General features: G+C 73.9%; 49 protein-coding genes and 1 pseudogene (1 of these 50 running past the window's edge). 18 read left to right on the forward strand and 32 right to left on the reverse strand.

Features of this window, described 5'->3' with window-relative positions:
• Nucleotides 1-183: 183 nt before the first annotated feature.
• Nucleotides 184-906 (reverse strand): lysophospholipid acyltransferase family protein, encoded by a 723-nt coding sequence (locus ABZ924_RS12740; RefSeq protein WP_361907504.1) that lies wholly within the window; start codon nt 904-906, stop codon nt 184-186.
• A gap of 283 nt (nt 907-1,189) precedes the next feature.
• On the opposite strand from ABZ924_RS12740, the gene ABZ924_RS12745 reads away from it, so the two are divergent.
• From ABZ924_RS12745 to ABZ924_RS12765, 5 genes are all read left to right on the forward strand, one after another.
• Complete coding sequence (locus ABZ924_RS12745) at nt 1,190-1,540, forward strand: thioredoxin family protein (protein WP_361907663.1); 351 nt, start codon at nt 1,190-1,192, stop codon at nt 1,538-1,540.
• Nucleotides 1,541-1,814: 274 nt separating this feature from the next.
• A complete protein-coding gene (locus ABZ924_RS12750; protein ID WP_361907506.1) occupies nt 1,815-2,354 on the forward strand; it encodes a flavin reductase family protein in 540 nt (179 codons plus the stop codon).
• A 204-nt stretch (nt 2,355-2,558) separates the two neighbouring features.
• Nucleotides 2,559-3,344 carry an electron transfer flavoprotein subunit beta/FixA family protein gene (locus tag ABZ924_RS12755; protein ID WP_361907508.1) on the forward strand — a complete coding sequence of 262 codons (786 nt, stop codon included), beginning with the start codon at nt 2,559-2,561 and terminating at the stop codon, nt 3,342-3,344.
• A gap of 60 nt (nt 3,345-3,404) precedes the next feature.
• On the forward strand, nt 3,405-4,367 hold the full coding sequence (locus ABZ924_RS12760) for an electron transfer flavoprotein subunit alpha/FixB family protein (protein ID WP_361907510.1): 963 nt from the start codon (nt 3,405-3,407) through the stop codon (nt 4,365-4,367).
• Between the two features lie 164 nt (nt 4,368-4,531).
• The gene (locus ABZ924_RS12765; RefSeq protein WP_361907512.1) at nt 4,532-5,830 is read left to right on the forward strand and encodes an aldolase; all 1,299 of its coding nucleotides are present in this window, start codon (nt 4,532-4,534) and stop codon (nt 5,828-5,830) included.
• Between the two features lie 105 nt (nt 5,831-5,935).
• On the opposite strand, the gene ABZ924_RS12770 is transcribed toward ABZ924_RS12765, so the two are convergent.
• Nucleotides 5,936-8,320 carry a WD40 repeat domain-containing protein gene (locus ABZ924_RS12770; protein WP_361907514.1) on the reverse strand — a complete coding sequence of 795 codons (2,385 nt, stop codon included), beginning with the start codon at nt 8,318-8,320 and terminating at the stop codon, nt 5,936-5,938.
• Between the two features lie 198 nt (nt 8,321-8,518).
• Here ABZ924_RS12770 and ABZ924_RS12775 point away from each other — a divergent pair, with 198 nt between their 5' ends.
• Entirely contained in the window at nt 8,519-8,713 is a 195-nt protein-coding gene (locus ABZ924_RS12775; RefSeq protein ID WP_361907516.1) for a hypothetical protein, read from the forward strand.
• 4 nt (nt 8,714-8,717) lie between these two features.
• Here the strand turns inward: ABZ924_RS12775 and ABZ924_RS12780 are convergent, their stop codons facing one another.
• Entirely contained in the window at nt 8,718-9,758 is a 1,041-nt protein-coding gene (locus tag ABZ924_RS12780; RefSeq protein ID WP_361907518.1) for a LacI family DNA-binding transcriptional regulator, read from the reverse strand.
• A 157-nt stretch (nt 9,759-9,915) separates the two neighbouring features.
• Between ABZ924_RS12780 and ABZ924_RS12785 the strand changes: the two genes are divergently transcribed.
• Complete coding sequence (locus ABZ924_RS12785) at nt 9,916-10,953, forward strand: NUDIX domain-containing protein (protein ID WP_361907520.1); 1,038 nt, start codon at nt 9,916-9,918, stop codon at nt 10,951-10,953.
• Nucleotides 10,954-11,007: 54 nt separating this feature from the next.
• Here ABZ924_RS12785 and ABZ924_RS12790 read toward each other — a convergent pair whose 3' ends face one another.
• Both ABZ924_RS12790 and ABZ924_RS12795 read right to left on the reverse strand, forming a co-directional pair.
• A complete protein-coding gene (locus tag ABZ924_RS12790; RefSeq protein ID WP_361907522.1) occupies nt 11,008-11,709 on the reverse strand; it encodes an MBL fold metallo-hydrolase in 702 nt (233 codons plus the stop codon).
• Between the two features lie 153 nt (nt 11,710-11,862).
• A complete protein-coding gene (locus tag ABZ924_RS12795) occupies nt 11,863-13,227 on the reverse strand; it encodes a dipeptidase (protein ID WP_361907524.1) in 1,365 nt (454 codons plus the stop codon).
• 273 nt (nt 13,228-13,500) lie between these two features.
• Between ABZ924_RS12795 and ABZ924_RS12800 the strand changes: the two genes are divergently transcribed.
• Complete coding sequence (locus tag ABZ924_RS12800; protein ID WP_361907665.1) at nt 13,501-14,718, forward strand: geranylgeranyl reductase family protein; 1,218 nt, start codon at nt 13,501-13,503, stop codon at nt 14,716-14,718.
• A gap of 132 nt (nt 14,719-14,850) precedes the next feature.
• Here ABZ924_RS12800 and ABZ924_RS12805 read toward each other — a convergent pair whose 3' ends face one another.
• Entirely contained in the window at nt 14,851-15,606 is a 756-nt protein-coding gene (locus ABZ924_RS12805) for an ASCH domain-containing protein (RefSeq protein ID WP_361907526.1), read from the reverse strand.
• 717 nt (nt 15,607-16,323) lie between these two features.
• Nucleotides 16,324-16,785 (reverse strand): nitroreductase/quinone reductase family protein, encoded by a 462-nt coding sequence (locus ABZ924_RS12810; RefSeq protein ID WP_361907528.1) that lies wholly within the window; start codon nt 16,783-16,785, stop codon nt 16,324-16,326.
• A gap of 148 nt (nt 16,786-16,933) precedes the next feature.
• Here ABZ924_RS12810 and ABZ924_RS12815 point away from each other — a divergent pair, with 148 nt between their 5' ends.
• Entirely contained in the window at nt 16,934-17,632 is a 699-nt protein-coding gene (locus tag ABZ924_RS12815; protein WP_361907530.1) for a TetR/AcrR family transcriptional regulator, read from the forward strand.
• Between the two features lie 55 nt (nt 17,633-17,687).
• On the opposite strand, the gene ABZ924_RS12820 is transcribed toward ABZ924_RS12815, so the two are convergent.
• The 4 genes from ABZ924_RS12820 to ABZ924_RS12835 form a co-directional block, all read right to left on the reverse strand.
• Nucleotides 17,688-18,056 (reverse strand): hypothetical protein, encoded by a 369-nt coding sequence (locus tag ABZ924_RS12820; protein WP_361907532.1) that lies wholly within the window; start codon nt 18,054-18,056, stop codon nt 17,688-17,690.
• Between the two features lie 64 nt (nt 18,057-18,120).
• On the reverse strand, nt 18,121-18,555 hold the full coding sequence (locus tag ABZ924_RS12825; RefSeq protein WP_361907534.1) for a hypothetical protein: 435 nt from the start codon (nt 18,553-18,555) through the stop codon (nt 18,121-18,123).
• Nucleotides 18,555-18,866: a hypothetical protein gene (locus ABZ924_RS12830; RefSeq protein ID WP_361907535.1), complete on the reverse strand. Its 312-nt coding sequence runs from the start codon at nt 18,864-18,866 to the stop codon at nt 18,555-18,557. The genes ABZ924_RS12825 and ABZ924_RS12830 overlap by 1 nt, the downstream gene beginning before the upstream one ends.
• 327 nt (nt 18,867-19,193) lie before the next feature.
• Complete coding sequence (locus ABZ924_RS12835; protein WP_361907537.1) at nt 19,194-19,934, reverse strand: maleylpyruvate isomerase family mycothiol-dependent enzyme; 741 nt, start codon at nt 19,932-19,934, stop codon at nt 19,194-19,196.
• 36 nt (nt 19,935-19,970) lie between these two features.
• On the opposite strand from ABZ924_RS12835, the gene ABZ924_RS12840 reads away from it, so the two are divergent.
• The gene (locus ABZ924_RS12840) at nt 19,971-20,633 is read left to right on the forward strand and encodes an alpha-ketoglutarate-dependent dioxygenase AlkB (RefSeq protein WP_361907539.1); all 663 of its coding nucleotides are present in this window, start codon (nt 19,971-19,973) and stop codon (nt 20,631-20,633) included.
• A 65-nt stretch (nt 20,634-20,698) separates the two neighbouring features.
• Nucleotides 20,699-22,021 (forward strand): ROK family protein, encoded by a 1,323-nt coding sequence (locus tag ABZ924_RS12845; protein ID WP_361907541.1) that lies wholly within the window; start codon nt 20,699-20,701, stop codon nt 22,019-22,021.
• A 761-nt stretch (nt 22,022-22,782) separates the two neighbouring features.
• On the opposite strand, the pseudogene ABZ924_RS12850 reads toward ABZ924_RS12845, so the two are convergent.
• Nucleotides 22,783-23,184 (reverse strand): annotated as a pseudogene (locus tag ABZ924_RS12850) (ATP-binding protein); the annotation flags it as partial.
• A 198-nt stretch (nt 23,185-23,382) separates the two neighbouring features.
• On the opposite strand from ABZ924_RS12850, the gene ABZ924_RS12855 reads away from it, so the two are divergent.
• Entirely contained in the window at nt 23,383-24,534 is a 1,152-nt protein-coding gene (locus ABZ924_RS12855; RefSeq protein ID WP_361907543.1) for a PLP-dependent cysteine synthase family protein, read from the forward strand.
• 32 nt (nt 24,535-24,566) lie between these two features.
• Here the strand turns inward: ABZ924_RS12855 and ABZ924_RS12860 are convergent, their stop codons facing one another.
• On the reverse strand, nt 24,567-25,064 hold the full coding sequence (locus ABZ924_RS12860; protein WP_361907545.1) for an SRPBCC family protein: 498 nt from the start codon (nt 25,062-25,064) through the stop codon (nt 24,567-24,569).
• Between the two features lie 308 nt (nt 25,065-25,372).
• On the opposite strand from ABZ924_RS12860, the gene ABZ924_RS12865 reads away from it, so the two are divergent.
• Nucleotides 25,373-27,844 (forward strand): hypothetical protein, encoded by a 2,472-nt coding sequence (locus ABZ924_RS12865; RefSeq protein ID WP_361907667.1) that lies wholly within the window; start codon nt 25,373-25,375, stop codon nt 27,842-27,844.
• Here the strand turns inward: ABZ924_RS12865 and ABZ924_RS12870 are convergent.
• The 12 genes from ABZ924_RS12870 to infC all read right to left on the reverse strand — a co-directional run bounded on the left by ABZ924_RS12870 (nt 27,795) and on the right by infC (nt 42,035).
• Nucleotides 27,795-30,311 (reverse strand): right-handed parallel beta-helix repeat-containing protein, encoded by a 2,517-nt coding sequence (locus ABZ924_RS12870; RefSeq protein WP_361907547.1) that lies wholly within the window; start codon nt 30,309-30,311, stop codon nt 27,795-27,797. The two genes, ABZ924_RS12865 and ABZ924_RS12870, sit on opposite strands and share 50 nt — an antisense overlap.
• Before the next feature lie 174 nt (nt 30,312-30,485).
• The gene (locus ABZ924_RS12875; protein WP_361907549.1) at nt 30,486-31,085 is read right to left on the reverse strand and encodes a hypothetical protein; all 600 of its coding nucleotides are present in this window, start codon (nt 31,083-31,085) and stop codon (nt 30,486-30,488) included.
• A 219-nt stretch (nt 31,086-31,304) separates the two neighbouring features.
• Entirely contained in the window at nt 31,305-32,129 is an 825-nt protein-coding gene (locus ABZ924_RS12880; RefSeq protein ID WP_361907551.1) for an MOSC N-terminal beta barrel domain-containing protein, read from the reverse strand.
• 58 nt (nt 32,130-32,187) lie between these two features.
• Nucleotides 32,188-32,709 (reverse strand): DUF6643 family protein, encoded by a 522-nt coding sequence (locus ABZ924_RS12885; RefSeq protein WP_361907553.1) that lies wholly within the window; start codon nt 32,707-32,709, stop codon nt 32,188-32,190.
• A gap of 246 nt (nt 32,710-32,955) precedes the next feature.
• Nucleotides 32,956-34,128 carry a glycosyltransferase gene (locus ABZ924_RS12890; protein WP_361907555.1) on the reverse strand — a complete coding sequence of 391 codons (1,173 nt, stop codon included), beginning with the start codon at nt 34,126-34,128 and terminating at the stop codon, nt 32,956-32,958.
• Nucleotides 34,129-34,511: 383 nt separating this feature from the next.
• Nucleotides 34,512-37,040 (reverse strand): phenylalanine--tRNA ligase subunit beta, encoded by a 2,529-nt coding sequence (gene pheT, locus ABZ924_RS12895; RefSeq protein ID WP_361907557.1) that lies wholly within the window; start codon nt 37,038-37,040, stop codon nt 34,512-34,514.
• Nucleotides 37,040-38,170 carry a phenylalanine--tRNA ligase subunit alpha gene (gene pheS, locus ABZ924_RS12900; protein ID WP_361907559.1) on the reverse strand — a complete coding sequence of 377 codons (1,131 nt, stop codon included), beginning with the start codon at nt 38,168-38,170 and terminating at the stop codon, nt 37,040-37,042. The genes pheT and pheS overlap by 1 nt, the downstream gene beginning before the upstream one ends.
• Nucleotides 38,171-38,315: 145 nt before the next feature.
• Nucleotides 38,316-39,476, reverse strand: a complete 1,161-nt coding sequence (locus ABZ924_RS12905; protein ID WP_361907560.1) for an ATP-binding protein — start codon at nt 39,474-39,476, stop codon at nt 38,316-38,318.
• Nucleotides 39,477-39,532: 56 nt separating this feature from the next.
• Nucleotides 39,533-40,396, reverse strand: coding sequence for an RNA methyltransferase (locus tag ABZ924_RS12910; RefSeq protein WP_361907562.1), 864 nt, complete (start codon nt 40,394-40,396; stop codon nt 39,533-39,535).
• 132 nt (nt 40,397-40,528) lie between these two features.
• The gene (rplT, locus tag ABZ924_RS12915) at nt 40,529-40,921 is read right to left on the reverse strand and encodes a 50S ribosomal protein L20 (protein ID WP_008741875.1); all 393 of its coding nucleotides are present in this window, start codon (nt 40,919-40,921) and stop codon (nt 40,529-40,531) included.
• Between the two features lie 109 nt (nt 40,922-41,030).
• Nucleotides 41,031-41,225: a 50S ribosomal protein L35 gene (gene rpmI / locus ABZ924_RS12920; protein WP_114056849.1), complete on the reverse strand. Its 195-nt coding sequence runs from the start codon at nt 41,223-41,225 to the stop codon at nt 41,031-41,033.
• Nucleotides 41,226-41,330: 105 nt separating this feature from the next.
• Entirely contained in the window at nt 41,331-42,035 is a 705-nt protein-coding gene (gene infC, locus ABZ924_RS12925; RefSeq protein WP_361907565.1) for a translation initiation factor IF-3, read from the reverse strand.
• A 359-nt stretch (nt 42,036-42,394) separates the two neighbouring features.
• Here infC and ABZ924_RS12930 point away from each other — a divergent pair, with 359 nt between their 5' ends.
• The gene (locus ABZ924_RS12930; RefSeq protein WP_361907567.1) at nt 42,395-42,799 is read left to right on the forward strand and encodes a DUF1844 domain-containing protein; all 405 of its coding nucleotides are present in this window, start codon (nt 42,395-42,397) and stop codon (nt 42,797-42,799) included.
• A gap of 99 nt (nt 42,800-42,898) precedes the next feature.
• Here ABZ924_RS12930 and ABZ924_RS12935 read toward each other — a convergent pair whose 3' ends face one another.
• From ABZ924_RS12935 to ABZ924_RS12945, 3 genes are read right to left on the reverse strand one after another with little or no spacing between them, the layout of a single operon-like run.
• Nucleotides 42,899-43,645 carry an SseB family protein gene (locus ABZ924_RS12935; RefSeq protein WP_361907569.1) on the reverse strand — a complete coding sequence of 249 codons (747 nt, stop codon included), beginning with the start codon at nt 43,643-43,645 and terminating at the stop codon, nt 42,899-42,901.
• 12 nt (nt 43,646-43,657) lie between these two features.
• Complete coding sequence (mycP, locus tag ABZ924_RS12940) at nt 43,658-44,890, reverse strand: type VII secretion-associated serine protease mycosin (RefSeq protein ID WP_361907570.1); 1,233 nt, start codon at nt 44,888-44,890, stop codon at nt 43,658-43,660.
• Nucleotides 44,887-45,648: a hypothetical protein gene (locus ABZ924_RS12945; RefSeq protein WP_361907572.1), complete on the reverse strand. Its 762-nt coding sequence runs from the start codon at nt 45,646-45,648 to the stop codon at nt 44,887-44,889. Before ABZ924_RS12945 ends, mycP begins: the two co-directional genes overlap by 4 nt.
• Nucleotides 45,649-46,791: 1,143 nt before the next feature.
• On the opposite strand from ABZ924_RS12945, the gene ABZ924_RS12950 reads away from it, so the two are divergent.
• Nucleotides 46,792-47,997 carry an alanine racemase gene (locus ABZ924_RS12950; protein WP_361907573.1) on the forward strand — a complete coding sequence of 402 codons (1,206 nt, stop codon included), beginning with the start codon at nt 46,792-46,794 and terminating at the stop codon, nt 47,995-47,997.
• Nucleotides 47,998-48,019: 22 nt separating this feature from the next.
• Here ABZ924_RS12950 and ABZ924_RS12955 read toward each other — a convergent pair whose 3' ends face one another.
• From ABZ924_RS12955 to ABZ924_RS12970, 4 genes are all read right to left on the reverse strand, one after another.
• Nucleotides 48,020-49,399 (reverse strand): haloacid dehalogenase-like hydrolase, encoded by a 1,380-nt coding sequence (locus ABZ924_RS12955; RefSeq protein ID WP_361907575.1) that lies wholly within the window; start codon nt 49,397-49,399, stop codon nt 48,020-48,022.
• Between the two features lie 140 nt (nt 49,400-49,539).
• Nucleotides 49,540-50,343, reverse strand: coding sequence for a 3-oxoacyl-ACP reductase (locus tag ABZ924_RS12960; RefSeq protein WP_361907577.1), 804 nt, complete (start codon nt 50,341-50,343; stop codon nt 49,540-49,542).
• A gap of 5 nt (nt 50,344-50,348) precedes the next feature.
• Nucleotides 50,349-51,764, reverse strand: coding sequence for an aldehyde dehydrogenase family protein (locus ABZ924_RS12965; protein ID WP_361907579.1), 1,416 nt, complete (start codon nt 51,762-51,764; stop codon nt 50,349-50,351).
• 136 nt (nt 51,765-51,900) lie between these two features.
• Complete coding sequence (locus tag ABZ924_RS12970) at nt 51,901-53,265, reverse strand: glutamine synthetase family protein (RefSeq protein WP_361907581.1); 1,365 nt, start codon at nt 53,263-53,265, stop codon at nt 51,901-51,903.
• A 77-nt stretch (nt 53,266-53,342) separates the two neighbouring features.
• Here ABZ924_RS12970 and ABZ924_RS12975 point away from each other — a divergent pair, with 77 nt between their 5' ends.
• The 3 genes from ABZ924_RS12975 to ABZ924_RS12985 form a co-directional block, all read left to right on the forward strand.
• The gene (locus ABZ924_RS12975; RefSeq protein WP_361907583.1) at nt 53,343-54,089 is read left to right on the forward strand and encodes an FCD domain-containing protein; all 747 of its coding nucleotides are present in this window, start codon (nt 53,343-53,345) and stop codon (nt 54,087-54,089) included.
• Between the two features lie 208 nt (nt 54,090-54,297).
• Complete coding sequence (gene eat, locus ABZ924_RS12980; RefSeq protein ID WP_361907585.1) at nt 54,298-55,770, forward strand: ethanolamine permease; 1,473 nt, start codon at nt 54,298-54,300, stop codon at nt 55,768-55,770.
• Nucleotides 55,771-55,833: 63 nt separating this feature from the next.
• Nucleotides 55,834-56,099, forward strand: partial view of a gamma-glutamyl-gamma-aminobutyrate hydrolase family protein gene (locus tag ABZ924_RS12985; RefSeq protein WP_361907587.1) — the 5' portion only. 454 nt of this gene lie beyond the right edge of the window; only the first 266 of its 720 coding nucleotides appear in the window; its start codon is at nt 55,834-55,836; its stop codon lies off the right edge, out of view.

Here is a 56,099-nt window from a genome sequence, read left to right on the forward strand (position 1 = left end):
GTTTGAGGCTGGGGGTACCCCCAGCGGTAGCTGGGGGAGGGTCCGGGCGGAGCCCGGTTTCGGGAAGGGGTGGGACTGGGGAACGGCTCCGCGCAGTGGGGGACCCGCATGCGAAGGCCCGCGCGGTCCGCCATGGGCGGGGGCCGCGCGGGCCGCAGATTCACTCGTCCCGGTGGTGCGGGATCAGCCCGCTTCCTTGACCTGGGCCGCCGTCGGGGCGGTGCCGCCCAGGTGCGCCGGCAGCCACCACGAGTCCGTGGCGTCCTTCGGCTGGGCCGGATACGCGCGCTGCGCCGCCTCCAGCAGCTCCTGGACGCGCTCGCGCAGCCGCCGCGTGATCGCACCGGCGTACTGGTCCGTCGGGGCCTCGATCGGCTCGCCGACCCGCAGCGTCACGGGGATGTGGCTGCGCTTGAGGTCCTTCGGGCGGCCCTTGGTCCACAGCCGCTGCGTGCCCCACAGGGCCACCGGGATCAGCGGGACGCCGGCCTCCTGCGCCATGCGCGCGGCGCCCGACTTGAAGCTCTTCAGGGTGAACGACTGGGAGATCGTCGCCTCAGGGAACACGCCGATGATCTCGCCGGAGCGCAGCGAGTCCAGGGCGTGCTGGTAAGCCGTCTCGCCCTGCTTGCGGTCCACCGGGATGTGCTTCATCGCGCGCATCAGCGGGCCGGACACCTTGTGCCGGAACACCGACTCCTTCGCCATGAAGCGCACCAGCCGCTTCTGCGGCCGCGCCGTCAGTCCGGCGAAGATGAAGTCGAGGTAGCCGATGTGGTTCGACACCAGCACCGCCCCGCCCTTGCGCGGGATGTGCTCGGTGCCCTTCATGTCGATGCGGATGTCCAGGGCCCGGAAGAGGGTGTGGGCGGCACCGATCACCGGAGGGTAGACGAGCTCAGCCATGGTGGGGAGACCCCGCTTTCTGCCTGGGGAGGTTCTCCCGGCCGGAAGTTACGGCAGCGTAGGTACGCGGCCCTTGGGGATCGTGCCGCATCCGCGGGCTGCTGGCCAGCCCAGATGCTGCCGCCCGGGGAGATTCTCGTCACGCCGGGAATGCGGCGTGCGCCCCGGGCGCTCGGATCGGCGTACGAACGTACTTCAATGATGCGGGACGGCAAGTCCGGCGGTGACGGCGGGCGGGGGCGGCGGGGTTGACGATGACGGTGAGGGTGACGCGGCGGTGACGGTGACGGGAGAACGCGTGCACGGGGACGGGAACGAGGACGGCCGCGGACCGCTGGGCGCCGCCCAGCTGGGCGCGGAGCCGGGGGAGCGGGCCAGCCTGGTGCAGTTCTCCAGTGCCTTCTGCCAGCCCTGCCGGGCCACCCGCCGCATCCTCGCCGAGGTGGCGGACATGGTCGACGGGGTCGCCCACATCGAGATCGACGCCGAGCGCAACCTGGACCTCGTGCGCACCCTCGGCATCGAGAAGACCCCGACCGTGCTCGTCCTGGACGCGGCCGGCCGGATCGTGCGCCGCGCGGCCGGGATGCCGCGCAAGGCCGACGTGATCGCCGCGCTGGGCGCCGCCGTATGACCGCCCGCGCGGTACGCCCGCCGGCGCCGGCGCCGGTACGCACGCCCGCACACAGCGTGACGCGCCTCGCATCTGACCGCCGCCGCTTGACTGTGTACACGGGAGATCGCCAGGCTGGCGGCATGCGGTACGAACTCCTGCTGTACGGACGGGTCCACGTGGACCTCGTCCGCCATGCGAGTGCGCGCTGTCGGGTCCGCTGAACGCCCCCGGCCCCCGACCCGATCCCCCCGCGCCCTCGCCCGCCGCGTCCGCGGCAGAAGGAAGCCTTCCCATGACGGCCCCGACCGCCACCACGGCCCAGTCCGCCCACACCGCACCCTTCGGCTCCGCCCTGCCCGGCTCGCCCGAGCTGCTCCGCTCGGTCTTCCGGCAGCACGCCGCGGGCGTCGCCGTGATCACCGCCGAGGCCGGCGGGCGGCCGGTCGGGTTCACCGCCACCTCGCTCAACTCGGTCTCCGCCGACCCGCCGCTGCTGTCGTTCACCATCTCGACCGGCTCCTCCAGCTGGCCCGCGATACGCGACAGCGACCACCTCGGCGTCCACATACTCGGCGAGCACCAGCAGGAGCTGGCGGGCCTGTTCGCCCGCAGCGGCGCCGACCGCTTCGGCCCGGCCACCGGCTGGGCGCCGGGTCCGCACGAGGTGCCGCTGCTGGACGGTGTGCTGGCCTGGCTGGTGTGCCGCGTGGTGGCGCGGGTCCCGGCCGGCGCCCACCGGGTGATCATCGCGGAGGCGGTCGTCGGGGACCCGGCCGGCGAGGGCCGCCCGCTGCTGTACCACCAGGGGCGCTTCAACGCGCTGCGCGACTGAATCGTCCCTGCTGGGGCGGGTTCGGGTGGCGTTGGACAGATCACAGTTCACCGGCCTTGCCTCCGGGACGGACCCACGGTGTACTGACGAGTAACATTCCCTTCGGAGCGCGGGCCGCCCCGACCGGGATCAGCCCGAAAAAGGCGCCTATGCTGCCTGCACAAGGCGGTATCAGTAACAAGACGATGCGGTAGGAGAGCCGGCGTGAGCCTGAGGATCGTTGTCTGTGTGAAGTACGTGCCCGACGCCACCGGCGACCGGCACTTCGCCGATGACCTGACGGTCGACCGCGACGACGTCGACGGTCTGCTGTCGGAGCTCGACGAGTACGCCGTCGAGCAGGCGCTGCAGATCGCCGAAGACGCCGACGACGCCGAGATCACCGTCCTGACGGTGGGCCCCGAGGACGCCAAGGACGCCCTGCGCAAGGCGCTGTCCATGGGTGCCGACAAGGCCATCCACGTCGAGGACGACGACCTGCACGGCACCGACGTCATGGGCACCTCGCTGGTGCTGGCCAAGGCCGTCGAGAAGGCCGGCTACGACCTGGTCATCACCGGCATGGCCTCGACCGACGGCACCATGGGTGTCCTCCCGGCGATCCTGGCCGAGCGTCTGGGCGTCCCGCAGGTCACCCTGCTCTCCGAGGTCAAGGTCGAGGACGGCACCGTCACCGGCCGCCGCGACGGCGACTCCGCGAGCGAGCAGCTCGAGGCCTCCCTCCCGGCGGTCGTCTCCGTGACCGACCAGTCCGGCGAGGCCCGCTACCCGTCCTTCAAGGGCATCATGGCCGCCAAGAAGAAGCCGGTGGAGTCCTGGGACCTGTCCGACCTCGAGGTCGAGGCGGAAGAGGTCGGCCTCGAGGGCGCCTGGACCGCGGTGGACTCCGCGGCGCAGCGTCCGGCCCGTACGGCCGGCACGATCGTCAAGGACGAGGGCGAGGGCGGCAAGCAGCTGGCCGAGTTCCTGGCCGGCCAGAAGTTCATCTAAGAGCTTCAGCCAGCACCCTCTCGATCCCCCTGACTACTTCGCATTCCGCAGGAGCATTCCATGGCTGAAGTCCTCGTCTACGTCGACCACGTGGACGGCGCCGTCCGCAAGCCCACCCTCGAGCTGCTGACCCTGGCCCGCCGCATCGGCGAGCCCGTCGCCGTCGCCCTCGGCGCCGGTGCCGAGAACACCGCCGCCGCGCTCGCCGAGCACGGTGCGGTCAAGGTCCTCACCGCCGACGCCCCCGAGTTCGCCGAGTACCTCGTCGTACCGAAGGTGGACGCGCTCCAGGCCGCGTACGAGGCCGTTTCCCCGGCCGCCGTGCTGGTCCCCTCCTCCGCCGAGGGCAAGGAGATCGCGGCCCGCCTCGCCGTCCGCATCGGCTCCGGCATCATCACCGACGCCGTGGACCTGGAGGCCGGTGACGAGGGTCCGGTCGCGACGCAGTCCGCGTTCGCCGCGTCCTTCACCACCAAGTCCCGCGTGTCCAAGGGCACCCCGGTCATCACCGTCAAGCCGAACTCGGCCCCGGTCGAGGCCGCCCCGGCCGCCGGCACCGTCGAGGCGCTCGCCGTCACCTTCGGCGCCCTGGCCACCGGCACCAAGGTCACCTCGCGCACCCCGCGCGAGTCGACCGGCCGCCCCGAGCTGACCGAGGCCGCGATCGTGGTCTCCGGCGGCCGCGGCGTCAACGGCGCCGAGAACTTCGGCCTCATCGAGGCCCTGGCCGACTCCCTCGGTGCGGCCGTCGGCGCCTCGCGCGCCGCCGTCGACGCCGGCTGGTACCCGCACTCCAACCAGGTCGGCCAGACCGGCAAGTCGGTCTCCCCGCAGCTGTACATCGCCTCCGGCATCTCCGGCGCGATCCAGCACCGGGCCGGCATGCAGACCTCGAAGACCATCGTGGCCATCAACAAGGACGCCGAGGCCCCGATCTTCGAGCTGGTCGACTACGGCGTGGTCGGCGACCTCTTCGAGGTCGTCCCGCAGCTGACCGAGGAGATCAAGGCGCGCAAGGGCTGACCTGCGCAACTACTCCGTCACGGGGCCGTGTGGTGTTTCTCACCGCACGGCCCCGAGTCGTATGCCCGGCGGGCCGGAGGGACCATTGACGGAGCGGAACCCCGTGACTAAATTCTGCTATGCGGAGCTAGGCTTCCGTGAAGCGGAAAAGAGGAGAGTGCACGATGGGTCAGCAGGAGAAGGTGGCGACGAGCCTCGCAGGCGCGGTCAGCGAGGGCATCAGCGCCTCCCTCGCCCCGGTGGACGCGGAGCTCGCGCGCCACTACCCGGGTGACCCCGGCACCCGCCAGCCCATCCACACCGTCTACGTACCCGGTGACGTCTTCACCGCCGAGACCATCCGCTCCTGGGGCGACCAGGCCCTCGCCGCCCTCGACGAGCACGCCCCGGACGCCGCCACCTTCGCCAAGGTGCTGGGCATCAGCGACGAACTGGCCGTCCCCGTCTACGACCGCGTCCGCGCCAAGCTGCAGCGCGAGCCCATCGAGGACCTCCGCATCGACTTCGAGGACGGCTTCGGCGTCCGCTCCGACGAGGAGGAGGACCAGGCCGCCGCCCGCGCCGCGCGCCTCGTCTCCGTAGCCTTCTCCAACGGCACCAACGCCCCGTACATGGGCATCCGCATGAAGTGCATGGAGTCCAACGTCCGCGACCGCGGCATCCGCACCACCGACATCTTCCTGTCCGGGCTCCTCGAGCACGGCGGCCTGCCCGAGGGCCTCGTCCTCACCCTCCCCAAGGTCACCTACGCCGAGCAGGTCAGCGCCTTCGTCAAGCTGCTGGAGGCCTTCGAGACCACCCGCGGCCTGCGCCCGGGCCGCATCGGATTCGAGATCCAGATCGAGACCAGCCAGTCGATCCTCGCCTCCGACGGCACCGCCACCGTGGCCCGCATGATCGAGGCCGGCAAGGGCCGCGCCACCGGCCTGCACTACGGCACCTTCGACTACAGCGCCTGCGTCGGCGTCTCCGCGGCCTACCAGGCCAGCGACCACCCGGCCGCCGACCACGCCAAGGCGATCATGCAGGTAGCCGCCGCCGGCACCGGCGTACGCGTCTCCGACGGCTCGACGAACGTCCTGCCCATCGGCACCACGGAGAAGGTCCACGAGGCCTGGAAGCTGCACTACGGCCTGACCCGGCGCGCCCTGGCCCGCGCCTACTACCAGGGCTGGGACATGCACCCGGGCCACCTGCCGACCCGCTACGCGGCCGTCTTCACCTTCTACCGCGAGGGCCTCGAGGCCGCCGCGGCCCGCCTCAAGGCGTACGTCGCGAAGATCGAGGGCGACGTGATGGACGAGCCCGCCACCGCGAAGGCGCTCGCCGGGTACCTGGTCCGCGGCCTCGACTGCGGCGCCGTCGGCACCGACGAGGTCACCGCCCTGACCGGCCTGACCCGCGCCGAACTCGACGCCTTCGCCATCCCGCGCCGCTCGGCCACCCTGACCGCCACGGCCTGACCGAGCCCCGATACCGCCCGGCCCCGGACTGCGATCACCGGGGCCGGGCCTGCCTCGTGCCGGTGCCCGGCCGGAGGAGACGGTTCCGGCCGGGCACCATCCCCTTCACAGCGGGCCCATGACCCACAGGTGAAGGACGCCGTCGGCGCCGGCCGTGGCAAGCAGGCTGCCGTCCGGCGAGAAGGCCAGGCCGTTCACGGTCCCGTCGTGACCGGTCAGCGCCGAGCCGACGCGCTGCCCCGTGGCCGGGTCCCACAGCAGGGTCACCCCGTCCTGGCCGGCGGTGGCGAGCAGGGTGCCGTCGGGCGAGAACGCGAGGTCGTTCACCACGGACTCGTGGGCCGTCAACGGCCCGGCGTGCTGCCTGCCGGTGTTCAGGTCCCAGAGCCGCACGCTGGTGCCCGCGTGCGCCGTGGCCAGGATCCGGCCGTCCGGCGAGAACGCCATCTCCCGGCCGGGGAACGGTCCGCCGACCGGTCGGGGCGTGCCTGGATGCCACACCAGGACCCGGCCTTCGGTGTCCGCCGTGGCCAGTCGGCGTCCGTCGGCGGAGAGGGCGATTCCTGTGACTGCGCCCGCCTCGTCGCCGAGCGGTGCATCGATCGGGCGTCCGTCGGACGCGTCCCGCAGCTGCACCAGGCCGTCCACCCCCAAGGACCACACGCGCCGTCCGTCCGAGGAGAAGGCGAGCTGCTTGGCGAGGAACTCCCCGGTCGGCCATTCGCGCCGGACCATGCCGCTCACCGGGTCGCGCAGCCAGACGGTCCGGCCGGGGCAGGCGCCGGCCAGCAGGGCGCCGTCGGGGGAGAAGGCCAGACACGGCGGGTAGACCGTTGCCGCGGCCGTCAACGGCGCGAGCGGCTTCCGGGTGACGGGGTCCCACACCCGCAGCGACGCCCCCGCGGTGGTGGCGGCGATGACGCGTCCGTCCGGTGAGAAGGCCATGCGCACGAAGGCGCGCTCGGCCTGTACGGGTGGCAGTCGGACCGCCGTGCGCTCGCGAAGCGCCCCCGCCAGAGCCCTGGCCGCCAGCGGGGCCGCTGGCCGCGCGCCGACCCGTTCGTAGATCAGGACGCCGCCCTCCGAGGCGGCGGCCAGCAGCTGCCCGTCCGGAGAGAAGGCGACGGCCTCGACCCCGTGCGTGTGGCCCCGCAGCGCAGGTCCGACGGCCCGCCCTGCGACTGTGTCCCACAGCCGTACGGTCCTGTCGTGGGAGCCGGTGGCGAGCAGACGGCCGTCGGGTGAGAACGCCAGCGCGAAGATGGTCTCGGCGTGGCCGGCCATCGGCGGCCCGTCTCGGCCAGCCGTCATGTCCCACAGTGTCACCCGGCCGTCCTCGTAGCCGAGGGCGAGGAGCCGTCCGTCAGGGGAGAAGGCGGTCAGCTCGGGGGTGCCGGACCCGGCCGCGAGCGCAGCACGGGGGAGGGTCTCCTTGCCGATCAGGTCCCACACGCGTCCGCCGCGCGTGGCCGCCAGGAGGCGCCCGTCGGGGACGAAGGCGGCGGTGTCGATGTGGTCGCTGTCGCTGTCGCCGCCGTGAACGAGGACGATCGAGCGGCGCCCGACGTCCGGACCGGACAGGCGCACCGTCCCGTCGAGTTCGATGGTGGCGGCCGCGCTTCCGGTGCGAGCACAGGCGATGGCGGTGACGGGCGTGGAGTGGAAGACCGCCGGTCGGCTGGGGAGACCTGTGGACGGGGCGAACCAGCGGAGGGTCAGCGGATCCCGCGCATCCCTGGCGATCAGCATGCCGTCGGATGCGAAGGCGAGCGGGTGTGTGGCGGAAAGGGGCGGCAGGATCGCCAGCCCCGTCGTCGTGTCCCACAGCCGGACCACGTCGCCGCCCGCCGAGGCCAAGTGCCGCCCGTCGGGGGAGAAGACGACGTCCAGGGCGGGGGCTGCGTCGCCCGTGAGGTGGTGCCGCAGGACGTACGGGCCCGGATCCGAGAGATCCGAGCCCGCGGGGAGAGGGATGCGAGCGGAGTCGGGAAAGGCGGAAGACCTGTTCGGTGCGGGGGTCGCGGTAGCTGCGTTCGACCGGGCGTGCTCCCGCGACTCGTACGTGCGGGGCGCTTCGACGGGCACGGGGCGGGGCGTTGCCGTTCCCGGCTCCGCGCGCGCCTCCCGGTCCCGTGCGGGTACGGAGCGTACCGTCACGGCAGGCTGGAGCGCGGCCAGTTGCTGCCAGCGCTGCCGCCACACCACCAGTTCCGGCGCGGTGTGGGAGGGGACCGCGGTTTCTCGCCCGTACTCGTCGTACGCGTACAGCATCCGTACCAGTCCCATGAACGTGTCGGCCCGGACGAGCCGCCTGCCGTTGAAGACATCGCTCTGGGTGGCGACCGACAGCCGGATCCCGGTGCCGGAGGCATCGGCGCGGGCGACGAGGTCCCGGTACGAGGGCTTGCCCCGTTCGATCCGTAATCGGTTCAGATCGCCTGCGAGCGCGGCGAGTGCCTCCTCGAACGCGCCGTGCGACTGCCGTTCCATGTCCCCCCTTGACCGGTGTGGCGGCCCAGGTTAGAACACCTGCCGTGGACCGGTCCCGAACTTTCCGGAACACCGCTGAACGGCTCGGGTGTTCTGCCGAACACGCCTGCCGTTCGGGGGAGTTTCGCCGCGATCCGCCGCGGATCACTTCGTTCCGTTCGTGCCTGCCGCAGGCCGGGTCGGGTGTGCAATCGAGCCATGACCACTTCACCGAACACAGAGCAGCCGTTCCTGTCCCTGCACACCGCCGTGGTGCTGATCGGCGCCCTGATCACCGGCCTCGTCGTCGGCGGGTTGAGCCGCGCGGGCGGCGTGCACCCCGCCCTGGCCGTGCTCGCCGGGCTCACCGCCGGAGGTGGGGCCGTGCCCGTCCTGCGGGGGCTCATCCGGTGAGCGGTCAGGCGGGCGGGGGCAGTTCGCCCGAGCCGCGGGGGATCAGGCGCGTCGGGAGTTCGATGCGGGTCGGCGGGAGGGCCGAGCCGCCGAGGCGCTGGAACAGGCGGTCCGTGGCCACCCGGCCCAGGGCCGCCGGGTCCTGGGCGACCACGGTGACACCGGGCCGCAGCAGGTCGGCCAGCTCGAAGTCGTCGAAGCCGACCAGCGCCACCGGCCGCGGGTGCCCGGCCAGGACCCGTACCACGGTCACCGTCACCCGGTTGTTTCCGGCGAACAGCGCGGTGACCGGCTCCGGACCCGTGAGCATGGCGCGGGCCGCGGCCGTGACCCGCTCCGGCGTCGTCGGCCCGAGCGAGACCCAGGACTCCGCCACCGCAAGGCCCGCGTCCGCCATGGCCGCACGGTAGCCCCCCAGCCGCTCCGTCGCCGTGTGGATGCGGGGCTGGTCGCCGATGAACCCGATCCGCCGGTGGCCGCCCGCGATCAGGTGCGCGACGCCCTCGCGGGCACCGCCGCGGTTGTCCGACAGCACCACGTCCGCCTCGATCCGGCCCGCCGGGCGGTCCACGAACACCGTGGCCACTCCGGCCTTCATCTCCGGCTCCAGGTAGCGGTGGTCGTCGCCCGCCGGGATCACGACCAGCCCGTCGACCCGCCGTGCGCACAGCGCCAGCGCCAACTCCCGCTCCCGGTGGGGGTCCTCGGCGCTGGACCCGTTGATCAGCAGCGCCCCGTGCGCGCGGGCCACCTCCTCCACGGCCCGGTTCAGCGGCCCGTAGAACGGGTCGGCGAGGTCCTCCAGGATCAGCCCGACGGTGGCGGTGCGGCCCTTGCGGAGCACCCGCGCACTGTCGTTGCGGCGGAAGCCGAGCGCCTCGATGGCCTCCTGGACCCGCCGGACCGTGTCGGGCGTGACCCCCGCCTCGCCGTTGACCACCCGTGACACCGTCTTCAGTCCGACCCCTGCGCGGGTCGCGACGTCCTTCATGGTGGGCCGGGTGCCGTAGCGGGGGTCGGACGACGGGCGGCGGGTCTGTGGCACGGGACGGAAACCTCCGGGGGCACGACGGGCGGTTGGGCGGGCGGGTGCGGCTGCGGTCTCGAGGATAAGCACGCGGGGCCGTACGCGGGTTTCCGTGGCAGGGTGGTGCGGGCAAGCCACTGGGGGCTTTTGACGAGCCGTGGGGAGAGGGGTAGACGTGATTGTCTGGATCAACGGCACATTCAGCGCCGGGAAGACCAGCACGGCCCGGGAACTGACCAGGATCCTCCCGGACAGCACCCTGTACGACCCGGAGCTCGTCGGCGACGCACTGCGCCGGCTCCTGCCGCGCAAGCGCCTCGCGGAGGTGAGCGACTACCAGGACCTGCCGAGCTGGCGGCGCCTGGTCGTGGACACCGCCGCGGCGATGCTCGCGGAGCTGGGCGGGGTGCTGGTGGTGCCGATGACGCTGCTGCGCCAGGAGTACCGGGACGAGATCTTCGGAGGGCTGGCGGCGCGCCGGATACCGGTGCGCCACGTGCTGCTCGCCCCGGCGGAAACGATCCTGCGCCACCGCATCGCGACCCGCCGGGAGCCGGGCAGCCCCGAGGAGGTGGACCTCCACGTCCGGCAGTGGGCGTACGACCACATCCCCGTCTACCGGCAGGCCCTCGGCTGGCTGACGGCCGACGCCCACGTCATCGACAACGGCACCCTCAGCGTGCGGCAGACGGCGGAGCTGATCGCCGAGGCCGTGCGCACGGAGGCCGCCGGGATCTGCGACATCGTCCAGACCCCGGAGCCGACCCGGGAGACGGTGGCGGCCGGGGTGCTGCTCTTCGACGACGAGGACCGGGTGCTCCTGGTGGATCCGACGTACAAGCCGGGCTGGGAGTTCCCGGGAGGCGTCGTCGAGGCGGGGGAGGCGCCCGCCCGCGCCGGGGTGCGGGAGGTCGCGGAGGAACTCGGCATCGACCTCGACCGCGTACCCGGCCTGCTCGTCGTGGACTGGGAGCCGCCGGTGCGTCCGGCCTACGGCGGCCTGCGGCTGCTGTTCGACGGGGGCCGGCTGTCCGCCGGGGCGGCGGCCCGGCTCCGGCTGCCGGGACCGGAGCTGCGGGCCTGGCGGTTCGCCACCGAGGCGGAGGCCGCCGAGCTGCTGCCGCCCGTACGCTACGAGAGGCTGCGGTGGGCGCTGCGGGCGCGCGAACGCGGACGCCCCCTGTACCTGGAGGGCGGCGCGCCCACGCCGTAGCCGCCGGCGCGGCCGCACGGGCCGGGGCCGGGACGGCCCCGGCCGGGCCCCGGGTCAGGGCAGCGCCGGCTCGGCGGTCGACGCCGCGTGCAGCACGGCCGCCGCATCCGCGGTCAGCGGATCCCCGTGGCCGAAGCAGGCCACGGCCGGAGCCAGCGCCGCCAGGCGGCGGAAGGAGGCCTGCGCCTGCTCCCGGTCCACGTTGAAGACGCCGAGCATCACCTGGCCGACGCCCGCGATGCAGTCCCCCGCGAACAGCACCCCGTGGTGGGGGAGGTGGATGCCGATGCTGCCCGGCGTGTGGCCGGGCGCGTGCACGACCACGGCGCCGTCGCCGAACGGCAGCACCTCGCCGTCCTCGACCTCCTGGTCGACCCGGGTCGGCGGCGCCTGGGGAACCGTCATCGCGTGCTCGTAGTAGGGCAACTCCCAGTCCAGCAGGACCGGATCGGGGACGGGCCGCTCGCCCCGGATCACCGGCGCCTCCAGCCGGTGGGCCACCACCCGGGAGCCCCACCGGCCGGCGAGGTCCTCGGCGGCGCCGATGTGGTCGCCGTGGCAGTGCGTCAGCACGATCCGCTCCAGGCGCGCCGGGTCCAGCCCGAGCGAGCGGATGGCCTCCTCGATCTCCGGGGCGGCCCCGGCGTGGCCGGAGTCGACCAGGGTCAGGTCCTCACCGTCGCGCCACAGGTAGGCCTGGCCGATCGGGAAGCGCAGCATGTACAGCCGTTGGGGTATGACCTTGACAAGATCCATGCACCGACCGTACGAGGGCCGGCTCCGCTCCCGGAACCGCTTTCACCGGCAGCGGAGTTCGCCCGTAGCGCAGGCGCGCCGCCCGTCTCCGCGGTGGCGGGCGACGGGCGGCGCGGCCGCGGTGCGGGCAACGGGCCTGCGGGGCCCGCCGCCTCAGGCGCCCTTGGACGCCGCGTAGTTGAGGAGGAAGTGGGCCTCGGCCACCGACAGGCGCTCCAGCTCCTCCGGGGAGACGCTCTCGTTCACCGCGTGGATCTGCGCCTCCGGCTCGCTCAGACCGATCAGCAGCATCTCCGCCTCCGGGTACAGCGAGGTCAGCGTGTTGCACAGCGGAATCGATCCGCCCATGCCGCTGACCTGCATCTCCTGGCCGGGGTACGCGAGCTCCAGGGCGGCCGCCATCGAGGCGTACGCCGGGCTGGTGGTGTCCGCCTGGAACGGCTGGCCCTGGCCGACGACCTCCACGTCCAGGTGCGCCTTCCACGGCGTGTGCGCCACCAGGTGCGCCTCCAGCAGCTTGATCGCCTCGGCGGTGTCCACGCCCGGCGGCACCCGCAGGCTGATCAGCGCCGACGCGCTCGCGTGCACGGACGGGGTCGCGCCGACCACCGGCGGGCAGTCGATGCCGAGGACCGTGACGGCCGGGCGGGCCCACAGCCGGTCCGCGATCGTGCCCTCGCCGATCAGCTCCACGCCGTCCAGCACCTTCGCGTCGGACCGGAAGTCCTCCTCCGGGTACTGCAGGCCCTCCCACACCGCGTCCGCCGCGAGCCCGTCCACCGTGGTCGAGCCGTCCGCCGCGCGCAGCGAGTCCAGCAGCCGGATCAGGGCCGCCAGCGCGTCCGGGGCGACACCGCCGAACATGCCCGAGTGCAGGTTGCCGCCCAGCGTGTCGATCTTCACCTTCAGCAGGCACATGCCGCGCAGGGTGGCCGTCACCGTCGGCAGGCCGAGGCGGAAGTTGCCCGCGTCGCCGATGACGATCGTGTCGGCGGCCAGCAGCTCCGGGTGGGCCTCGGCGTACTGCTGGAGGCCGCCGGTGCCCTGCTCCTCCGATCCCTCGACGATCACCTTCACGCTCACCGGCACCCCGCCGTTGGCCTTCAGCGCGCGCAGCGCCAGCAGGTGCATGATGAACCCGCCCTTGCAGTCCGCGGCGCCGCGCCCGTACCAGCGGCCGTCGCGCTCGGTCAGCTCGAAGGCCGGGGAGATCCAGGCGGCGTCGTCCAGCGGCGGCTGCACGTCGTAGTGCGCGTACAGCAGCACGGTCGGCGCGCCCTCCGGGCCGGGCAGGAAGCCGTACACCGACTGGGTCCCGTCCGGGGTGTCGAGCAGCGCCACGTCCTGGAACCCCTCGGCGCGCAGCGCGTCCGCCACCCAGTTCGCCGCGCCCTCGCTCTCGCTCTTGGGGAACTGCGCCCAGTCCGCCACCGACTGGAAGGCCACCAGCTCGGTCAGCTCCTGCTTGGCGCGGGGCATCAGCGAGGCGATGGTCTCGGCGATCGGATTCTGGGACATGGGCACGCTCCTCTTGGGTGCGACGTTGTCGTCTGTGTACGCCTCCCGCATCCGCGTGGTGGGCGCATGCCGGGATGGGGCGCAGGTCAGTCCGATCCTCGCACAGCAGGACGGGCCTCAGGCGCGCCGTAGGATTTCCCCGGCATCGGAGCAACGCATGATCAGGAGCAGCAGCACATCGTGAGCAGCGACGAAAGCACCGTCGACGGAGCCGACGCAGCAGGGCGGGCCGCCGCCGGGGCGGGGGACGAAGTGGCCGGGGGGACCGGCGAGGTGTGGGACGTGGTCGTGGTCGGGGCCGGCCCGGCCGGGGCCTCGGCGGCGCATGCCGCCGCGGCGGCCGGGGCACGCGTCCTGCTGCTGGAGAAGGCGGAGCTGCCGCGGTACAAGACGTGCGGCGGCGGCATCATCGGCCCGTCGCGCGACGCGCTGCCGCCCGGGTTCACGCTTCCGCTGAAGGACCGCATCCACGCGGTCACCTTCACGCTGAACGGGAAGCTGACCCGCACCCGCCGCTCCAAGCACATGCTGTTCGGACTCATCAACCGGCCCGAGTTCGACGCCGGCCTGGTCGCGGAGGCGGAGAAGGCGGGCGCGACGGTGCGTACGGGCACGGCGGTCGCCCGGGTCGAGCAGCACGGCGCGGCGGTGCCCGACCGGCGCACGGTCGCCGTGGTGCTGGCCGACGGCGAGACCGTCCTGGCGCGGGCGGTGGTCGGCGCGGACGGCAGCGCGAGCCGGATCGGCGCCCACGTCGGGGTCGAGATGGACCAGGTGGACCTCGGCCTGGAGGCGGAGATCCCCGTCCCGGCAACGGTGGCCGAGGACTGGAAGGGGCGCGTGCTCATCGACTGGGGCCCGCTGCCCGGCAGCTACGGCTGGGTCTTCCCCAAGGACGACACCCTGACGGTCGGGGTCATCTCGGCCAAGGGCGACGGCGCGGCGACCAAGCAGTACCTGGAGGACTTCATCGCCCGGCTGGGGCTGGCCGGCTTCGAGCCCGCCGTCTCCTCCGGCCACCTGACGCGCTGCCGCAAGCCGGACTCGCCGCTGTCGCGGGGCCGGGTGCTGGTGGCGGGCGACGCGGCCGGACTGCTGGAGCCGTGGACCCGCGAGGGCATCTCCTTCGCGCTGCGCTCGGGCCGGCTGGCCGGCGAATGGGCCGTGAAGCTGTCCGAGGCGCAGGACGCGGTCGACGCGCGGCGCCAGGCGCTCAACTACGCCTTCGCGATCAAGGCGGGCCTCGGCGTCGAGATGAGCGTCGGCAAGCGGATGCTGACCCTCTTCGAGGCCCGGCCGGGCCTGTTGCACGCGGCGCTCACCGGCTTCCGCCCGGCGTGGCGGGCGTTCGCCCGGATCACACGGGGCGCGACGACCCTGGCCGAGCTGGTGAACACGTACCCGCTGGCCCGCAAGGCGCTGCACCTCCTGGACGACAGGCAGGCGCGGACGGACGCGAAGGCGGCCGGAGGCGGCCCGGGCGAGGTCTGAGGCGCGAAGCCGCCGTCTGACGCCCGGGCGAGGCCTGCGGCCGAAGGCGGACCCGGCGGCCCAGCAGGTTCAGGGGAGTGGCGGTCTTGCCCGGAGTTCCGGGCGGGGCCGCCACTGCGTCGCATCCGCGGTTCAAGCCGCGCCCGTCTTGTCGGTGATCCGGAAGGCGATGACGTCGACTTCGTCGGTTCCGGTCAGATCCGGGTAGTGGCCCTCGAGGGCTTCCCGGAGTTCGGCTGCGGTCGTCAGCCCCTCGGCCTGTGCGTCCTGGTCGGTGAGGTCGCTGACCAGGCAGTGCCTGATGCCGGTCACCTCTGCCGGCAGGACGACTTCGGGGTCGCTCTCGAACACCAGCCGTGCCGGGCCGAGCCGGGCCGGGTCCCGGAAGCGGGTGGTCTTGGTCTTGGCGCCGGAGCGGACGACTTCGAGGTAGCGGGGGTTGAACCGGATGATCGGGGGACCGGTCGTCTCGGGGTCCTGGTAGAGCGATGGGTCGAGACCGTTCATGCCCGTCTCCGGGGTCCATCGCTGGACCAGCGGCATCAGGTCGGCGGCGAGCACGGACCTGAGCCCCGCGGGCGTGGGCACGATGACGCGCATGGTGGGGTAGTAGTCCACGAAGACCTGCCGATCGCGCCCGCACGGGCCGATGACCCCGCGCCCGTGGTTTCCCACGGCGACGATGCAGCGCATTTGGCGGGCGCCCTGGGCTCGCGCGGCTCCCAGGGCCACGAGTTCGGCGCAGGGGCCGCCGGTGAAGTGGTAGAGGTTCACGCCGGCGAACATCCGGTAGTCGGCGGCCATGACCGCGGCGCCCACCGTGTGGATCCCGTCTTCGTCGGGCCCGGCGTCGGTATGCGCGTCTATGGTGCGGCGTGCCAGCTCCACGAGCTCACGCTCGTCATCATCGAGAACTCGCGCAGACGACGGTACGTACACCTCTTCGACCTTCCCTTCCTTCAGCAGTCGCCCAAGATCATTTCACGCCGTGCAGGCGGGCTCCACAGGGTTTCGGCTCACCTCGGCCGGCCCCCTGTGGCGGTCCCCGTGGGCAGGGATGCAGCGCCCGGGCTGAGGCTGGTCGTGATCACGGACGACGATCCGGGGCCGGTCCGCGATGGACCTCACCGCCCGTCCTCCGCGCGCGGAGAGCTGCTGTCCACCGTGGAGTTCACGGTGCAGACGCTCGCGCCGCCGGCGACTTCAACGCGACCTCCAGCGCGAGCCGACCTACGACGGACTGCGCGCCGCCGAGGCGAAGGGCAGTAAGGGCGCTCCGCCCCGCCGTGGCGGCCGACAAGACCGGCACCGTCCGCACCGGGTACCTGGAAGGCCGCTCGATCGCCGCCCTCGCCCGCGACCACGGGGTCAGTCGCGGCGCGATTCGCACGGCCGTCGCCGACCTCCTGCCCGACCGCACCTCGATCGAGGAGAACCTCCCGGCCCCAGAGCTGCCAGTGACCCTCGACGTGCCTGCCCGGCAAGGTCGCCGACTTCCTCCGCGCCGCCGAGCCGGGGCCTGTCGAGCGCGCCGCGCTCGACCAGGGCGTGACCGTACGGCGCGGCCAGGGCTCCACCCAGCGCGTGCACGGTCCTCGGGGCCGTTCAGCCGGAGACCGTGATGCGGAAGACCGGGTGGTCGGCGGCGGCCGCCTGGAGCTCGGCGTCGGAGGAGGTGGCGGTGACGCCCTGGAAGAACTGGTTGACCTGCCAGCCCCACCGCTCGAGGTAGGTGCGCAGCACCGGGGCCTTCTCGGCCGGGTCGGTGAGCTCGGTGACCGTGAAGGTGCGCAGCTTGCGGCCCACGCGCAGTTCGCCGCCGCCCGCCACCCGCATGTTGCGGACCCACTGGGAGTGGCCGCGCGCCGAGACGAGGTACTGCTCGCCGCGGAAGGTGTGCGGGTTGACCGGAATCCGCTGCATCTTGCCGGAGGTGCGGCCGCGCACCGACAGCTCGGCGGAACCGGCGAGGCTGATCCCGAGGCGGGCCAGCTTCCCGAAGAGGGCGTTCAAGCGGGTGGCGAACGTGCCGGCCTGGGCGTAGTACGGGGTGGCGGGCGCGGTCATGGCTGCCTCCGGGGGCGATGGGGAGAGCGGTGCTCTCGCTTGAGATCAGTGTGCACGGATCGCCGCACCATTTCAAGAGCGGTGCTCTCGATTCGCATCGCCGCTCCAATTTTTGTGCACTGCTCTACCTGCGTGGCAGACTGGCGCCATGAGTACCGTGCGCGGGGCCCGGGAGCGGGCCCGTATCGAGGTCACCGCAGCCATCAAGGACGAGGCGCGCCGCATGCTCGCGGCCGAGGGCGCGGCCAAGCTCTCCCTGCGCGCCGTCGCCCGCGAGCTGGGCATGGTCTCCTCGGCCCTGTACCGCTACTTCCCGAGCCGGGACGACCTGCTCACCGCACTGATCGTCGACGCGTACGACAGCATCGGCGCGGCGGCCGAGGAGGCCGACGCCGAGGCCGTCGCCGCCGGTGCCCCGCCCCGCGAGCGGTGGATCGCGGTCGCCCGGGCGGTCCGCGCCTGGGCGCTGGAGCACCCGCACGAGTACGCCCTCATCTACGGATCCCCCGTCCCCGGATACAGCGCCCCGGTGGACACCATCGCCCCCGCCTCCCGCGTCGGCAACACCTTCATCGGCATCGTCCGCGCCGCCCACACCGGCCACGGCCTGGCCCTGCCGCCCCTGCCCGCCGCCCTGCGCCCCGAAGCGACCCGGATGACCGCGGACTTCGCCGAGGGCCTGCCGCCGGAGGTCACGGCCGCCCTGGTCGCGGCCTGGGCCCAGCTGGTCGGCCTGGTCTCGTTCGAGCTGTTCGGCCAGTTCAACCGCGTCGTCGAGGACCGCGACACCTTCTTCACCCACGCCACGGCCCAACTCGCCCACATGGTCGGCCTCCCGGCTGCGTGACGGGGATGCGGCGACGGGTGCGGTGGTCCCTCCGTATCGCGCAGCTGTCGGGTGCCTAACACCCGTCGCCGAGGTTGATCCCGGACGCGGCGGCCGAGTACACGACCCACAGCTGGATCAGCTCCATGGGAATCGCCAACACGCTGAACCACACGGTGGTGCCGGCAAGCAGTCCCGGCCAGGACTCCCCGAGTCGGAGGCCGTACCGGCCGCGCAGTCGGCGCGCGAGCAGCACGCATACTGCCACCGCCGCCACGCCGAGGACCACACCGGCCCAGCCGGCGGCGTACCCCGCCATCGGGTAGGGCAGATGCCGACAGGCTTCCTCCTGCCGGTCGGCCCACTCGTCCTGGATCCCCTGCGTGTGCAGGGAGGCCGCCACACCCGCCACGACCAGGACCGGCACCATCAGTGCTGCTGTCACGGTGCCGATGGTGACGTCGCGCGGGCGCGCGGCGGGCGCCTGCCGCGCCGTGCGGTGTGGGCGGCTAACCACAGTCACCGAGGATCGGCCCCGACACGTCGGGGCTGTAGGTGGTCCAGAGCATGAACAGTTCCAGCAGAATCGCCAGAACGTTGAGCATGGTGCAGACGAAAGCCAAGAGCCCCGGCCAGGTGTCCCAGAGCCGGAGGCCGCAGCGTCGGCGGATCCACCGGGCGAGCAGCACGCAGACGGCCATGGCCGACAGGCCGAGGAGCAGTCCCGACCACGCGACGACGTATTCCATCTTCGGGAAGGGCATGTGCCGGCAGGCCGCCTGCTGCCGGTGTACCCAGTCCATGTCGATGTCTTCGGCGCGCAACGAGGTGGCCACACCGAGAACGGTGAGGACCGGCCCGAGCAGTGCCGTGACCACCATGCCGGGCGTGACCGTGCGGCCCGGCGCAGCGCCCGACGCCGCGGCGGAGGAGGAGATTTCCATCAGTACCAATTCGGGTGGGGTCGGACGATGTGGATGCGCTGCTCGCCGCGGTTCCTGGTGGCGACGTGTTCGCGGCTGTCCAGGCTCACGTTCTGGAACGAGCTGGTGTGCTGGGTCAGTTTGACGTCACCGTCAGGTCCGGCCGTCGCGCACCGCTTCAGCGCCGCGGCGGAGGCCCAGCCGTGGTGGCCGTCGGCTGCCGTGTCGCTCGAGTCGAGGGATTTGCGGAGGTTCTCCAGCGCCTTTGCGGCCGCGGAGTCGGTCCCTCCTGCGCTTTGCCGCACGTAGTGCGTCTTGATGTGTATGTCCACGAAGTCCCCCATGAGTGGTTTGGGGAACACCCTGGCGCCGACTACGTGTTCGGCTTGTCGCTGGTGTGGTGGAGCTCCGCGCCGCTGACGAGCAGGGCGCCCCCGCTCCTGTCGCGGGAACCGTGCAACGGTCGACGGTGCGGCTGGGCGCGCGTCGCATCACCGGAATGATCAGGAGGGGGAGCCCTGTCGTGGGTGGGGGAGTGTGTTCCTGCGGTGCGGGAGGAGCATGAAGCCGGACGGGACGCACGGCCCTGCAAGGGCGCCGGCTCCCGCGGGCCGCCCGGGTGGGGCGGCCCTTTTGCCGGGGCGGCGTCGGTGGCCGGGTCAGATGCCGGCCGTCTCCGTCCAGAGGTGGGCCAGGGACTCGTCGCCCGTGATGCCCGGGCCCGTCAGCGGGAGCCGGTTCCACAGGGCCGCGTACAGCCAGGCCGCGTCGGCGGTCACCTCGCAGTCCGCCGGGCCCGCGTCGCCGAGGACAGCGCGGGGCGGCTCCTGCGACAGGTGGACGGTCCACACCGCGCCCGTGTCGGCGGCCCGGATCCGCAGCGTCCGCGGTCGGTCCGTCCGTACGCGGCTGCGAGGGCGGGCGTGGAAGCCGGTGAGCAGCTCGTCCACGCCGTCCTCGGCGAACTCCGGGGCCACCGGCGAGAAGGCCAGGCCGAGCGCCGCCTCGGCGTCCATCCGGTGCACGGTGGTCTCGTGCGCCTGGCGCCGCGCCCAGAACGCCAGCGGCGACGGCGGGGCCGTCGGCAGGAAGGTCCAGCACTGGACGTCGGCCGGCGCCTCGGCCAGCGTCCGGACCAGGGCCGCATGCCCCTCCCGAAACCAGGACAGCAGCTCGGCGCCCACCAGCTCGGGCGCCTCGGGGAACGGGCCCGGCTCCACGGCCGCGTCCCGCACGTACGAGGCCGCCCAGCGGTGCACCGCGCCGGTGTGCCGCAGCAGGTCGGTGATCCGCCACGAGGGGCACGTGGGCACCAGGGCGTCCGTCCCCGCCCGTTCCGCCTGCTCGGCGAGCAACTCGCCCTCCCGCTCCAGGGTCTCCACGAATTCGGTGATCTTCATATGGGCAGTCTTCCAGCCACCACCGACAATGGGGGCATGAACGGGGAACTCTTCCCGCGCGAGCGGACCGAGATCGTCCCCGGCGCCGTGCACGTGCCCGACTGGCTCGGCCCCGGCCGCCAGCGCGAGCTGCTGGCCGCCTGCCGGGTGTGGGCGCGGCCGCCCGCCGGACTGCGTACGGTCCGCACCCCGGGCGGCGGCACGATGACCGCCCGCCAGGTCTGCCTCGGACTGCACTGGTATCCGTACGCGTACGCGCGCACCGTCGTGGACGGGGACGGAGCCCCGGTCAAGCCGATGCCGGGCTGGCTCGCGCAGCTGGGGCGCGATGCCGTGGCCGCCGCGTACGGCGAGGGCGTCGCCGTGCCCCCGTACGACATCGCGCTGATCAACTTCTACGACGGGGACTCCCGCATGGGCATGCACCGCGACGCCGAGGAGAAGTCCCCGGCGCCGGTGGTCTCCCTGAGCCTCGGGGACACCTGCGTCTTCCGCTTCGGCAACACCGACAACCGCGGCCGGCCCTACCGGGACGTGCAGCTGTGCAGCGGGGACCTCTTCGTCTTCGGCGGGCCGGCGCGGCTGGCCTACCACGGGGTGCCGAAGGTCCTGCCCGGCACCGGTCCGCGGGGGCTCGGGCTCAGCGGGAGGCTGAACATCACCCTCCGGGTCAGCGGGCTGGACCTGCCGGGCGGCTGACCGCCGGGCGGTCCCGGGTCGGCCGGGTCGCCGCGCACCCCGCCGATCATGCGAGGATCGCTGTCATGAACGGCAACGGGGCCCCGCCGCGGGTGGGGGACGGGACCACGGCATCCACGGCATCCACGGCGTCCGCAGCGTCCACGGAGTCCGCGGCTTCCGCGGGATCCGCGGCGTCCGCCAGGAGCAAGCTGGAGCGGGGCCGCGGCGCCCTCGGCCCGGCGCTGGAGCTCGTCCACACCGGCCGGGCCCCGACCCGGGCGGTCCTGACGGCCGAGCTCGGCGTCACGCGCGCCACCGCCGGGGCCGTCGCCGCCGAGCTGGAGGCGCTCGGCCTGATCCGCGTCGACTCCCGCCCCGGCGGCACGGGCGGCGGCGCCCAGGGCCGGCCCTCGCACCGGCTCTCCATCGACGAGAACGGCCCCGTGGCCCTCGCCGCACAGGTGCACCCGGACGGGTTCCGGGCCGCACTCGTCGGCCTCGGCGGGCGGATCGTCGCCACTGCGCCCGGCAAGATCACCGTCTCTGCGGACCCGGCGCAGGTGCTGGGCGCGGTCGTGGAGGCGGGCGCCGCCCTGCTCGCCGAGACCGGCCGGCGCTGCATCGGCGCCGGGCTGGCGGTCCCGTCGGCGGTCGCCGAGCCCGACGGTACGGCGCTCAACCCGCTGCACCTCGCCTGGCCGGCCGGTGCGCCGGTACGGGCCATCTTCGAGCAGCGCGTCAAGGCCGCCGGGATCGACGGGCCGGCCCTGGCCGGGAACGACGTCAACCTCGCCGCGCTCGCCGAGCACCGGCACGGCGCGGGCCGCAGCGCGCAGCACCTGCTGTGCGTGGCCACCGGGCACCGCGGGGTGGGTGGGGCCCTGGTACTGGACGGGCGCCTGCACAGCGGGAGTTCGGGCCTGGCGCTGGAGGTCGGCCACCTCACCGTCAACCCGGAGGGGCGGGCCTGCCACTGCGGGGGGCGCGGCTGCCTGGACGTGGAGGCCGATCCGCTGGCCTTCCTCACCGCGGCGGGCCGCACCCCGGGGCCGGAGGTGTCGCTGCTCCAGCAGGCGCGCGACCTGCTCCGGGAGGAATACGGGCAGCCGGCGGTACGGGCCGCCGCGGAGGAGCTCATCGACCGGCTGGGCCTGGGGCTCGCCGGGCTGGTGAACATCCTGAACCCGGACCGGATCATCCTGGGCGGGCTGCACCGGGAGCTGCTGTACGCGGACCCGGAGCGGCTGCGGGCGGTGGTCGCCGACCGCAGCCTGTGGGGGCGGAGCGGGGGAGTGCCGATCCTGCCGTGCACGCTGGACCACAACAGCCTGGTGGGGGCCGCGGAGCTGGCCTGGCAGCCGGTGCTGGACGATCCGCTGGGGGCGCTGGGGGCGGCCGCCGCGTAGGGGCTTTCCGTCCGGCGCCGTCCGGCGCCGCCCGGCCCGCCGGCCCGCCGGCCTCGGCCGGGCCGCTACCCGGGGCCGATGACGGTCGGCGCCCTCAGGGTCAGGCCGCCACTGGCCCCGCCGGGCCCGGGGGAGCCGACTGCGCCGCCGGAGCCCCGTTCCGCCGGGCCGCCCGCCCCCGACGCGGCATCGGCGCCCGCCGTGCCGGCTGCGGTGGCGTGCGGCGCGGGGTGCGTGCCGGGGCTCCGCCCCAGACCCCGCGCCTCAAATGCCGGCGGGGCTGGGGTTGCCGCCGGGGCCGGGTTAGCTGGCGAGGCTGGGTTTGCGGGTGGGGCTGGGTGTGCTGCCGGGGCCGTTGGCGCGGCGGGAGTGTGGGCCGCCGGGTGTGTGGGGGTGCCGGCCGTGCCGGGGCTCCGCCCCAGACCCCGCGCCTCAAACGCCGGCGGGGCTGGGGTTGCCGCCGGGGCCGGGTTAACCGCCGGGGCCGGGTTTGCCGGCGGGGCTGGGTATGCCGCCGGGGACGGGTTTGGCGCCGCGGTGCCTGTCGTGGACAGGAGTACGGACGGGGTGCGGTTCGGTGCGGGTGGGGCTGGGTCTGACGTGGTGGAGGCGGTCACCGGGATGCGGTCCGGCGGGGTGGTCGCCACCACCACCGGGCGGCGGGCCGTGGCCGACGGCGTCGGTGTCGGCGTCGGCAGCGGGGCCGCGGGGGGCGTTGCGCCCACCGGGGCTCCGGGTGGCCTCGGCCGGGGGCGGGTCGGGGCGGCTCTCAGGGAGAACCAGACCACCTTGCCGGGGCCGTCCGGCTGATGCCGTGCCCCCCAGGCCTCGCTGACCGCCTCGACGAGCGCGAGGCCGCGCCCGCTGGTCTCCAGCGCGTCCGCGGCGGCCGCCCGCAGGACGGGGAGGCGCGGGTCGCTGTCGTACACCGAGACCGTCAGCCGCCCCAGCCGCAGCTCGATCTCGACCGTGCACGTCTTGTCCGGCTGCGCATGGCGGTGGACGTTGCTCAGCAGCTCGGTCACCCCCAGCGCAGCCCGGTCTATGAGCGGATCCAGCTGCCAGTGGCGCAATTGCGCCGAAACGATCCTCCGGATCTGCCCGATCCGGGACGGCAAGGCCTGCAGTTCGACGACGCAGTGCCTGCGTGAGTGACTGATCACGGCTGCGACTCCCCGACATGAGTGTTACGGGTGCTGCACCCTCAGTAATGCTCCACCAGGGTCACCCACGGTGCCCGCGGATGCAACCGAACGCGATCGAAAGCGATCCGCATGGATACCCAAAGTGACTGTTTGTGCAGGTGAGAGAGGTACATTGCGAAAGCAGGGGGCGAAGAACCGCACGAAGGAGCAAGGCGCATGAGCACCACCCGTACCACCGCCGGTACGACGGCCACCACGGCCACGACGGTCGACGTCGACCGTAGCGACGCGGACTACCGCGCCTGGCTGAACGAAGCCGTCCGCAAGGTCCAGGCGGACGCCAACCGCTCCGCCGACACGCACCTGCTGCGCTTCCCGCTCCCCGAGGCGTGGGGCATCGACCTGTACCTCAAGGACGAGTCCACGCACCCCACGGGCTCCCTCAAGCACCGCCTGGCGCGCTCGCTGTTCCTCTACGCCCTGTGCAACGGCTGGATCCGCCCCGGACGCCCCGTCATCGAGGCCTCCTCCGGCTCGACGGCCGTCTCCGAGGCGTACTTCGCCAAGCTCATCGGCGTACCGTTCATCGCCGTCATGCCGCGCACGACCAGCCCGGAGAAGTGCCGCCTGATCGAATTCCACGGCGGGGAATGCCACTTCGTCGACGACCCGATGAAGATGTACGAGGAGTCGGCGAACCTCGCCGCCCGCACCGGCGGCCACTACATGGACCAGTTCACCTACGCGGAGCGCGCGACGGACTGGCGCGGCAACAACAACATTGCAGAATCGATGTACCAGCAGCTGCGCCTGGAGCGTTACCCCGAGCCCGCCTGGATCGTGGCCACTGCCGGCACCGGCGGTACCTCGGCGACCATCGCCCGCTACGTGCACTACATGCAGTACGACACCCGCATCTGCGTCCCGGACCCGGAGAACTCCTGCTTCTTCGACGGCTGGACCCGCAACGACCCCCACGCGAGCAGCGATTGCGGCTCCCGCATCGAGGGCATCGGCCGGCCCCGGATGGAGCCCAGCTTCGTGCCGGGCGCCATCGACCGGATGATGAAGGTGCCGGACGCGGCGAGCGTCGCCGCCTGCCGCGCCCTGGAGCAGGCCATAGGCCGCAAAGCCGGCGGCTCCACCGGCACGGGCGTGTGGAGCGCGCTGAAGATCATCTCGGAGATGGTGGCGGAGGGCCGCACGGGCAGCGTCGTCACCCTGCTGTGCGACCCGGGCGACCGCTACCTCGACAAGTACTACTCGGACGAGTGGGTGGCCGCGCAGGGCCTGGACATCGCCCCGTACGAGAAGACCATCGCGACCCTGCTGGAGACCGGGGTGTGGCGCGAGCCCGGCCTCGCCTGACCCGCCGCATCCGACAGCCGAGGCCGCCCGCCTCAGCGGCCGCCGCTCCAACGGCGTTCCGACAGGCGGGCGTCCAGGGCGCGGACCGCGGTGCGGAACGAGTGCCCGAGGCCCGGGCGGGCGCCGGCGAGGGCGAGGAGGAACGGGGCCGAGCCGTCCGCGGCGAACGTCCAGCGGACCTCGCTCCCGGGACCCGTGGCGGCCGGGGTGAGCCGCCACTCCTCCAACAGGGCCCGCACCCCGGGGACATTGGTCTCGTCGACCCGGTACGCGTAGCGCCGCTCGGGGTCGGCCGCCATGATCTTCTCCCGGAACCACACCCCGCCCCGCAGCCGCACCTCCCGGCCGGCGCCGCCGTCCGCCGGCCGGGCGAGGGTCACCGCCCCGAACCACTGCGGCCAGCCCTCGACCTCCTCGGCCAGCGCCCGGTACACGGCCTCGGGCGGTGCGGCCGTGCGGGCGGTGAAGGACGGGCGGAACGGGGCGCTGCCGGTGAAGTCCAGCCCCACCGGGCGGAGACTGCGAGCCATGGCCTGCCTCCTGAGGAGTCCGTTGTGCGCGGGTGCGCGGGTGCGCCTGTGTGCGGGTGCGCCTGGTGTGCCTGGTGCCGCCTGGTGTGCTCGGGGTGCCGGATCTGCCTGCGGCAGAGAGTAGTTGATGCTCTGTCAGGTTACCTCGTGCGGCAGCCGGCATCGCCCGTACAGGGGCTATGCGTGCGGCCCCCCGCGCGGGATGCTGGACCTGCGCCGATGCCGCCCCGTGAGCGGAGACCGCCGTGCCGGACCACCCTCAGACCCCGCACCTCCTCGCCCTCGAACTCCTCGCCCCGCCCCGGCCCCTGGCCCTGGAACTCCGCGTCCACGGCGTGCACGGCGCGTCCCCCGACGAGCTGCTCGACGACCCGCGCACCGTCCGGGTCACCGGTGACGCGACCGCCGCCGTCTTCCGCCGCGCCGCCGACGCCGACGCCGAGTCCCATCCCGAGCGCTATGCCGGCCGGCCCGTCGTGGAGGCGTACTGCTGGTCCCGGCTCACCTCCGGCAACGGATCCCGCGCGCTGTGGCTGCTGCTCCTGCCGTTCATGGTCGTCAACCTCGCACACTGGGCCCGCCCCGCCGTGCCCGACGGCGCCCCGCCGCCGCGCGCGGTGCGGACGTACGGGGTCCTCGTCCGGATCCTCGCCCTCAGCCTCACCCTGCTGCTGATCGCGGCCGCCTGCGAGGTGGCGCTCGACCTCCTCGCCTGGCAGTGCGCAGGCTCCCCGGCCTGCGCCGGCTCCCGCTCCTGGCCGGGCTTCGCCCAACCCGGCCGCTGGTGGGGGCAGCCCGGGCGGCGGCTCGCGCTCGCCGCGCTGCTCCCGGCGGCGCTCACGGGGCTGCTGTGGTTCCTGTCCAACCGGACGTGGAGCGCGTACGAATCCCAGACCCCGCCCACGGACGCAGCCGGGGCCGCGGCCGCTGCCAGGCCGGGGGACGCTGCCGGGGCGCCCGGTGCCTCCGAGACCCTCGACTCCCCAGACGCGGCCCCCGCCCTCGGCCGCCCCGGATTCTGGTACGGCCGCCGGATCGTGGCCCGGCTGCGCGCCGCCCACACCGCCGCCGGGCTGCTCACCGTCGCCGCCGCCGTCGCCGTGCCCACCGCCCGCCACGACCGCACCGCCGCCGCGCCCGCCCTCGAAGCCTTCGGCTGGGCCGTGGAGTTCCTGCTCACCCTCGCGGCCGCCGCCGTCGCCTGGGTGGTCTGCCGGCGCGGCCGCACCGAGGCCCGGGCCGACCACCGCCTCGACGGGGCCGCCGTCACCTGGCTGCCCGCCGCCGCGCTCGCCCTCCTCGCCACCGCCTTGGTGTACGCCTGCTGGTCCCGCCCCGGATGGATCTCCTCCGGCCGGCTCCCCGGCGACTTCGCCTTCGGCGCGCTCATGCTGGGACAGGGCTGCTGCGCCCTGCTCCTCGCCGCCGTCGCCCTCCGCCTCCACCGCCTCGCACCCGACCCGGAAACCGCCCTGTCCGGGCTCGGCGGCCCTGCCATCGCCCTCCTCGGCTGCGCCCTCGGCGGCGTCATGTCCGGCGGGGTCGCCCAGCGCGTCGCCGACTGGCTCGACGGCAGCAGCAACGGCGCCACCGCCGTGCCCGCCCCGCCCGTGCTGCTGTCCTGGCAGGCCGCCGTCCTGCCCCCGCTGCTCCTGGTCCTCGCGCTGCTCGCGGCCGTCGTCGTGGTCCGCGCCCTCCTCTCCCGGCGCCGGATCGCCCCCGGCGTGGCCGCCGAGTACCCGGGCGAAGCCCCGGATGCGGACCGCAGCCGCCGCATCGCCGGGGTCCGGGCCGCCGCCGCGCTCACCGACTCCGCACCCTGGTTCGTCGCCGCCGTCGCCGGGACCACCCTGCTGCTCGGCGCGGGCGCCCTGACCGGGGCGTGGCTGAGCGGGCAGGTCCCTGGCGAGGCCGCCCGCGGCACGCACCCGCTGTTGGAGGCCGCCGCCCGGGCCGCCCAGGACGCCGGGTCCTGGCTGATCGGTTTGGGCTTCCTGCTCTTCGTCACCTGGGGCCGGCGCGCCTACCGCGACCCTGCCGCCCGCCGCACCATCGGCGTGCTGTGGGACGTCGGCACCTTCTGGCCGCGCGCCGCCCACCCCTTCGCCCCGCCCTGCTACGCCGAGCGGGCCGTGCCCGACCTGACCTGGAGGATGACCGGCTGGACCGGCCGCACCGGCGGCCGCCTGGTGATCTCCGGCCACTCCCAGGGCAGTGTCCTCGCGGCCGCCGCCGTCTGGCAGCTGCCGCCGCACGTCCGCCGCCGCGTCGCCCTGCTCACGTACGGCTCCCCGCTGCGCCGCCTCTACGGGCGCTGGTTCCCGGCCTACTTCGGGCCCGGCCCGCTCCTGGCCCTGCACCGGCAGGTCGACTGCTGGCGCAACCTGTGGCGGGCCACCGACCCGATCGGCGGCCCCGTCGCCGCCCGCGCCGGGCAGGACGCCGGGGACGCCGGGTACGCCGAGAACGTTGACCGGGGCCCGCTCGCCGACCCGCTCGCCTACGGGCGCAGCGCCCGCCACCCGCTCCCGGCGCCCGTCCTCGGCCACTTCGACTACCAGGCCGACCCCGCCTTCGCCGCCGAACGCGACGCCCTGCTGGCCCGCCTGGCCGGCCCGCCCGCACCGCAGGACCAGCGGGATCAGCGGGATCAGCAGCACCAGCAGCACCAGGAAGTCCGGCAGGCCCGGCCCGTCCCGTCCGTCCCGCCCGGTGTCCCGGCCCCGCGGATCAGCAAGGAGCCGGCAGCGCCGGGAGATCCTCCGCGAACAGCAGGGTGAGCTCGTCGGTGTCCGGATCCGCCAGCTGCGCCACCCGCCCCGCGTGCCGCTCGACCATCGACTCGAAGGTCTGCCGCGCGGTCCGCCCGTTCCCGAACGCCGGACCCTTCGGCAGCTCCGTGAAGTACCTCAGCAGCGCCGCGGCCGTGCCCTCGCCGAGCCGGTACTCGTGCTCCTCCGCCTGCTGTTCCACGATCCGCAGCAGCTCCTCGGGGCTGTAGTCGCCGAAGGTGATGGTCCGGGAGAAGCGCGAGGCGACGCCCGGATTGACGGTCAGGAAGCGGTCCATCTCCGCCGTGTATCCGGCGACGATCACCACGACGGCGTCCCGGTGGTCCTCCATCAGCTTCACGAGGGTGTCGATCGCCTCCCGCCCGAAGTCCCGACCCGAGTCCTCGGGGGCCAGCGCGTACGCCTCGTCGATGAACAGGACGCCGCCGCGGGCCCGCTCGAAGGCCTCCTGCGTCCGGATGGCGGTGGACCCGATGTGCTCGCCGACCAGGTCCACGCGGGAGACCTCGACGAGGTGGCCGCGTTCCAGGACGCCGAGCGAGGCGAGGATCTCGCCGTACAGCCTGGCCACCGTGGTCTTGCCGGTGCCGGGGGAGCCGGTGAAGACCAGGTGGCGGCGGACGGAGGCGGCCTTCAGGCCCGCCTGCTGCCGCCGCCGGCCCACCTCGATCATGTCGGTGAGCGCACGCACCTCCCGCTTGACGCTCTCCAGCCCCACCAGCGCCTCGAGCCGCTCGAGCACCGCACCTGACCCCGTCCGCACCGGCCCCCGGTCCGGCCGGTCCGCCGCATCCGCACGGGGCTCACCGCCCGCCGGGCGCGACCCCGGCAGCCGCGCCGCCTCCCCGGCGGGGGAGGGTTCCGCGCCGCCCTGCCGAGCGGTGAGCGTACGGCCGCCCGGCCACCCCCCGTCCGCCCACTCACCGTCCGCCCGCTCCCCGGCGGCCCCGCCGCCCGGCCCCGGCCGGTCGGCGGCGAAGCGGGACGCCGGATCGTCCGCGGTGCAGCCCTCGGCGAGGGGCCCGTCCTCCGCGAACTCGTACCCTCCCCGCGCGCAGCGCTCGGTGCGGCAGCGGGTCAGCGTGGTGCGGCAGCCGTCGAGGACGTGGAACCCGAAGCCGGAGCTGTCGGTCACCCGGCAGCCGTGGAAGCTCCCCCGGCCGCCGGCCGACACGTAGAACCCGGCCTCGGCGGGCGAGGTGACCGTGCACCGCTCCACCGACGGATCGGCGCCCTTGGTGACGATGACCCCGGTCTGGACGCGGTCGATGGTGCTGCCCGCGAGGGTGCCGCCGCTGCCGTGGTCGCGGAACCAGGCCCCGGTCCCCGCCTCCCGGATCCGGCAGTCGTCGACCTGCACGGTCGCCCCGTCGCTCACCGAGACGGCGGTGTTGCGCACCTGCGACAGATCGCTGTCGACCACATCGGCCCGCGAGCCGCGGTCGAGGACGAACACCGCGTCGGGCACGTCGTGCACCCGGCAGGAGGTCAGCGAGGCGGTCGCCCCGTCGCTGATCCACACCGCGGGGTAGTCCCCGGTGCTGTCGTGGATCTCGCAGGACTCGGCGTCCACCCGCGTGCCCGGGTCCCACACGGACAGGCCGTTGCGGCCGAAGCGGCGCACGGTGGTGCGGGAGAGGGTGAGCACCGAACGGGACCGCAGGTCGACCGCGTTCTCGGGGATGTCGTGGATGTCGCAGCCGGAGAGGGTGAGCACGGCGTCCGTGTCGAGGGTGATGCCGTCCGCGGTGGTGCGGTGGACCATGCAGTCGGTGAGGCGGGCGGCCGCCCGGGCGGCGATCTGCACGCCGGTGCCCTTGATCTCGTACACTTCGCAGCCCAGAGCCTCCAGCCCAGAGCCCTCGCCCGTGACGGCGATGCCCGCGCCCGAGGCGTGGTGGACCCGGCAGCGCTCCAGGCGCGGGTGCCCGCCGCCGCGCACCGAGAACCCGCTCTGGCCGGCGGCGACGACCTCGCACTCCTCGAACACCCCGCCGCCGCCGTCGACCACGGCGATCCCGACGCCCGACGGGTTCTCCACCGTGCACCGGCGCACCAGCGGCCGGGCCCCGCCGCGCACCTCGATGCCGGCCGCCGAACGGGTGCTCACCCTCAGGTCGGTCAGTTCGGGGGAGCCCTCCTCCACCAGCAGCGCGGGCGCAGCCCGGTCCTGGCCCTCCAGGTACAGGTCCTGCACCACGGCCGAGGCCCTCAGGGTCAGCGCGACCCCGTCGGGCGGCGCGATCCGTACCGAACCGGCCCCGCCGCCCTCCGGCCCGCGCAGGGTGACGGCGTGGTGCAGCACCAGGTTCTCCCGGTAGGTGCCCGGGGCGAGGGACAGCACGTCCCCGTCGCCCGCGGCGGCGAGCGCGGCGGCCAGTGTCGGATACTCACCGGAGCGGCGCCGCCACCGCGAGGACCCGCCGTGCGTCACCTGGACCGTGCCGTGTGCCATGGTGCTGTTGTGCCCCCGCCCTCGTCCTTGCGCTCTCGAAGCGACTGAAGCGACCGAACCCGCCGGAGCCGCATCCGGCGCCCCGCGGTGGACGCCTCCGGCCACCGAGGGCGGCCCACGGCAACCGCTCCGACCGCTCCACCGTAGCGCGCGGGAGGCCGCGGGGCCGCCAGGTCAACTGCCCGCGCCCGCCCGGCCCCAGTCCGGTCCCGCCGCGGCCCAGGCCCGGTCCAGCCGCCGGTAGCGCAGGTGCACGAGCCGCCGTACGACGAGCCGGCGCACCGTCTCCACCAGCGCGGCGGCGCCGATCGCGGCGGCCAGGCCCGCGACCGCGGCGTGCGCACTGGCCATGGACGAGTCGAGCGGGCGCCCCACGAGCCGGCCCCGCAGATCGGTCCATATCCGGAACCGGTCGCCGGCCTGCGGCGGTTCCTCCGCCGCCGGGACCGTGCCCTCGTGGCTGCTGCCGTCCGGGGCGGTCCACGACGCCACGATCTGAGTCCGCTGCGGGGTCTGCCGCTGCGCCGCCGGATCCGCGGCCGCGCCCGTGGGCGGCTCCGCGGCCGGCCGGACCACCACCGCCGGGACCAGGTACCGCTCCTGCTGCTGTACGCGCGCGGCCTGCTGCAGCGCCCCGTCCACCTCCAGGCCGGTCACGCAGCCGACGGCCGGGGCCACCAGCAGGACGCACACCAGCGCGGTGAACGCCAGCCAGGCCTCGAAGAGATCGGTCGGCCGCCGCAGCGGATTGCGCCGCCAGCGCCACACACCCATTGCTGTCCACACGGTCCGGCCCCCCAACTTGTGCCAGCCTCCGTCTGCCTGCCGTCCAAGCCTCTCGCACACCCCGGCGACGCGCATTCCGGGACTCGCGAAGGACGTGTCACCCGATCCGGTGCACGTCCCCCGTACCTCGTGCGACACGTTTCGACTGATCCAACGGCATCTGCTGGGCTCTTGGTTCCAGCGTGTGCGCAGAGCCCCTCGAAGGTGTCATTCCAGGACGCGGACCTCGTCGCCGACGCGCACCGTTCCCGTCCGCACCGGCACCAGCTGCCGGCCGAACGCCAGTGACTTGCCGATCCGCCGGTGCCTGGCCAGGGTCTTGAGCGGCTCCTTGCCGCCCTCGGCCGTCCGCTGGTCGGTCGTGGTCACGATGCAGCGGCCGCACTCGCGCACGCCGCGGAAGACGGCGTCGCCGATCGCGATCCGCCGCCAGCCGTCCTCGGCCCACGCCTCGGCCCCGGCGACCACCAGGTTGGGCCGGAAGCGGTTCATCGGCAGCGGGCCCTCCTCGGGGTGGCCGCCCTGCGCGATCAGCGCGTTGAGGGCGTCCAGGGACGCCAGGGTGGTGAGCAGCACCGGGTAGGCGTCGGCGAGGCTCACCGTCTCGCCGGGCAGCGCGTGATCGGGGTCCACGGGGCGCCGCACGGCGGGGTCGTCCAGGTGCACGAGCCGCGCCGGCACGCCGAGGTAGGTGCTGAACCAGTCGGCCGCGGCGGCCGCCGCGACCACGGTCTCGACCTTCTTGCCGAACAGGACGACCGGCTCCAGCGGCCCGGGCTCCGGCACGTCGACCACCAGCTCGGACATGCCCGGTGCCGACAGCGCGACCCTGCCCCCCGCAAGGGGACGCGCGGCGGCCAACGCCAGCCGGGGCTGCTGGCGTTGGGTGATGACCGTGCCCTCGGTGTCGACGAGCGCCCAGCGGCGGTCCCCGGAAAAGCCCCATGGCTCCACGGCCACCTCGTCGGGAGCTGTCCCCGCTACCGACTTGACGGGGTGGACGTGGAGCGCATGGACGGAGAGGTTCGACATGGGAGCATCCTGCCAGGAGCCCCGCCGCCCTCCCAAGGGAGCGCCGGCCGGCCTCCCGTCAGTACCCGCGCTGCTGGTACGGGCGGCCGTACGGGTCCTCGTACGTGGCGGCCGGGACGGGGGTCGGGACCTGCATCGGGCGCGGCGCGGCCGGGCGCATGGCCTCGTACCCGGTGGCCGCGGCCATCGGACGGGGCTGCTGCGGCTGGGCCTGCTGCATGTACGCCGCGCGGGCCGCCACCGGCTGCTGCTGCGGGATGTACGGCGCGGGCGCGTTCTGCAGGGGCATGGGCGCGGGCGCGGCCTGCCCCTGGTACGGGTAGCCGTACCCGCCGGTCTGCTGCTGCTGGGGCGCTGCCGGGGGCAGCGCGGCCGGCAGCGCGGGCAGCGCGGAGGGGAGGGCCGGGACGTAGCCACCGCTCGAATAGCCCGTGCTCGGGGAGTCGTAGGCGGCCGGAACCCGGATCGGGGCGATCTGCGGAGTCCCGCGTTCCGCCACGAGCGAGTCGTAGATGGGGGTGTCCGGGAAGGAGGGCGCGGAGTAGTAGCCGCCGCCATAAGTGGAGCGGGGGGAGGTCATGGGACATAAGTTAAGCCCACGACTTCACGGGGTCCATAGCGAGGTGTGACGAACGCCGCGCTGACCTGCATCTTCGCAGGTCAGCGCCACACCTTTCACTTCACGTTCACGTGCACGATTCGTCTCTTGCGTCCCATCTTGCTCCGACTCGTGCTCGGTGGTTGGGTGTTGCACCGACATGTTGCTGACAGAGCGTCACACCTCGGTGACCTGCGATGACATCGGGAGGAGGGCGGTTCCGCGGTTTCAGGCGTCGCTCGGGCGGGCATAGGTACGGCCCTTCCAGGCCGCCCCGCGCCCCCGGTAGTGCTGCACGGCCGAGTCGACGGTCATCAGCAGGTACAGCAGGGCCGTGAGCGGAAGCAGCGGAGCCAGCGCCGCGGGCTGCCGGTAGTAGCGCAGCATCGGCAGGTACGTGCCCGCCATCAGCAGCCAGGCCAGCCCCCCGGCCCACGCGGCTGCCGGGCGCCCGGCCGCCAGCCCCGCGAAGAGGGCGGCCGGGGGCACCAGGTAGACCAGGACCAGCCCGGCCACCGTCCCGGCCAGCAGCATCGGCCGGTGGCGCAGTTGTGCGTACGCGCTGCGCGAGACCATCCGCCACAGGTCGGCCAGGGCCGGGTACGGACGCACGCTGTCCACCCGCTCCGCGAGGCCCAGCCAGATCCGGCCGCCGGAGCGCCGCACCGCCCGGGCCAGGGAGACGTCGTCGATGACGGCCTGCCGGATCGACTCCGGGATCCCGGCCCGTACGGCGGCCTCCGTGCGCAGCAGCACGCAGCCGCCGGCCGCGGCGGCGGTCCGGCCGGTGGGGCGGTTGATCCGGCGGAAGGGGTACAGCTGGGCGAAGAAGTAGACGAACGCCGGAACGACGAGCCGCTCCCACGCGCCGGCGACGCGCAGCCGGGCCATCTGCGACACGAGGTCGAGGCCCGCGCTGGTCGCGGCGGCGACCAGCTCGCGCAGGCTGTCCGGCTCGTGCGCGATGTCGGCGTCGGTGAGCAGGAGGAACTCCGGCTCGGTGGCGTGGGCGGTGCGGGCGAGCGCGATGCCGTGGCGCAGGGCCCACAGCTTGCCGGTCCAGCCCGGCTCGGGCTCCCCGGGCGAGGCGACCGTGAGCGGGAGGCCGGGGTGCTCGCGGGCCAGGCGCAGGGCGAGGGCGCCCGTGCCGTCCGTGCTGCCGTCGTCGACCAGGATGATCTCGGCCTCGCCGGGATAGTCCTGCGCGATCAGCGACACCAGGCTGCAGGGCAGGACCTCGGCCTCGTCGCGGGCCGGGACCACGATGGCCACCGCCGGCCAGTGGGCGGGGGCGGTGCGGGGCGGGAGGCGGACGTCGGTCCGCCAGAACATGCCCTGGGCGAGGGTGAGCCAGATCCAGGCGGTGAGGGAGGCGCAGGCGGCGGCGCTGAGGAGGCCCATGCCCAAGCAGTGTGCCGAAGCGGGCGCGGCCTGTCCCGTATGCACGCCGGGTCGGGTGGCGCGGCTCGGTGTGGGCTCGCCGCTGCGCGGGGCCGTTCCCCTCCCCGCCCCTTCTCCCCCAGCTACCGCTGGGAGGTGCCCCCGGAAACCGGGGCTGACGCCCCGGACCCCGTTCCGTGCGCTTCGCGCCCGGTGCGCTCAAACGCCGCGCGGGCTGGATATTCCAGCCCCGCCGGCGTTTGAGGCGCGGGGTCTGGGGCGGAGCCCCAGTTCGGGAAGGGGCGGGTAGGGGAAAAGCTCCCCGCAGGGGCTCGGTCGGTGGGGACATGGGTGAGGGGCGCACCCCGGGTGGGGTGCGCCCCTCGGGCGGGATTTCGCAGCGGCTACGCGCCGCGGAGGACCGCGCCGGTGCGGTCGCCGGCCAGCGCCACCGCCGCGTCACGGGCGGCCGTGGACTCCTCGACCGTGAGGGTCCGGTCGGCCGCGCGGAACCGCAGGGCGTAGGCCAGGGACTTCTTGCCCTCGCCGACCTGCTCGCCGGTGAAGACGTCGAACAGGCGGAGGGATTCGAGGAGTTCGCCCGCGCCTTCGCGCAGGGCCGCCTCGACCTCCGCCGACGGAACCGCCGCGTCGACGATCAGCGCGACGTCCTGGGTCGCCACCGGGAAGGTGGAGATCCGCGGCGCCTGCACGGGCTCGCCGCCGGCCGCCTGCAGGCGGTCCAGGTCGAGCTCCATGGCGCTGGTGCGGGCCGGCAGGCCCAGGGCCTTGACGACGCGCGGGTGCAGTTCACCGGCGTGGCCGATGACCTGCTCGACGCCGTCGAGGGTGACGACCAGCTCGGCGCACCGGCCCGGGTGCCACGGCCCGTACTGCCCCTGCCGGACGACCAGCTCGGCACCGGCCTCGGCCGCCAGGGCGCGGGCGGCCTGGACCGCGTCGGCCCAGTCGGACGGACGGCCCTTGCCCCACCAGCCGGCCTGCTCGCGGGCCCCGGCCAGCACGACGGCGGCGTACCGCGGCTGCGCGGGCAGCGCGGCGTCGAGCGTGGCGACCTCCTCGTCGGTGGGACGGCGGTCGACGGGCAGCCGCACCGCGACGCCCGCCTCCTCGCCGGCCCGGAAGACGAGGCCGGTCTCGAAGAGGGCGAGGTCGTGGCTGCCGCGGCTGTCGTTGCGGCGCAGGGCGCCCAGCAGCCCCGGCAGCAGCGTGGTGCGCAGCGCCGGCTCCTCGTCGGAGAGCGGGTTGACGAGCTTGACCACCCGGCGGGCGGCGTCGTCGCCGGCGAGCTGGAGCTGGTCGAAGACGCCCTCGCCGATGAACGGGTAGTTCAGCGCCTCGACGTAGCCGGCGCCGGCCAACGCCCGCCCGGCCCGGCGGTGCAGCTGCTGGCGGGCGGTGAGGCCGCGGCCGGAGGGCACCTGGGGCAGGGTCGAGGGCAGGTTGGCGTACCCCTCGAGCCGGATGACCTCTTCGGCGAGGTCGTTCGGCTCGGCGAGGTCGGACCGCCACGAGGGAACGGTGACGACGAGCTCGTCCTGGCCGTAGACGTCGCAGCCGACCTCCTGCAGGCGGCGCACGACGGTCTCGCGGCCGTAGGCGACGCCGGCGACCTTGTCCGGGTGGTCCGCACGCATCGCGATGGTGCGCGGGGCGCCCGGGGCGGTCAGCTCGGTGACGCCGGCCTCGGCGGTGCCGCCGGCGAGCAGCACGAGCAGGTCGACGGTCCGCTGGGCGGCCGCGGAGGCGGCCTGCGGGTCGACGCCGCGCTCGAAGCGCTTGGAGGACTCCGAGGACAGCTTCAGGCGGCGGGCGGTGCGCGAGATGGAGACCGGGTCGAAGTGCGCGGCTTCGATCACGACGTCCGTGGTGCCGGTGACCTGGCCGGTCTCCGGGTCGGTGACGGAGTCGGCGATCTCGGTGTTGGCGCCGCCCATGACACCGGCGAGGCCGATCGGCCCGCTGTTGTCGGTGATCACCAGGTCCTCGGCGTCGAGGGTGCGCTTGACCCCGTCGAGGGTGGTGAACTTCTCGCCCTGCTCGGCCCGTCGGACGCCGATGGCGCCGTCGAGGCGGGAGCGGTCGTACGCGTGCAGGGGCTGGCCGAGCTCCAGCATCACGTAGTTGGTGACGTCCACGGCGAGGGAGATCGGGCGCATGCCGGCCTTCTGGAGGCGGCGCTTGAGCCAGATCGGGGACTTCGCCTCGGGGTCCAGGCCCGTGACGGTGCGCGCGGTGAAGCGGTCGCAGCCGGCCGGGTCGGAGATCTTGACGAGGTAGCCGTAGGAGTTGGGCGCGGGCACGTCGAGGAGGGCCGGGTCGCGCAGCGGCAGGCCGAACGCGGTGGCGGTCTCGCGGGCGATGCCGCGCATCGACATGCAGTAGCCGCGGTCGGGGGTGACGTCGATGTCGAGGACCTCGTCGCGCAGCTCGAGCAGCTCGATGGCGTCGGTGCCGACCTCGTGCTCGGGCGGCAGCACGATGATGCCGTGCGTGCCGTCGTCGCCCATGCCCAGCTCGTCGCCGGAGCAGATCATGCCGTGCGAGTTCTTGCCGTACGTCTTGCGCGCGGCGATCGCGAAGTCGCCGGGCAGGACGGCGCCGGGCAGCGCCACGACAACCTTGTCGCCGACGGCGAAGTTGCGGGCGCCGCAGACGATCTCCTGTGGCTCGCCGGTGCCGTTGGCGGAGCCGACGTCGACGGTGCAGAAGCGGATCGGCTTCTTGAACTCGGTGAGCTCCTCGATGGTCAGCACCTGGCCGACGACGAGGGGGCCGGTCAGGTCCGCGCCGAGCTGCTCGACGGTCTCGACCTCCAGACCGGCGTCGATGAGCTTGGCAGCGACGTCCCGACCGGTGGTGCCCGCAGGCAGGTCGACGTACTCCCGCAGCCAGGAAAGCGGGACCCGCATCAGATCTCCATCCCGAAAGGCCGGGTGAACCGGACGTCACCCTCGACCATGTCTCGCATGTCTTCCACGTTGTGCCGGAACATCAGCATCCGCTCGATGCCGAAGCCGAAGGCGAACCCGCTGTACTCCTCGGGGTCCACGCCACAGGCGATGAGCACCTTCGGATTGACCATGCCGCAGCCGCCGAGCTCGATCCAACCCTCGCTGGAACAGGTGCGGCAGGGGCGGTCGGGGTTGCCCACGGACTCGCCGCGGCACACGTAGCACTGCATGTCCATCTCGGCGGACGGCTCGGTGAACGGGAAGAAGTGCGGGCGCAGGCGGGTCGTGGTCTCCTCGCCGAAGAGCTCCTTGACCATGTGGTCGATGGTGCCCCTGAGGTCGGCCATCGTCAGGCCCTTGTCCACGGCGAGCAGCTCGACCTGGTGGAAGACCGGGGTGTGCGTGGCGTCGAGCTCGTCGGTGCGGTAGACGCGGCCCGGGCAGACGACGTACACGGGCGGCTCGCGGCGCTCCAGCAGCGAGCGGGCCTGCACCGGCGAGGTGTGGGTGCGCAGCACGACGCCGGACTCGTCGCCCTCGACGCCCTTGGGGCCCTGGACGAAGAAGGTGTCCTGCATCTGCCGGGCCGGGTGGTCGGGCGTGAAGTTGAGGGCGTCGAAGTTGAACCACTCGGCCTCGACCTCGGGGCCCTCGGCGACCTCGTACCCCATGGCCGTGAAGATGTCCGCGACGCGGTCCATCAGCGTGGTCAGGGGGTGGCGGGCGCCGGCCGGGACACGGTCGTAGGGCAGGGTGACGTCCACCGCCTCCTCGACGAGCACGCGCTCGTCGCGCTCGGCCTCGAGCTGGGCGAGGCGCTCCGCGAACGCCTTGTTCACCGCGCCGCGGGCCTGGCCCACGCGCTTGCCCGCCTCGGCCTTGGCCTGCGGGGGCAGCGCGCCGATCTCGCGGTTGGCGAGGGCCAGCGGCGAGGTGCCGCCGGTGTGGGCGGTCTTCGCGTGCGCCAGTGCGTCGAGGTCGCCGGCGGCCGCGAAGGCGGCGAGCGCCTCGTCCCGCATGCGCTCGATCTCTTCCGGTTTCAGTGCCTCGACCTCGACAGGGTCGTACGACTTGTTCGGTGCCGACATCTCTTCCCGTACTTCCGATGGGCTGGCTGGAGGTCCCCGCGACTCATGGAGCTCGATACAAGGACACAAAGGTGCCAAAGGACGAGTCTACGGGCCGCGGGGGGCGGAGGAGCCCGTGGGCCGCCTGGCGAGACGCTCCGCAGTGCTACTGCGTGAGGTACGCGGGCGCGCCGACGGGCAGGATAAATCGGAATTCCGCGCCGCCGCCGGGGCCGCGGCCGACCGTGATGGTGCCGCCGTGGGCTTCGACGATGCCCTTGACGATGTACAGGCCCAGGCCGGTGCCGCCGCGTTTGCTGCCCCGCCAGAAGCGGGTGAAGACGCGGCCCATCGACTCCTCGGGGATCCCGGGGCCCTCATCGGTCACGGTGACGGCGGTTCCCTTCTCGGTCTTGCCCGCTGCGTTCGTCAGGCTGGTCGGCGACACGTCGATGGTGACGGTTCCCTCGCCGTGCCGCACCGCATTTTCGAGCAGGTTGCCGAGGATCTGGTCGATCTTGTCGGGGTCGGCCCACAGGTCGGGCAGGGCGCGGCTGACCCGGACGAGGAACCGGTCGGGGGCCTGGCCGTTCGCGGTGAGGGCCTGGACGTGGCGGCCGACGGCCGTGGCGATGTCGACGGGCTGGCGGCGGACCTCGAGTCGGCCGGAGTCGATGCGGGAGATGTCGAGGAGTTCGGCGATCAGGCGGGTGACGCGGTTGGCGTCGGCATCGACGGTCTCCAGCATCAGGCGCTTCTGGTCGTCGGTGAAGCGCTCCCATTTGGCGAGGAGGGTCGCGGTGAAGCCCTTGACGGAGGTCAGCGGGGAGCGCAGCTCGTGGGCGACGGTCGCGATCAGCTCGGCGTGGCTGCGCTCGGTGCGGCGGCGGGCCTCGGTGCCGCGCAGGGTGACGACGAGGCGGTGCAGCGGGCCGGTGGGGTGGGCGCGGACGTACCGGGCGGAGACGAGGACTTCGCGGCCGCCGGGCAGGAGCAGGTTGCGCTCGGGCTGGCCGCGGCGGGTGGTGAGGCCCCCGTACGGGTCGGTCAACGCCCACCAGCGGCGGCCGTCGAGGTCCTCCAGCGGCAGGGCGTGCTCGATGGGGGCGCCGAGCGCCTCGGCGGGGGCGAGGGCGGTGAGGCGGGCGGCGGCGGAGTTGAAGCAGATCACCCGGCCGCTCTGGTCGGCGACGACGAGCCCGTCGGGCAGGTCGTCGGGGTCGATCCCGAGGTCCGTCGACTCGACCGCTGCCCCGGCGGCGGCCGCCGGGGACGGCGTCCCGGCCGCCCCCCCGGCCACTGGCGAGCTGTTCGTACCGACGGTCATGTCCCCGTACCCCACATCTCCGAGGAGCGCAGTGGGCTCCCCGGGCCGCCACATTACTAGCTGGGGGTCACGGAGCGGCACCCTCCGGGCGCCCGCTGTGCACGCGCGGAGGCGTACAGGCACACGGCGGCGGCCGTGGCGAGGTTCAGGCTCTCGGCCTTGCCGTGGATCGGGACGCGTACGACGGCGTCGGCGAGGGCCCGGGTCTCCTCGGGCAGGCCCCAGGCCTCGTTGCCGAAGACCCAGGCGGAGGGGCCGCCCATGGTGCCGGCGTCCAGCTCGGCGTCGAGGTCCTCCTGGCCGGCCCCGTCGGCGGCCAGGATCCGTACGCCCGCGGCCCGCAGCCCCTCGACGGCCTGCTCGACGGGGACGCCGACGGCGACGGGCAGGTGGAAGAGGGAGCCGACGGAGGCGCGGACGGACTTGGGGTTGTACAGGTCCACGGAGGCGTCGGTCAGGACGACCGCGTCGGCCCCGGCGGCGTCCGCGCAGCGCAGCACGGTGCCGGCGTTGCCGGGGTCGCGGACGTGGGCGAGGACGGCGACGAGCTTGGGCCGGGCGGCGAGGATGTCCTCGAAGGGCGAGTCGAGGAAGTGGCAGACGCCGACGAGCCCCTGCGGGGTGACGGTCTGCGAGACCTCGGCGAGGACCTCGTCGGAGGCGTAGTGGACGCGGGCGCCGGCCTCGCGGGCGGCGGTGACGATCTCCGCGTACCGCTCGGCCGCCTCGAAGGTGGCGAACAGCTCGATCAGGGTCGCGCCCGTGGCCCCGCGGTGCGCGACGGCCTCGCGCACGGCCTGGGGGCCCTCGGCGAGGAAGCGGCGCTCCTTGGTGCGGAAGTTGCGCCGCGCCAGGCGCCTGGCGGCGGCCACCCGCGGGGAGCGGGGGGAGATCGGCTCGGCGGGGGCGGGGGTACCCATGGGCGGTCGGCTCGCTTCCGTACGTACTGCGGTGTGGCGTGGGGCTGGTCGGCTACAACGCACCGGACCCGCAGGCACGGGGCCTGCGGGTCCGGGCTGAAGCCGTGAAGGGCTTGCTCGCGCGCGTGGTGCTTAGGCGGCGGCGGGGGCCTTCGGGGCGTTCACGTCGGCCGGGAGCGCCTTCTGGGCGACCTCGACCAGCGCGGCGAACGCGTTGGCGTCGTTGACGGCCAGCTCCGCGAGGATCTTGCGGTCCACCTCGATGTTGGCGGCCTTCAGACCCTGGATGAGGCGGTTGTACGTCATGCCGTTCTGGCGGGCAGCGGCGTTGATGCGCTGGATCCACAGCTGACGGAAGTCGCCCTTGCGCTTCTTGCGGTCGTTGAAGTTGTAGACCAGCGAGTGGGTGACCTGCTCCTTGGCCTTGCGGTACAGGCGCGAACGCTGACCGCGGTAGCCGGAGGCCGCCTCGAGGATCGCCCGGCGCTTCTTGTGGGCGTTTACTGCCCGCTTGACGCGTGCCACTTTTTAACTCCTTGTAGCGGGGCCGCGGGTGTCTTCACACGGCCCGAAAGTTCGATGGGGTACCGGTCTCGGCGTCCCTGGCCCCGGCGGTGACCGGGGCGGGGGGACGTCAGATGCCGAGAAGCTTCTTGATCTTCGCGGCGTCGCCCGGGGCCATCTCGGCGTTGCCGGTGAGGCGACGCGTCAGCTTGGACGACTTGTGCTCGAGCAGGTGGCGCTTGCCGGCGCGCTCGCGGAGCACCTTGCCGGAGCCGGTGACCTTGAAGCGCTTCTTGGTACCGCTGTGCGTCTTGTTCTTCGGCATGGCGCCGTTATCTCCTCGTCGGTGGCGTCCCCACCGGTCCGGTACCGGACCGGCTTGCGGGAACGTCATGTTGTGTCGGGTGATCCGGGACAGGCTGCCCCGGAATCAGGCCTCGGCCGGAGCCTCGGGGGAGGCGTCCTCGGTGGCCTCGGCGGAGGCGACCCCGGTGTCCTCCGCGGCGGCGGCTCCCTTGGCGGAGTCGTCGGCGGCGGCACCCTGGCGCTCGGCCTTGCGGGCGGCCTGCGCCTCGCGGGCTTCGGCCATCGCCTCGGTCTTCTTCTTGTGCGGACCGAGGACCATGATCATGTTGCGGCCGTCCTGCTTCGGGTTCGACTCGACGAAACCGAGGTCCTGGACGTCCTCCGCCAGGCGCTGCAGCAGTCGGTAGCCGAGCTCCGGCCGGGACTGCTCGCGACCACGGAACATGATCGTGATCTTGACCTTGTCGCCCTGCTTGAGGAACCGAACGACGTGACCCTTTTTGGTGTCGTAGTCGTGCGGGTCGATCTTCGGCCGGAGCTTCATCTCCTTGATGACCGTGTGCGCCTGGTTCTTGCGCGCCTCACGGGCCTTCATGGCCGACTCGTACTTGAACTTGCCGTAGTCCATGAGCTTGCAGACCGGCGGGCGTGCAGACGCTGCGACCTCAACCAGGTCCAGGTCGTACTCCTGCGCGAGTTCAAGCGCCTTCGCAAGCGGGACGATGCCCACCTGTTCGCCGCTGGGACCGACGAGTCGCACCTCAGGGACACGAATCCGATCGTTGATGCGGGGCTCGGTGCTGATGGATCCTCCTCGGTAGCACCACACGACTGTCCGGGAGACAGCCGCTGACGTCTTGTGTCGTCTACGACCAACCGCGGCGGAACACGAAAAATGCCCCGACGGGCACAGGCAGGGGCTCCAATACAACCGGAGCACCGCCGCGTGCGAACCGCGGGGCGCAGACTCGGGCAGCTTTCCATCGTCCGTACGGAACGATGGATGCCGCCTGACCGGTGACCCGCCGCCCCGGAGGGCGGTCAGGTGGGAGAACGGAGCCTCCACTTGTGGGCCGGGGACATGCGTCTCCGGCCGGTCGTTAGCCCAATATAGCATTCCGCGCCAGGTCCGCTCACCCGGCGGCCTGCGGAGCGGGGAGCTCCACGGCCCGGCTTATCGTGTGAGGCATGACTGACGCGACCCCCACCCCCGACGCCGCGGCCGACCAGGCCGGCCACGCCGACCCGGCCGACCAGGCTCCCGACTACGACGCCATGACCCGTGACATCGCGGACGTGCCCGCGGTCGAGGTGATCACCACGGTGGCCGTGCACCTGCTGAGCGCCGCGGCGGTCAACCTCGGCCTGGACAAGCCGGACTCCGAGCACAAGGACCTCGACGAGGCCCGCAAGCTGATCACCGCCCTGGCCGGCCTGGTCACCGCCAGCGCCACCGAGATCAGCTCCTTCCACGCGGCCCCGCTGCGCGACGGCCTGAAGTCGCTCCAGCTGGCCTTCCGCGAGGCCTCGATCGTGCCGGACGAGCCGGGCCAGGGCCCGGGCGAGAAGTTCACGGGGCCGGTCTTCGCCTAGGCCGTAGCGGGCCAGGCCGTACCGGGCCGGTATCGGCCGGCCGCAGGAGACATCGAAGGGCCGGGGCGGCGTTCGCCCCGGCCCTTCGGCATGTCCCGGTCAGCGCGAGCGGGAGTACAGCGGCTCGCCGGGCGGGGCGGGGGCCGTCTCCGGGAGCAGCGCCAGGTCCAGGCCGCGCACCAGCCGGGCCCGCAGCGTCTCGTCGGCCGCCAGCGCCTCGGCGACGCGGCGGGCCGCGGCGGGGGCCTCGGGGCCGGAGGCCAGCACGATGGCCAGGGTGCCGTCGGCGTCCGCCCCGCCCGGGCCGAGGTGGGCCCCGAGCACGGCCGGCTCGGCGGACACGGCGGCCCGTACCGCCTCCCGCACGGCGGGATCGGCCAGCGGGTCGGTGTCGGTGCGGCCCTCGGCCAGGGCGAGCAGCGCGGAGCCGGTCAGCTGGTAGGCGACGGGGCCGGCCAGGTCCAGCACCACGGTGTCGGCCTTCTCGTGCGCGGCGGCGGCCAGCGCCTGGTGCAGCGGGACGGCGACCGGGCGGGCGGCCGGGTCCCACAGGGCGAGCGAGGCGATCGAGGTGAAGGCGGGCAGGGCCCGGCGGTCCCCCGCGCGCAGGGTCGGCACGGCCATGTCGCTGGTCTTCTCGCGCTTCAGGCCGGTCTCCGGGTCGGTCTCGACCTCACCGAGGACGGCGACGACCGGGACGAGCAGGCGGGCGCCCTTGAGCGCGGCCAGCACCTCCGGCTCCTTCGCCCGGTCCTCGGACCAGGCGGCCAGGGCCGCGCTCAGCCGGGGGTCGGCGGATCCGTCGTCGTCGGAGAAGCCGGGGTCGGGAATGTTTTTGTTCGCCACAGTTACCCGAGCCTATCCCGCCGTGTCCGCCGGGCCGTGCGCGGTGCGGGTGCGCGCCGTGCGGGTACGTGCGCTGCGCGGGCGGCGGGCCAGTACGGCGGCCAGCGCGAGCAGCGCCAGGCCTGCGCCCGCGGCCGCCGGGACGCGCAGCCTCTCGCCGCGCGGGGCCGCGCGGGCCGGGTCGGGGCCGGGGCCGAAGTACTGCTGCGTGGCCGCGACGGGCACGGGGACCGGCGGCTCGGGGTGCAGCGCCCCGGCCGCCTGGAGGGCGGCGACCGGGTCGACGAGGCCGTGGCCGCGGGAGTCGTCGCGGCCGCCGGCCGGGGTGTCGGAGGCGGTGTCCTCCAGCAGCTTCTTGATCTGGGCCGGGGACAGGTCCGGGTGCGCGGACCTGATCAGGGCCACGGCGCCCGAGACGAACGCGGCGGCCGCGCTGGTGCCCCAGCCCTCGTAGTAGGCGCGGTCGGGGTCGGCGATGACGACGTCGACGCCGGGGGCGCTGACGGTGGCGTACCAGTTCCGGGTGGAGAACGGGGCCTTGCGGCCGCTGCGGTCGACGGCGGTGACCGCGATGACGCCGGGGTAGGCGGCCGGGTAGGAGACGCGGTCGCCGTCCCGGCCGCCGTTGCCGGCGGAGGCGACCACGACGACGCCCTTGGCGAGGGCGTACTGGACGGCCTCGTCCTCGGCGGCCTCGTGGTGCGCGGAGGCGCTGTCGTCGCCGAGCGAGAGGTTGATGACGTCGGCGCCGTGGTCGGCGGCCCAGCGGATGCCCTCGGCGAGGGCGGCGCCCTTGCTCTCGCGGGCCTGGGCTCGGCCGGCGTCGCCATCTTCGAGGATCACGCGGACCGGGAGGATGCGGGCCTGCGGGGCGAGGCCGAGGATGCCCTGGCGGCGGTTGCGGCCGTGGCCGTGCCCGGCGATGATCCCGGCCATGGCCGTGCCGTGGCGGGCCCAGGCCCGGTCGCCGGGGCCCGCGCCGAGGCCGACCAGGTCGGCGCCGTCCAGGACCTGCCCGGCGAGGTCGGGGTGGGCGGGGTCGACGCCGGTGTCGAGGACGGCGACGGTCACGCCGCCGCCCTGGGTGGTGCCCCAGGCCTCCTCCGCGCGCAGGGCCGTCAGGGCCCACTGGCGATCGCGTACGGAGTCGGCGTCGGCGGCGGCCGGGGGTGCGGCGGTGGCCGCCGTGGCCGCGAGGGCGAGTCCGAGGGCGACCGCGGAGGCGGGTACGCGGGGGCGCCTCACCGGCCACCGCCCGCCGTCTGGGCCAGCTCCCGTACGGTGCGCTCCAGGCGTTCGCCGACCGCCCGGGCGCCGTGGCCCAGGCCCGCCTGGGCGACCGCGCCGGTGGCGTCCTTGCGGAGGGCGTCCGCGGCGGGCACGGGCGCGGGGACGGTGCGGCCGTCCGCGAAGGCGGAGACGGTGTAGACGACCACCGGGGCGTCCGGGAGCACGGCCGCCGTCCAGGCGGCGCGCCGGCCGTCGCCGAAGCCGTAGGCCGGCGGCGCGGTGAGGCGGCCGTCCAGGGCGGCCATCGTCGGGGCGTCGGCGGGGGTGAAGACGAGGCCGACCGCGACGAGGGAGCTGCGGGTGGCGTCGCTGTAGGTGGCGCGGAGCACGCGGGTGCAGCCGGTGGGGGCGAGGGCCGCCTGCCAGTCGGGGGTGAGCGCGGGCCCGCACTCGGAGTCGGGGGCGAGGGCGACCCGCGTCCAGGTGCGGTCGGCTCCGCCGGGGCCGGTGTCGGGGGCCGCCAGGACGGGCGGGAGGAGGGTGTCCACGGGGGCCGTGTGCCACAGCGATCCGGCCCGGCGGTAGGCGGCCTCGGCGGACGGGGGCCGGTGCGCGGCGTGTTGCTCGGCCCAGGCGCCGAGGGCTGCGCCGCCGAGGCAGCCGATCCCGAGGACCGCGCAGAGCACGGCGCCCAGCGCCCGCCCGGGCGCGACGCGCCCCGCCCCGGAGCCGGGTTCGGCGGGCGCCGCGGCCTCCGCTGTCGACGTGCTCATCCGGCGGCTCCGCCCCCCGTTTCATCCGGCTGCCTCCGCCGTACTCTACGCGCCGCCCCGCCCCCCGCCTCAAACCCCGGCGGGGCTGGCCCGATCCCCCTGACCCGGGGCACGCCCTGCCCGGCAGAGCCCCCGCGCCTCAAACGCCGGCGAGGCTGGAACAGCCCCCGACCCGGAGGACGTCCTGCCCGACAGGACCAGCGCGCCTCAAACGCCGGCGGGGCTGGATTGCCCCGACCCGGAGGACGTCCTGCCCGACAGGACCCCCGCGCCTCAAACGCCGGCGAGGCTGGGATTACCCCGAGCCCGACCGACCCGCCAGCCCGCGGCGCGCGTCGCCTCAAACGCCGGCGGGGCTGGAATCAGCCCGGCTCAGGCTGCGTTCTGCGGCGCCGCAGCCGCAGCCCACCCACCCCCCGCGGGCGCTTGAGGCGCCCCGGAGCCACGGCCGCCAGGACGGCCCCGGGCCAGGGAACCAAACCCAGCCCCGCCGGCACTTGAAGCGACGCGGAGCAACGGCCGCCAGGCCGAACTCCGGCCCAGGAGGCCAAATCCAGCCCCTGCGGATGAGATGCCCCAGAGGCACGGCCGCAAGGACGGACGCCCGGGCCGGAGAGCCAAACCCTGCCCCGCCGGCGATTGAGGCGACGCCGAGCCAAGGCCGCCGAACCCACCCGCGGCCCAGGGGCACCCAGCCCCGCCGGCGCCTGAGGCGCCCCACATCCACAGCCGCCAGGACGGACGCCCGGGCCGGGGAATCAAACCAGCCCCGCCGGCGATTGAGGCGACGCGGAACCAAGGCCGCCGGACCCACCCCGCGGGCCAGAGGCCACACCTCCAGCCCCGCCGGCGATTGAGGCGACCCAACGCCACCGCCGCCAGGCCGAACCCCGCCCCGGGGGGCCAAACCCAGCCCCGCCGGCGATTGAGGCGACGCGGAGCCAAGGCCGCCGGACCCACCCGCGGCCCAGCGGGCCAAACCCCCAGCCCCGCCGGCGGTTGAGGCGGCACGAGGCCACGGCCGTCAGGGCGCATCCGGCCCAGGGGGCAAAGCCAGCCTCGCCGGCGGTTGAGGCGGTTCGGGGCACGGGGCGCCGGGGCGAGGGGTACCCAGCGGTAACGCGGCGTGGCAAGCTGCCCCGCATGGACTTCGCCGCCGCCCGGGACCGGGCCCGGTACGACCGGGCCACCGCGCACCTCGACGCGCCCCTCGCCATCGTGGACCTCGACGCGTTCGACGCCAACGCCGACGATCTGGTGCGCCGCGCCGCCGGCAAGCCGATCCGGGTCGCCAGCAAGTCGGTCCGCTGCCGGGCCCTGCTCGAACGGGTCCTGGCCCGCCCCGGGTTCGCCGGGATCATGTCGTACACCCTCGCGGAGTCGATCTGGCTGGCCCGCTCCGGCTTCGGGGACGTCCTGCTCGCCTACCCCTCCGCCGACCGCGCCGGTTTCGCCGAGCTAGCCGGCGACCCGAAGCTGGCCGCGGCCGTGACCGTCATGGTCGACGATCCGGCGCAGCTGCAGCTGATCGACCGCTCCCGGGCCGGCGGCGCCGAGGAGATCCGGGTCTGCCTCGAACTGGACACCGCGCTCCACCTGTTGGGCGGCCGGGTCCGCGTCGGCGCCCGGCGTTCGCCGCTGCGGCAGCCGGCCCAGCTCGCCGCGCTCGCCCGGGCGGTCGCCGCCCGGCCGGGGTTCCGCGTCGTGGGGCTCATGGGGTACGAGGGCCATGTGGCGGGGGTCGGCGACGCGTTGGCGGGGCGGCCGCTGCGCTCCCGGGCCATCCGGCTCATGCAGGCGGCGGCCCGCCGCGAGCTGGCGGCGCGGCGCGCCGAGGCGGTGCGGGCGGTGCGGGCGGTGGTCCCGGACCTGGAGTTCGTCAATGGCGGCGGCACGGGCAGCGTGCAGCAGACCGCCGCCGAGGACGCGGTCACGGAGATCGCGGCCGGTTCGGGCCTGTACGTGCCGCGGCTGTTCGACAACTACACCTCGTTCCGCGGCCGTCCGGCGGCCCTGTTCGCCCAGCCGGTGGTCCGCCGTCCCGGGGTGGGCGTGGTGACGGTGCTGGGCGGCGGCTACCCGGCCTCCGGTGCGGCGGGCGCGGACCGGCTGCCGGAGCCGTACCTGCCGCAGGGGTTGCGCTACGACCCGCAGGAGGGCGCCGGCGAGGTGCAGACCCCGCTGCTGGGCAGCCCGGCCGACGATCTGCTGATCGGCGACCGGGTCTGGTTCCGGCACGCGAAGGCGGGCGAGCTGTGCGAGCGCTTCGACGCCCTGCACCTGGTCGAGGGCGACCGGGTCACGGCCGCCGTGCCGACCTACCGGGGCGAGGGCCGCACCTTCCTCTAGGCCGCGTCAGTACGTCAGTACGTCAGTACACCGTGTCCTGCTGGTCCGGGACGACGCTCGTGTCGCCGCGCCGGACCGGGCCCGCGGTGCCGTCGTGGTCGGTGTAGCCGGTGGTCGAGCACGGGTAGAGCGTGGTCTTCTGCTTCTTGGGGTCGATGAACATCGGGTTCACGATCCACTTGCCGTCGCTGTTGTCGTACGCACGGCACATCAGCTCGTTCTTGTTGCGGTTGACCACGAGCCGCAGGGCGGTGGCGTCCCGCAGGAACGAGACGTCGGTGTCGGAGTCGCCGGCGGCGAAGACCTGGCGGCGGGCGGCCGGCTGGACCTTCTCGGCGGCCGGGCCGCGGACACCGAAGACCTCCTGGTTGATCCAGCACCGCTTGCCGTCGATGTACGTGATCATCGTGTCGGCCCCGTCCCGCACCGACCCGCAGCCCTTGAGGTGGGAGGTGAACGTTCCGCTGCGCGTGGTGGTGTTGCGGATGCCGATGACGTGGTCCGCGCCGATGCCGACGCCCGCGGCCCAGACCTCCACGACGGGCTGCGGGGAGGCCGAGCTGATCCAGACGTCGAAGCCGGCCTTCTGCAGCGCGGTGATGAGGTCCTTCTGCTGGTCGTAATAGCGGACCCAGCCGGTGGCGGTGCCGCTGCCGACCTGCTGCTTGGCCCCGACGGGCGCGGCGAGGTTCTCGGTGCGGGCGGCGGCCGCGAAGCCGCGGACCTCGGCGGCGGTCCAGCCCTGCATCAGCTGGGGCAGCCAGGCGTACGCGGGCTCGGTGGTGCGGTGGTCCCAGCCGGCGAAGGCGGCGGCTCCGGCCCGGGTGGCCGCGGTGCCGTAGACGGCGGCGATCTCGTCGGCGCAGCCGGTGCCCTCGGGGGTGCCGGTGGGCAGCGGGGTGCCGGGCGCGGCGAGGGGGCCGCACGCAGCGGCGAGGGCGGTGGCGGCCGGCGGGGTGAGGTGGCGGCTGGTGGTGGTCCAGTCGCCGGCGGCGGGCTGGCGGATCCTGCCGTTGCGCAGGAGCCAGTACATGGTCGCGTCGCCGACGTCGTTCTTGACGACGGTGTTGTCCCAGTCGAAGACGGCGACGGGCTTGGCGCGGCTCGGGCGGTACGGGTTGCACGCGCCGTAGGTGTCGATGAGCTGCTGGAGCCGGGCCTGGTTGGCTCCGTACCAGCCTGCGGCTATCCGCGGGGCGGTGCAGTGGGCGCCGGGGCGGCCGGACGCGGCGGACGCCTGGGCGGCGGGCGCGGCGGCGGCGAGGGTGCCGGCCGCCAGCGCGGCGGCGGCCGCGGCAGCGGCGGCGGCCCGGAGACCGCGTACGGGCACGGGCACGGGGGCGTGGACGGGCACGGGCACGGGGGCGGGGGCGGGCACGGGCACGGGGGCGGGTCGGGTCACGGGGCGGGACTCTCCTGGTTCGGACGAAGATCGTCGCGGACGGTATGGCACGACAGCCGGGCGTCGTGCGACGCCCGGCTGTCGGGTGGGTGGAGTACGGGTGAACGGTCGGTGCGCGTCCGCCCGCCCGCGGGTGGCGGCTACAGGGGGGTGACGTACGCGCCGGAGATACCACCGTCGACCAGGAAGTCGGTGGCGTTGATGAAGGAGGAGTCGTCGCTGGCCAGGAAGGCGACGGCGGCCGCGATCTCCTCGGCCTCGGCGAAGCGGCCGAGGGGGATGTGGACGAGGCGGCGGGCGGCCCGCTCGGGGTCCTTGGCGAACAGCTCCTGCAGGAGCGGGGTGTTGACGGGCCCCGGGCACAGGGCGTTGACGCGGATGCCCTCGCGGGCGAACTGCACGCCGAGCTCGCGGGACATGGCGAGCACGCCGCCCTTGGAGGCGGTGTAGGAGATCTGGGAGGTGGCGGCGCCCATGACGGCGACGAAGGAGGCGGTGTTGATGATGGATCCGCGGCCCTGGCGCTGCATGTAGGGCAGGGCGGCCTTGCAGCACAGGTAGACGGAGGTGAGGTTGACGTCCTGGACGCGCTTCCAGGCCTCCAGGCCGGTGGTGAGGATGGAGTCGTCGTCCGGGGGCGAGATACCCGCGTTGTTGAAGGCGATGTCGACGGAGCCGTAGGTGTCGAAGGCGACCTTGAACAGGGCCTCGACCTCCTCGGGGTCGGTGACGTCCACGCGGACGAAGGTGCCCCCGACCTCCTCGGCGGCGGCCTTGCCGGCCTTCTCGTCGATGTCGCCGCAGACGACGTTGGCGCCCTCGGAGGCCAGGCGGCGGGCGGTGGCGAGGCCGATGCCGCTGCCGGCTCCGGTGATGACGGCGGTGCGGCCGACGAGGCGGCGGCAGACGATCTCCGCAGTGGCTGCGGTCGCTTCAGTGCTCATGCTGTTCAGGCCTCCGTGCTGATGAAGACGTTCTTGGTCTCGGTGAAAGCGGTGAGGGCGTCGGGTCCGAGCTCGCGGCCGAGTCCGGACTGCTTGTAGCCGCCGAAGGGGGTCCAGTAGCGGACGCTGCTGTGGGAGTTGACGGACAGGTTGCCTGCGGCGACGGCGCGCGAGACGCGCAGCGCGCGGCCGACGTCGCGGGTCCACAGGGAGCCGGACAGGCCGTATTCGGTGGCGTTGGCCAGGCGTACGGCGTCCTCCTCGTCCTCGAAGGGCAGGACGACGGCGACGGGCCCGAAGACCTCCTCGGCGGCCACGGGCGCGGTGGGGTCGACGTCCGTGACGAGGGTCGGCGGGTACCAGAAGCCGGGGCTCTCGGGGGCCGTGCCGCGGACGGTGGTGAGGTCGTCGGTGACGTAGGAGCGGACGCGGTCCAGCTGGGCGCGGGAGATCAGCGGGCCCATCTGTGTCTTCTCGTCCGCGGGGTCGCCGACGCGCACCGCCTCGATGCCGGGGACGAGCAGCTCCAGGAAGCGGTCGTAGGCGGAGCGCTGGACGAGGATCCGGGTGCGGGCGCAGCAGTCCTGTCCGGTGTTGTCGAGGAAGGCCATCGGTGCCGCAGCGGCCGCGGCGTCCAGGTCCGCGTCGGCGAAGACGATGTTGGGGCTCTTGCCGCCGAGTTCGAGGGTGACCCGCTTCACCCGGTCGGCGCACTTGGCCATGATCTGCTTGCCGACGCGGGTGGAGCCGGTGAAGACGATCTTGGCGACTCCGGGGTGTTCGACGAGCGCGTCGCCCGCGACCGCCCCGTGGCCGGGCAGCACCTGGAAGAGGTGCTCGGGGATCCCGGCTTCGAGGGCGAGCTCGGCGAGGCGCAGGGCGGTCAGGGGGGTGGTCTCGGCGGGCTTGAGGAGGACGGCGTTGCCCGCGGCGAGCGCCGGGGCCAGGCCCCAGGCGGCGATCGGCAGGGGGAAGTTCCACGGGGCGATGACGCCGATGACGCCCAGGGGTTCGAGGAAGGTGACGTCGATGCCGCCGGGGACCGGGATCTGGCGGCCGGAGAGCCGCTCCACTCCGCCGGCCGCGAAGTCGAGCAGGTCTCGGACGTTGCCGGCCTCCCAACGGGCGTTGCCGATGGTGTGGCCGGCCTCGGCCACCTCCAGCTGCGCCAGTTCCTCGATGTGCCCGTCGACGACCGCGGCGAAGCGGCGCAGCAGCCGGGCCCGGTCGGCGGGGGCCGCGGCCGCCCAGGCGCGCTGCGCGGCGGCGGCCCGGGCGACTGCGGTGTCGACGTCGTCCCGTGTGGCGGCCGGGACGATGGCGACGGTTTCCTCGGTGGCCGGATTGAGAACCCTCAGGTGGTCGGGGGCCAGCGCGTCGGACACGGGGTGCCTCTCAGACGGTCGGTGCGATCGGTTCATGGGGTGGGCCCGTACGGGGTGCAGGGCTCGGGCTCGTACGGATGCGGGGCTCGGGCCCGTACGGGGTGCACGGACGGGTTGCACGGCGCGGGCGCGGCGCACAGGGTCGCAGTGCGCAGGGCTCGGCAGCGCGCCGCTACAGGCGTTCGAAGGAGCGGCGGCGCTCCCAGTCGGTGACCGCGGAGTCGTAGGCGTCCAGTTCGACGCGGGCCATGTTGAGGTAGTGGGCGACGACCTCGGAGCCGAAGGCGGCCTTGGCGATCTCGCTGTTCTCCCACAGCTCCGCGGCCTCGCGCAGGGTGGCGGGGACGTGTTCGAAGTCGCCGGTGTAGGCGTTGCCGGCGCAGGCCTCGGGCAGTTCCAGGCGGTTCTCGATGCCGTAGAGGCCGGCCGCGACCAGGCCGGCGACGGCGAGGTAGGGGTTGACGTCGCCGCCGGGGAGGCGGTTCTCGAAGCGCGTGGAGCGGCCGTGGCCGACGACGCGCAGGGCGCAGGTGCGGTTGTCCATGCCCCAGGCGACGGCGGTCGGGGCGAAGGATCCCGGCCGGAAACGCTTGTACGAGTTGATGTTCGGGGCGTAGAGAAGGGAGAAGTCGCGCAGCGCGGCGAGCTGGCCGGCCAGGAAGTGCCGCATGACGGGGGACATGCCGCCCGGGCCGTCGCCGGCCATCGCGTTGCGTCCGTCGGCGTTGGCGAGCGAGAGGTGGATATGACAGGAGTTGCCCTCGCGCTCGTCGAACTTGGCCATGAAGGTGAGCGAGACGCCCTCCTGGGCGGCGATCTCCTTGGCCCCGGTCTTGTAGACGGCGTGCTGGTCGCAGGTGGTCAGGGCCTCGTCGTAGCGGAAGGCGATCTCGTGCTGGCCGAGGTTGCACTCCCCCTTGGCGGACTCCACGGTCAGGCCGGCGCCCTGCATCTCGTTGCGGATCCGGCGCAGCAGGGGCTCGATGCGGCCGGTCCCGAGGACGGAGTAGTCGATGTTGTACTGGTTGGCGGGGGTCAGGCGGCGGTAGTCGGCGTTCCAGGCCTGCTCGTAGGTGTCCTGGAAGACCATGAACTCCAGCTCGGTGCCGACCATGGCGGTGTAGCCCTGTTCGGCGAGGCGCTCCAGCTGGCGGCGCAGGATCTGCCGGGGCGCGGCGACGACGGGTGCGCCGTCGTTCCAGGCCAGGTCGGCGAGGAGGAAGGCGCTGCCCGGGTGCCAGGGGATCCGGCGCAGGGTGGCGAGGTCGGGGTGCATGGCGAAGTCGCCGTAGCCCCGCTCCCAGGAGGACATCTCGTAGCCGTCGACGGTGTTCATGTCGGTGTCGACGGCCAGGAGGTAGTTGCAGCCCTCGGTGCCGTGCTCGAGGACCTCGTCGAGGAAGAACTGTGCGGCGAACCGCTTGCCCTGGAGGCGGCCCTGCATGTCGGGGAAGGCCAGGACGACAGTGTCGATCTCACCGCTGGCGACGAGGGCGCGGAGCTCCTCGGGCGCGAGCGGCGGCGTGCGGTCTACCACGGGGATCTCTCCTTCGGTGAGCCGAGGGGGCCTAAGGTATTGAACAGAACCATTGCTTGGGAAGGGGAGGAGCCGAGATGACCGGCACGGCGAGCGAAGACGATGCGATCGCGCGGCTGAATCCCGTGCTGCGGCAGGTGCGGGCGGGCAACGGTTTCGAGGAGGCGCTCGAACAGATCCTCCAGGTGGTCCGGCTGGGCCTGGTGCCCGGCGGGGAACGGCTCCCGCCGGAGCGCGAGTTGGCGGAGCGGATGGGGATCAGCCGGGTCACCCTGCGCGAGGTGCTGAAGGTGCTCCAGGAGCAGGGCCTGGTGGAGGCGCGCCGCGGCCGGTACGGCGGCACCTTCGTGCTGCCCCGCCCCGACCCCCCGGCGGGCGGCACCGAGGACGAGCTGCGCCGGCGCGTGGCGGGCGTGGACCTGGAGGACGTCCTGCGGTTCCGCGAGGTGCTGGAGGTGGGCGCGGCCGGGCTGTGCGCCGCGCAGGGGCTGACCGAGGAGGGCACCGAGCGGCTGCTCGGCGCGCTCGCCGCCACCCACGACGCCCCGCTCGCCGACTACCGCCGCCGGGACACCCTCTTCCACCTCACGCTGTGCGAGCTGGCCGGATCCGCCACCCTCACCGCCCAGTACGCGGCCGTCCGGGCCAGGGTGAACGACCTGCTGGACTGCATTCCGCTGCTGGTGCGCAACCTGGAGCACTCCCAGCAGCAGCACGCCGCCCTCGTGGACGCGGTGCTGGAGCGCAACGCGGACGCCGCCCGCGAGGTGATGCGCGAGCACTGCTGCGGCACGGCGGCGCTGCTGCGGGGCTTCCTGGCCTGAGCGGAGCTTCCCGGGCGGGTTCCCGGCGTGAGCGGCTTCCCGGCCCGAGCGGGGCTTGGCGGCCTTTTTCCGGCCCGGGCTGGGCGCGCCGGGACGGTCGGCCGAGAGGTTTTCGTAACCCCCGTTTAACGCAGGGGTCTTGCGCCGCCCACTCCATTCCGGCAAAGGTACGCGGCAAAACCATTGTCCGGCAGGAGCGGGAGCGCACATGGCCGACGACACCGGGGCACGGCTGACGGCCGTGCCCGTACCCACCAGATCCTCCGAGGGCGGCGAGGACGGCTACCTGGAGCGCCGGACCCTGCGCCGCGGCAGCGCCGGCTGGCTGCTGCTGACCGGCCTCGGCGTCGCGTACGTCGTCTCCGGCGACTTCTCCGGCTGGAACGTCGGCCTCGCGCAAGGGGGCTTCGGCGGTCTCGCCGTCGCCACCGCCCTGATGGGCGCGATGTACGCCTGCCTGGTCTTCTCCCTCGCCGAGCTCTCCGCGATCCTGCCGACGGCGGGCGGCGGCTACGGCTTCGCCCGCCGGGCCCTCGGCCCCTGGGGCGGCTTCCTCACCGGCACCGCCATCCTCATCGAGTACGTCCTCGCCCCGGCCGCGATCGTCATCTTCATCGGCGACTACGTCGAATCCCTGCACCTGTTCGGCCTGACCTCCGGCTGGCCCGTCTACCTCGCCTGCTTCGCCGTCTTCATCGGCATCCACCTGTGGGGGGTCGGCGAGGCCCTGCGCTTCTCCCTCGTCGTCACCGCCGTGGCCGTCGTCGCGCTGATCGTCTTCGCCGCGGGCGCGTTCACCGGGTTCGACGCCTCGGGCCTGGACGACATCGCCGTCGACACCACCGCCTTCGGCGCGAGCTCCTGGCTGCCGCTCGGCGTCCTCGGCATCTGGGCCGCGTTCCCCTTCGGCATGTGGTTCTTCCTCGGCGTCGAGGGCGTGCCGCTGGCCGCCGAGGAGGCCAAGGACCCGGTGCGCTCCATGCCGAAGGCCCTGTCGATCTCCATGGGCATCCTGGTGCTGCTCGCCCTGCTCACCTTCCTCGCCTCCACCGGGGCGCGCGGCGCCGACGCCCTCAAGGACGCCGGCAACCCCCTGGTCGTCGCGCTGGAGGACGACCCGGGCCTGTCCTGGCTGAAGACCTTCGTCAACTACGCGGGGCTGGCGGGGCTGGTGGCCTCGTTCTTCTCCCTCATCTTCGCGGGCTCGCGGCAGCTGTTCGCCCTATCCCGCGCCGGCTACCTGCCCCGCTTCCTGTCCCTCACCTCGCGCCGCAAGGCCCCGTACCTGGGCCTGGTCATCCCCGGCGCGATCGGCTTCGCGCTGGCCGCGGCCACCGGCAACGGCCCGCGCATGCTGAACATCGCGGTGTTCGGCGCGACCATCTCCTACGCCCTGATGGCGCTGTCGCACATCGTGCTGCGGCGGCGCGAACCCGGCCTGGAGCGCCCGTACCGCACCCCCGGCGGCATCGCCACGTCCTCGGTGGCCTTCGTCCTCGCGCTGTCGGCCCTGGTGGCCACCTTCCTGGTGGACAAGGACGCCGCGTTCATCGCCCTGGGTGTGTACGCGGTCGCCTTGGGCTACTTCGCGTTCTACAGTCGGCACCACCTGGTGGCGTCGGCGCCGGAGGAGGAGTTCGCGGCGCTGGCCCAGGCCGAGGCGGAACTGACCCGCGACTGACCGGCCGCCGACCCACCGACCGTCCAACTCCCTCCCACCGAACTCCCCTTGGAGGTAGCAACCGTGCCCAGGCCGCTCATCGGCATCACCACCTACGTGGAGGAATCCACCCGCTTCAGGGTCTGGGACGTCGCGACGTCCCTGGTGCCCACCGGGTACTACGAACTCGTCCAGGCGGCGGGCGGCGCGGCCGTGCTGCTCCCGCCGGACGAACCCGGTACGGCGGCCGAGGTGCTGGGCCGACTGGACGGCCTGGTCGTCGCGGGCGGCCCGGACGTGGACCCCGTCCGCTACGGCGCCCCCCGTGACCCGCGCACGGGCCCGCCCGC

This window comes from Streptomyces sp. NPDC046876 (assembly GCF_040645035.1).
Lineage (GTDB): Bacteria > Actinomycetota > Actinomycetes > Streptomycetales > Streptomycetaceae > Streptomyces.

What these genes read in the sequence shown, in the direction of transcription:
- ABZ924_RS12835 (WP_361907537.1), bottom strand. Translation starts at nt 19,934, where the DNA reads ATGAAGATCACCGAATTCGTGGAGACCCTGGAGCGGGAGGGCGAGTTG.
- ABZ924_RS12825 (WP_361907534.1), bottom strand. Translation starts at nt 18,555, where the DNA reads ATGGAAATCTCCTCCTCCGCCGCGGCGTCGGGCGCTGCGCCGGGCCGC.
- ABZ924_RS12870 (WP_361907547.1), bottom strand. Translation starts at nt 30,311, where the DNA reads ATGGCACACGGCACGGTCCAGGTGACGCACGGCGGGTCCTCGCGGTGG.
- ABZ924_RS12770 (WP_361907514.1), bottom strand. Translation starts at nt 8,320, where the DNA reads ATGGAACGGCAGTCGCACGGCGCGTTCGAGGAGGCACTCGCCGCGCTC.
- ABZ924_RS12880 (WP_361907551.1), bottom strand. Translation starts at nt 32,129, where the DNA reads ATGTCGAACCTCTCCGTCCATGCGCTCCACGTCCACCCCGTCAAGTCG.
- ABZ924_RS12795 (WP_361907524.1), bottom strand. Translation starts at nt 13,227, where the DNA reads ATGTCCCAGAATCCGATCGCCGAGACCATCGCCTCGCTGATGCCCCGC.
- ABZ924_RS12810 (WP_361907528.1), bottom strand. Translation starts at nt 16,785, where the DNA reads ATGACCGCGCCCGCCACCCCGTACTACGCCCAGGCCGGCACGTTCGCC.
- ABZ924_RS12885 (WP_361907553.1), bottom strand. Translation starts at nt 32,709, where the DNA reads ATGACCTCCCCCCGCTCCACTTATGGCGGCGGCTACTACTCCGCGCCC.
- ABZ924_RS12845 (WP_361907541.1), top strand. Translation starts at nt 20,699, where the DNA reads ATGAACGGCAACGGGGCCCCGCCGCGGGTGGGGGACGGGACCACGGCA.
- ABZ924_RS12765 (WP_361907512.1), top strand. Translation starts at nt 4,532, where the DNA reads ATGGGTCAGCAGGAGAAGGTGGCGACGAGCCTCGCAGGCGCGGTCAGC.
- ABZ924_RS12910 (WP_361907562.1), bottom strand. Translation starts at nt 40,396, where the DNA reads ATGGGTACCCCCGCCCCCGCCGAGCCGATCTCCCCCCGCTCCCCGCGG.
- ABZ924_RS12740 (WP_361907504.1), bottom strand. Translation starts at nt 906, where the DNA reads ATGGCTGAGCTCGTCTACCCTCCGGTGATCGGTGCCGCCCACACCCTC.
- ABZ924_RS12930 (WP_361907567.1), top strand. Translation starts at nt 42,395, where the DNA reads ATGACTGACGCGACCCCCACCCCCGACGCCGCGGCCGACCAGGCCGGC.
- ABZ924_RS12750 (WP_361907506.1), top strand. Translation starts at nt 1,815, where the DNA reads ATGACGGCCCCGACCGCCACCACGGCCCAGTCCGCCCACACCGCACCC.
- ABZ924_RS12945 (WP_361907572.1), bottom strand. Translation starts at nt 45,648, where the DNA reads ATGAGCACGTCGACAGCGGAGGCCGCGGCGCCCGCCGAACCCGGCTCC.
- ABZ924_RS12975 (WP_361907583.1), top strand. Translation starts at nt 53,343, where the DNA reads ATGACCGGCACGGCGAGCGAAGACGATGCGATCGCGCGGCTGAATCCC.
- ABZ924_RS12875 (WP_361907549.1), bottom strand. Translation starts at nt 31,085, where the DNA reads ATGGGTGTGTGGCGCTGGCGGCGCAATCCGCTGCGGCGGCCGACCGAT.
- pheT (WP_361907557.1), bottom strand. Translation starts at nt 37,040, where the DNA reads ATGCGGGTCCCGCTTTCCTGGCTGCGGGAGTACGTCGACCTGCCTGCG.
- ABZ924_RS12855 (WP_361907543.1), top strand. Translation starts at nt 23,383, where the DNA reads ATGAGCACCACCCGTACCACCGCCGGTACGACGGCCACCACGGCCACG.
- ABZ924_RS12890 (WP_361907555.1), bottom strand. Translation starts at nt 34,128, where the DNA reads ATGGGCCTCCTCAGCGCCGCCGCCTGCGCCTCCCTCACCGCCTGGATC.
- ABZ924_RS12760 (WP_361907510.1), top strand. Translation starts at nt 3,405, where the DNA reads ATGGCTGAAGTCCTCGTCTACGTCGACCACGTGGACGGCGCCGTCCGC.
- ABZ924_RS12860 (WP_361907545.1), bottom strand. Translation starts at nt 25,064, where the DNA reads ATGGCTCGCAGTCTCCGCCCGGTGGGGCTGGACTTCACCGGCAGCGCC.
- pheS (WP_361907559.1), bottom strand. Translation starts at nt 38,170, where the DNA reads ATGTCGGCACCGAACAAGTCGTACGACCCTGTCGAGGTCGAGGCACTG.
- ABZ924_RS12840 (WP_361907539.1), top strand. Translation starts at nt 19,971, where the DNA reads ATGAACGGGGAACTCTTCCCGCGCGAGCGGACCGAGATCGTCCCCGGC.
- ABZ924_RS12905 (WP_361907560.1), bottom strand. Translation starts at nt 39,476, where the DNA reads ATGACCGTCGGTACGAACAGCTCGCCAGTGGCCGGGGGGGCGGCCGGG.
- ABZ924_RS12790 (WP_361907522.1), bottom strand. Translation starts at nt 11,709, where the DNA reads ATGGATCTTGTCAAGGTCATACCCCAACGGCTGTACATGCTGCGCTTC.
- ABZ924_RS12950 (WP_361907573.1), top strand. Translation starts at nt 46,792, where the DNA reads ATGGACTTCGCCGCCGCCCGGGACCGGGCCCGGTACGACCGGGCCACC.
- ABZ924_RS12960 (WP_361907577.1), bottom strand. Translation starts at nt 50,343, where the DNA reads ATGAGCACTGAAGCGACCGCAGCCACTGCGGAGATCGTCTGCCGCCGC.
- eat (WP_361907585.1), top strand. Translation starts at nt 54,298, where the DNA reads ATGGCCGACGACACCGGGGCACGGCTGACGGCCGTGCCCGTACCCACC.
- ABZ924_RS12775 (WP_361907516.1), top strand. Translation starts at nt 8,519, where the DNA reads ATGACCACTTCACCGAACACAGAGCAGCCGTTCCTGTCCCTGCACACC.
- ABZ924_RS12965 (WP_361907579.1), bottom strand. Translation starts at nt 51,764, where the DNA reads ATGAACCGATCGCACCGACCGTCTGAGAGGCACCCCGTGTCCGACGCG.
- rpmI (WP_114056849.1), bottom strand. Translation starts at nt 41,225, where the DNA reads ATGCCGAAGAACAAGACGCACAGCGGTACCAAGAAGCGCTTCAAGGTC.
- ABZ924_RS12815 (WP_361907530.1), top strand. Translation starts at nt 16,934, where the DNA reads ATGAGTACCGTGCGCGGGGCCCGGGAGCGGGCCCGTATCGAGGTCACC.